This window comes from Streptomyces sp. NPDC048462 (assembly GCF_043200175.1).
Classification (GTDB): domain Bacteria; phylum Actinomycetota; class Actinomycetes; order Streptomycetales; family Streptomycetaceae; genus Streptomyces.
On the sequence record NZ_JBICXG010000008.1, the window covers coordinates 54,379 to 111,905 of the forward strand.

The window sequence follows — 57,527 nt, forward strand, 5'->3', positions numbered from 1 at the left end:
GCTGGGGTGTGCGCCGGCCACCCCGCCCCCCCGGGGGGCGCGCGCGGGCTGTTCCCCCCCCCCCCGCCCCCCCGGCCCCCCCCCCCGGGGGGGCCCCCCCCCCCCCCGGCGGCCCAGCACTACTCCGTCGGCTCGATCCCCGCGCGCAGCAGGCCGAAGGTGTACGCGTCCTCAAGCGCCTGCCAGGACGCCGCGATGATGTTCTCCGCGACGCCCACGGTCGACCAGTCGGCCGTGCCGTCGCCGGTGGTGATCAGGACCCTGGTCGTGGAGTCGGAGCCGGTGCGCCCCTCCAGGATGCGGACCTTGTAGTCCACCAGCTCCAGCTTGGCGAGCTGCGGGTAGATCCGCTCCAGCGCGACGCGCAGGGCCCGGTCGAGCGCGTTGACCGGGCCGTTTCCCTCGGCGGTGGCGACGATGCGCTCGCCCTTGGACCAGAGCTTCACGGTCGCCTCGTTGGCGTGCGTGCCGTCGGGGCGGTCCTCGACGATGGCGCGCCAGGACTCGGTACGGAAGTAGCGGCGCACCCGGCCCTCGGCCTCGGCCCGCAGCAGCAGTTCGAAGGAGGCGTCGGCCGCCTCGTAGGTGTAGCCCTTGAGCTCGCGCTCCTTGACCCGCTCCACGACGCGCTGGACGAGCGCGCGGTCGCCCCCGAGGTCGATGCCGAGCTCCTGGCTCTTGAGCTCGATGGAGGCGCGGCCGGCCATGTCCGAGACGAGCATCCGCATGGAGTTGCCGACCAGCGCGGGATCGATGTGCTGGTACAGGTCGGGGTCGACCTTGATCGCGGAGGCGTGCAGCCCGGCCTTGTGCGCGAAGGCCGAGACACCGACGTAGGGCTGATGGGTGGAGGGCGCGAGGTTGACGACCTCCGCGATGGCGTGCGATACGCGGGTCATGTCGGCGAGCGCGCCCTCGGGCAGGACGGTCTTGCCGTACTTGAGCTCCAGCGCGGCGACGACGGGGAAGAGGTTGGCGTTGCCGACCCGCTCGCCGTAGCCGTTGGCGGTGCACTGGACGTGGGTGGCGCCGGCGTCGACCGCGGCCAGGGTGTTGGCGACGGCGCAGCCGGTGTCGTCCTGGGCGTGGATGCCCAGGCGGGCGCCGGTGTCCGCGAGGACGGTGGAGACGACGGCCTGGACCTGGGCCGGGAGCATCCCGCCGTTGGTGTCGCAGAGGATGACGACGTCCGCGCCGGCCTCGGACGCGGTCCGCACGACGGCCTTGGCGTACTCGGCGTTGGCGCGGTAGCCGTCGAAGAAGTGCTCGCAGTCGACGAAGACCCGGCGGCCCTGTTCGCGGAGGAAGGAGACGGTGTCGCGGACCATCTCCAGGTTCTCCTCCAGGGTGGTGCGCAGGGCCAGTTCCACATGGCGGTCGTGGGACTTGGCGACCAGCGTGATCACCGGTGCGCCCGACGCCAGCAGCGCCTTGACCTGGGGGTCGTCGGCCGCCCTGCCGCCCGCTCTGCGGGTCGCGCCGAAGGCGACCAGCTCGGCGTTGCGGAATTCGATCTCCTGCTGGGCGCGGGCGAAGAACTCGGTGTCACGTGGGTTGGCGCCCGGCCAGCCGCCTTCGATGAAGCCGACGCCGAAGTTGTCCAGGTGCCGGGCGATGGTGAGCTTGTCGGCGACCGTCAGGTTGATGCCTTCACGCTGCGCACCGTCGCGCAGCGTGGTGTCGAAGACGTGGAAACTGTCGTCGGTGGGCTTGGCCTCGGTGGTCATGCTGGTCTGACTCCTGTCGGATGAGTGGATCCGGACGATCTGGCTCCACTTGCCCCCATCATCCCGCGCGCCTCGCTCCGGCCGAGGTGAGGGCCGGAAAACAAAAAACCCCTCGCGGGTGCGAGAGGTCTGCGCGCGGGTCTGGGGCACGATGGCCGTGCCGTACATGGTGGTACGGGACGGTCACTGCGGACCGGCGCGCCTGTTGCCAATAATCATGACGAACGAGGACACGGAAGCAGTCTGGCACAGGACCGCCTCCGTGCCGTGCCCTGTCTCAGGATGCGGGCGTGACGCTCGTCGCCCCCGCCGGCCGCTGCTGCCCCAGCTGCTGCCCGGCCGCGGCGACCCGGTTCAGGTCGATGTCGCGGGTCTCGCGCATCGACAGGTAGACGACGAGCGAGACGGCGGCGCAGCCCGCCACGTACCAGTAGAAGCCGGATTCGGCGCCGGCGTTCTTGAACCAGAGCGCCACGTACTCGGCGGTGCCGCCGAACAGCGCGTTGGCGACGGCGTAGGAGAGGCCGACCCCCAGGGCGCGGATGCCGGTCGGGAAGAGCTCGGCCTTCACGCAGGCGTTGATGGAGGTGTAGCCGGTGACCACGACCAGGGCAAGGAGCGCCAAGCCGAGCGCGGGCCAGAAGGTGTCGGCGTGCTTGAGCATCGTCATGATCGGCACGGTCAGGAAGGTCGAGCCGACGGCGAAGGTGATCAGCAGCGGGCGGCGGCCGATCCGGTCGGAGAGCATGCCGGCCAGCGGCTGGATGCACATGAAGACGAACAGGGCGCAGAAGCTGACGAGCGAGGCGGTGGACTTGTCCATGCCGGCGCTTCTGGAGAGGAACTTGGTGAGGTAGGTGGTGTACGTGTAGTAGGCCACCGTCCCGCCCATGGTCAGCGCCATCACCAGGAACGCCTCGCGCCGGTGCTGCCAGAGCACCTTGAGCGTGCCCCGGTCCTCCTGCTCGGCGGCGCCGGAGCCGGCGTACACCTCCGTCTCCAGCATGGAGCGGCGCAGGTAGAAGACGATGAGGGCGCCCAGCGCGCCGACAGCGAACGGGATGCGCCAGCCCCAGCTGTGCAGCGCGGCGTCGGACATGTTGCGCTGCAGGACGATCTGGAGCCCGAGGCCGACGAGCTGTCCGGCGGTCATGGAGACGTACTGGAAGCTTGAGGCGAAGCCGCGCTTCTCGGGCGCCGACGCCTCGGTGAGGTAGGTGGCGCTGGCCGCGTACTCGCCGCCGACCGAGAGCCCCTGGAGCAGCCGGGCGAGCATCAGCACGGCGACGCCGCCGTACCCGGCGACGTCGTAGGTCGGCGCGATCGCGATGAGGATCGCGGAGGCCGACATCAGGGTGACGGTGAGGGTGAGCGCGGCCTTGCGGCCCTTACGGTCACCGATCCGGCCGAGCAGCCAGCCACCGACCGGTCTCATGAAGAAGCCGACCGCGAAGATCCCCATGGTGTTCATGAGGTTGGCGGTCTCGTTGCCCTCGGGGAAGAACGCGTCCGCGAAGTAGACCGCGAAGGTGGCGTACACGAACCAGTCGAACCACTCGACCATGTTGCCGGCGGAGCCGACCCAGATCTTCTTCCACTGCTCTCGTCCCATGGTTGGTCACCGTGCCCCAACGGCTGCGGGACTCACAAGGATTCACCTGGCAACGATCGGGCGTACTTACGTGCGTTGTGTTCACCGCAGCAGTGCGTCCCGCAGGAACTCCCCTACGTGGGACAGGACTTGTTCTCGTCCGGTGCCCGGGATGCCGACCGCGACGTGGACGCTGAAGCCGTCCAGGAGGGCGCGCAGCCGGGTCGCGAAGCGGTCCGGGTCCACAGCGCCGAACTCGCCGCGCGAGATGCCCTCGGCCAGCAGCGCCACCAGGTCCCGGTGCCAGGCCCCCTCGATGGCGGCCATCCGCCCACGCGCGTCGGCGTCGGCGTTCTGCGAGCGGTTCCAGACCTCCAGCCAGAGCGTCCAGTGCGGGTCGCGCGGCCCCTCGGGGACGTACAGGTGCACATACGCGTCGAGGCGTTCGGCGGCGGGCTCCTGCCGGGAGAGCAGGGCGCCGCGCTCGGCACCGAGCCGGCCCTCGCTCCACTCCAGGGTCTGCAGCAGCAGTTCGTCCTTGGTCCGGAAGTAGTACAGCAGGTGCCCGCTGCTCATCCCGACCTCCCGGCCGAGCCCGGCCATGGTCAGCCCGTCGAGCCCGCGCTCGGCGATGGTGGCCATGGCGGCGACGAGCAGGGACTCGCGGGGCGGGGCCGTGTTGCGCCGCCTGGCGGGGGGCGGGGTCATGGCGCGGCCGGTGCGCTGAGCGTCTCGTTCACCAGTACGTTCTACCGGATGCGCCGGTCAGCCGGGTACCGCGGGCTGCTGCTGGGTGATGCAGTGGATGCCGCCGCCGCCCGCGAAGATCGTGCGGGCATCGACCAGGGTGACAGTGCGTCCGGGGTACAGGCGGCGGAAGATGCCCGCCGCGATCTCGTCCCGGGGGTCGCCGAAGCCGCACAGGACGACGCCGCCGTTGCAGACGTAGTGGTTGATGTAGGAGTAGTCGACCCAGTGACCCTCCTCGTCCCGCACGGCGGCGGGTGCCGGGACCTCGACGACCCGCAGGGCGCGGCCCCGCGCGTCGGTCCGGGAGCGGAGCAGCTCGACGTTCCGTGCGCAGAGCTCGTGGTCGGGGTGGGAGGGGTCCGGCTGGGTGTGGGCGACGACCACCCCGGGGCCGGCGAACGCGGCGACGATGTCCACGTGGCCGAGGGTGCCGAAGCCGTGCGGCGGATAGTCGCCGGTCAGCCCGCGCTCCAGCCAGATCGCCTTCGTGGTGCCCAGCTTGTCGTGGATCTCGGCCTCGACCCGCTCCTTCGTCCAGCCCGGGTTCCGCTCGGGGCCGAGCTGCACCGTCTCGGTGAGCAGTACGGTGCCCTCGCCGTCGACGTGGATGCCGCCGCCCTCGTTGACCAGGGGCGAGCTGTGCACGGGGACTCCGGCGAGAGCGGCCACCTCACGGGCGATCCGTGCGTCGTGCTCCCAGCTCGCCCAGTCCTGCGCGCCCCAGCCGTTGAAGACCCAGTCCACGGCGGCGAGCCGGCTGCCGTCGCTGACGAAGGTCGGCCCGATGTCGCGCATCCAGGCGTCGTCCAGATCGCGTTCGACCAGCTCGATGTCCGGGCCGAGGAGCGGGCGGGCCTCCCGGGACTGCCCGGTCGGTACGACCACGGTCACCGGCTCGAAGCGGCGTACGGCGCGGGCCACTGCGGCCCAGGCCTCGCGGGCCCGGCCGAGATCGTCGCCGGTGAACGTGGCGTTGGGTCCGGGCCAGGCCATCCAGGTGCGCTCGTGCGGGGCCCATTCGGGCGGCATACGGAAGGTCATGTCGTCGGACTCCTGAAGGCTGTGTGTCGTAAGGCGGAGCGGTGCGCGTGTAGTGCTGCGGCTACAAGAAGTAAAGGCGGTTGAGCGAGATCGAGTCGGCGGGTCCGGACCGCATCGGCGCCCCGTCCAGCGTCACCAGACCGCTCTCCCCGTTCACCCCGACCTCCCCGATCCGGGAGTTGAGAAGCAGATCCGCCGGGCCGATCGAACGGGTGCCGCGCACCGCGACCCTGCGCCGCCGGGTGGGCATCAGGTCGGAGCCGAGGTCGACTGCGGCCTTCGCCACGAAGGCCACCGAGAGATCGGCCGGGGTCGCACCGTGGCCGCCGAACAGCGGTCCCAGGACCAGCGGTTCGCAGGTGTCGGTAGCCGCGTTGGGGTCACCGGTCACGCCCCAGGCGGGGAAGCCCGACTTCAGGACCAGTTGCGGCTTCGCGCCGAAGAACTGCGGCTTCCAGAGCACGATGTCGGCGAGCTTGCCCACCTCGATGGAGCCGATCTCGTCGCTCAGCCCGTGCGCGATGGCGGGGTTGATGGTCAGCTTGGCCACGTAGCGCAGCACCCGGGCGTTGTCGTCGTGCGGGCCGTCGCCCTCCAGGGGTCCCAGCTCGGCCTTCATCTTTCCGGCCATGGCGAAGGTGCGGCGTACGGTCTCGCCCGCGCGCCCCATGCCCTGCGCGTCGGAGGAGGTGATCCCGATCGCGCCGAGATCGTGCAGGACGTCCTCTGCCCCCATCGTCCCGGCCCGGATCCGGTCACGCGCCATGGCGGCGTCCCCGGGCAGATCCGTCTTCAGGTCATGGACGGAGACGATCATCCCGTAGTGCTCGGCCACCGCGTCCCGGCCGAACGGCAGGGTCGGATTGGTGGACGAGCCGATGACGTTCGGGACGCCCGCCATCTTCAGCACGTTCGGTACGTGCCCGCCGCCGCAGCCCTCGATATGAAAGGCGTGGATCGTCCGCCCGTCCAGCACGCTCAGGGTGTCCTCCACCGACAGGCACTCGTTCAGCCCGTCGCTGTGCAGCGCCACCTGTACGTCGTGCTCCTCCGCGACCCGCAGCGCGGTGTCCAGGGCGCGGGTGTGCGCGCCCATGTCCTCGTGCACCTTGAAGCCGGACGCGCCGCCCTCGGCCAGCGCCTCCACCAGCGGCGCGTCGTCGGAGGACGAACCGCGCGCCAGGAAGCCGATGTTGACCGGCCAGGCGTCGAACGCGTTGAACGCGTGCCGCAGCGCCCAGGGCGAGTTGACGCCGACGCCCCAGACCGGGCCGAACTCCTGGCCGATGACGGTGGTGACGCCGGAGGAGAGCGAGGCCTCCATGATGCGCGGCGAGAGCAGGTGGACATGGGTGTCGACGGCTCCGGCGGTCGCGATCAGGCCCTCGCCGGAGACGATGGTGGTGCCCGTGCCGACGACGACGTCCACACCGTCGAGGGTGTCCGGGTTCCCGGCCCGGCCGATCGCGTGGATGCGCCCCTCCCGGATGCCGATGGAGACCTTCCGGATGCCCTGGACCGCGTCGATGACCAGCACGTTGCTGATGACGACGTCGCAGGTGTCGCGGACCGCGGCGGCCTTCAGGTGCAGCCCGTCGCGCGCGGTCTTGCCGAATCCGGCCAGGAACTCGTCGCCGTGGCGCTGCGCGTCCGACTCGACGCGCACCACGAGCCCGGAGTCGCCGAGGACGACCCGGTCCCCGGCGCGGGGTCCGTGGACCGACGCGTACTCGTAGGGGTCCATCAGGCGCCGCCCTCCACTCCGAGATAACCGCAGGCCGCCGCGCGTCGCAGGGCCTCCTCCTTCGCGCCGGGCGCGTCCAGCGGACCGTCGACGAGACCGGCGAAGCCGATCGCGATCCGGGCGCCGCCGATCGGCAGCAGGCCGACCTCGGCCGCGCCGCCCGGGTCGAACCGGACCGAGGATCCGGCCGGCACGCACAGCCGCATGCCGTACGCGGCCGCCCGGTCGAAGTCGAGCCGGGGGTTGGCCTCGAAGAAGTGGAAGTGCGAGGTGACGCTGACCGGGACCGTCGCGGTGTTGCGCACGGTCAGCCGCAGCGCGGGCTCCGGCTCGGCGTGCGGCGGAGCCGGCAGCACCGCGCCGGGGGCGCTGTCACCCAGCCGCGTCCCGGTGCCGGCGCCGATGGGGTCGCTCACCACGGCGAGCCGCGATCCGTCGTCGAAGACGGCCTCCACGTGCACCTCGGTGACCACGTCCGCCACTCCGGGGAGCACGTCGTCGGCCCCGAGCACGGCGCGGGCGGCCGCTATCGCCTCCGCGAGCCGCAGCCCGTCGCGAGCCGCCTCGCAGACGGTGTCCGCGACCAGCGCGGTCGCCTCGGGGACGTTGAGCCGCAGCCCGCGGGCCCGGCGGGCCCGCGCAAGTTCGGCGGCTCCGAAGAGCAGCAGCCGGTCACGCTCACTCGGGGTCAGTCGCACGTCACCACACCTCCTGTTTGAACGTCACTCTAATCATGACTCGCTCACGGCTCCAGTCACGATGCAACGAAATCCAGAATCACTAGACCATTGACGGGTCTCACCGGATTACGTCAGATTGAGCAGCACTCAAATAGTCGAACGTCAGGGGCGGCCTCATGCCGATCGAACAGCACGGAGTCGACACCATCCCGGAGGCGGAGCGCACCAGCACCCCGCGCGACCTCGTCTCGATCCTGCTCGGATCGAACCTCTGCCTGGGCGTGATCGTCTTCGGCTGGCTGCCGGTCTCCTTCGGGCTCGGCCTGTGGCCCGCGGTGACCTCGGTCGTCGTCGGCACGGCCGTCGGGGTGGCGGTCACCGCGCCGCTCGCCCTGGTCTCGCTGCGCACGGCGACGAACCTGTCCACGTCCAGCGGCGCGGCCTTCGGCGTACGCGGCCGGCTGGTCGGCTCCGTCGTCGGGCTGCTGCTCGCGCTGGGGTACACCGCGCTCACCCTGTGGATCGGCGGCGACGTGATGGTGGGCACCCTGGCCCGCCTCGCCGGACTGCCCTCGGGCGGCCTCTCGCACACCCTGGTCTACGCGGTCCTGGCGGCCTGCACGGTCGTCGGCGCGGTGTACGGGTACCGGCTGCTGCTGCGCCTGAGCAAGATCCTCGCGGTCGGCATGACCGTGCTGCTGCTGATCGGGCTGATCGCCTACGCGCCGGACCTCACGACGGCGGCCCCGCCGGACACCCCGTACCTGCTCGGCTCGTTCTGGCCCACCTGGGCGCTGTCCGCCGTGGCCGCCGGGCTGAGCGGGCCGATCGCCTTCATCACCCTGCTCGGCGACTACACCCGGTACATCTCACCGGTCCGCCACCACCCGCGCCGGGTGCTGCGCGCCACCTGCGCCGGCCTGGTCGTCGGACTGCTGGTCCCGCAGCTCTTCGGTACGTACACCGCGCTCGCCGCCCGCGCCTCGCTCGACTACGCGGGCCCGCTGGTCGCCGCCGCACCCGCCTGGTACCTGCTGCCGCTGCTCCTCGCGGCGACCGCCGGCTCGGTGGGCAACGCCGGGCTGATGCTCTACTCCATGGGCCTGGACCTGGACGCGATCCTGCCGCGCGCCACCCGGGCACGGGCCACACTGGTCGTCGCCGGGGTCGCCACGGCGTTCGTGTTCCTGGGCCACTTCGTGTGGAACGCCCAGTCGGCGATGACCTCGTTCGTGCTGCTGCTCACCGCGATCGGCACGCCCTGGGCGGTCATCACGATGATCTCGCACCGGCGCTGCCGGGGTGCGTACGACGCGGAGGCCCTTCAGGTCTACAACCGGGGCACCCGGGGCGGCGTCTACTGGTACCGGGCCGGCTGGCACCCGCACGCCACCCTCGCCTGGGCGCTCGGCGCCGCGGTGGGCCTGTGCGGCGTCTCCACCCCGCTCTACGAGGGCCCGCTGCTCGCGCTGACCGGCGGGGTGGACTGCAGCTTCGTGCTGTCGGGCCTGGTCGGCGGGGTGACGTACGCCGTCCTGACCGGGCCGGGCCCGTACGGCGTCGCCGGCCGGACCCCCGTGGAGACCCGGCCGGCGGCTCAGCACACGTCCTGAGGTCTTCCGTCCTGATCGTGCCGGACCCGTGCGGGCCCGGCACGATCAGGACGACAGGCCCTAGCCGAGCGGGTGCATCCAGCCGTGGGTGTCCTCGGCGGTGCCGCGCTGGATGTCCAGCAGGCGCTCGCGCAGCCTGAGGGTGACCGGGCCCGGCGTGCCGTCGCCCTGGACCCACTCGCCGCTCGCGCTCTTCACGGTGCCGACGGGGGTGATGACGGCGGCGGTGCCGCAGGCGAAGACCTCGGTGAGCGTGCCCGCCGCCGAGTCGTCGCGCCACTGGCCGATCGAGACCCGGCTCTCCTCGGGCTCGTAGCCGAGGTCCGCGGCGAGCGTGAGGAGCGAGTCACGGGTGATGCCGGCGAGGAGCGAGCCGGTCAGGGACGGGGTGACGATCTTGTTCCCGTACACGAAGTACAGGTTCATCCCGCCGAGCTCCTCGACCCACTTGTGCTCGACGGCGTCGAGGTAGGCGACCTGGTCGCAGCCCTTGGCGGCGGCCTCGGCCTGGGCGAGCAGGGACGCGGCGTAGTTGCCGCCGGTCTTGGCGTCACCCATGCCGCCGGGGACGGCGCGGACGCGGTCCTCCGAGAGCCAGATGGAGACGGGCTTCACGCCGCCGGGGAAGTACGCGCCCGCGGGCGAGGCGATGACGATGAAGAGGTACTCGTTCGACGGCCGCACGCCGAGGCCGACCTCGGTCGCGATCATGAACGGGCGCAGGTACAGCGACTCCTCGCCGCCGTGGGCCGGGACCCAGGCCGCGTCCTGCTGGACCAGCGCGTCGCAGGCCGCGACAAAGGTCTCGACGGGCAGCTCCGGCATCGCGAGCCGGCGGGCGGAGGACTGGAAGCGCGCCGCGTTGGCCTCGGGGCGGAAGGTGGCGACCGTGCCGTCGGGCTGGCGGTAGGCCTTGAGGCCCTCAAAGATCTCCTGGCCGTAGTGGAGCGTCATGTTGGCCGGGTCGATCGACAGCGGCGCGTACGGGACGAGCTGGCCGTCGTGCCAGCCGCGGCCTTCGGTCCACTTGATCGTCACCATGTGGTCGGTGAAGTAGCGGCCGAATCCGGGCTCGGTCATGTTCGCCTCGCGCTCCGCGTCGGACAGCGGGTTCGAGGAGGGCTTGAGCTCGATCGTGGGCGTCGTCATGAGTACGTGTCCTTCACCGTTTTGTGTGTGTAGGACCGCACTCACGCCCACTCCCGCCGGACAGGTTGTAGGACGTCCGAGCTTCATGGCGAGCCACGGCCCCGTTCGATTATCTCTCGCGGGAGGCCGTGCACGAAATGACGTGTGCGCGGTCCAGGATTCGATGGTGACACCCGGGGCCGCACAGGAGAAGCCGCCGGGTGCGTGTGCGACCCGGCGGCTTCGTGGTGGAGTCGTCGGATCAGCCCGCTACGCGTACCGCGAGCGCGTCGCCGATCTCGTCGGTGCTGCGGGCACTGCCGTCGCGCTCCGCGAGGTCGGCGGAGACGGCCTCCTCGATGCGCACGGCCTGGGCCTCGTGGCCGAGGTGGCGCAGCAGGAGGGCGACGGAGAGGATCGTGGCGGTCGGGTCGGCCTTGCCCTGGCCCGCGATGTCGGGGGCGGAGCCGTGGACCGGCTCGAACATCGACGGGAAGGCGCCCGTCGGGTTGATGTTGCCCGAGGCGGCCAGGCCGATGCCGCCGGAGACGGCCGCGGCGAGGTCGGTCAGGATGTCACCGAAGAGGTTGTCGGTGACGATGACGTCGAAGCGCTCCGGCTGGGTGACGAAGAAGATCGTCGCGGCGTCGACGTGCAGGTAGTCGGTGGTGACCTGGGGGTACTCGGCCGCGACCTTGTCGAAGGTGTTCTTCCACAGGTGGCCCGCGAAGACGAGGACGTTGTTCTTGTGGACCAGCGTCAGCTTCTTGCGCGGGCGGGCGGCAGCCCGCTCGAAGGCGTCACGGACGACGCGCTCGACACCGAAGGCGGTGTTGAGGCTGACCTCGGTGGCGACCTCGTGCTCGGTACCGGTGCGCAGCGAACCGCCGTTGCCGGTGTACGGGCCCTCGGTGCCCTCGCGGACGACGACGAAGTCGATGTCCGGGCGGCCGGCCAGCGGGGTCTCGGTGTTCGGGAACAGCTTCGACGGCCGCAGGTTGATGAAGTGGTCGAAGGCGAAACGCAGCTTCAGCAGCAGCCCGCGCTCCAGGACGCCGGACGGCACCGAGGGGTCACCGATCGCGCCGAGCAGGATGGCGTCGTGGCCCTTGAGGGCCTCCAGCTCCGCGTCCGGGAGGGTTTCGCCGGTGCGGTGCCAGCGCTGGGCACCGAGGTCGTACTCCTTGGTCTCCAGCTTCACATCCTGCGGGAGAACAGCGTTGAGGACCTTGAGACCCTGGGCCACGACCTCCCGGCCGATACCGTCACCGGGGATCACTGCGAGATTGATGCTGCGAGACATGCCCAGCACCCTACTGCGCGTCCCACCCCATGACACGTGCCGTCCACCATACGGACACATGGGATGTTGTACGTGTACCGTTCACCTACACGACGGGAGCACGTCAGCGCGTGGGTGGAGGTTGTCGCCCATGGACATCCCCCGCTTCGGAATCCCCGAGAAGCTCGCCGACCGCATGAGCATGGCCGAGCAGCACGACTACCTGCGCAGCCGGCTGACCCGTCGCGGTGTGCTGCGTACGAGCGTGGCGACCGCCGCGGTCGCCGGTGCCGGCCTCGGCACCTCGCTGACCGCCTCCCCCGCGTACGCGGCGCCGACGGTGCTCACCTCGCACAGCACCACCCGGGTGGACGGCTCGCTGGTCGCCCCGTTCGGCCGCCACCTGGCCTACGGCGCCGACCCGAGGACGCAGATGGCGGTCTCCTGGCAGGTCCCGTTCGCCGTGCGCCGCCCGTACATCCGGATCGGCCTCAAGCCGTGGGCGCTGAGCCGGAAGATCGACGCCGAGGTGCGCCACCTCACCACGCCGCGGCTGAACGACGGCAAGATCGCGGCCGCCGAGCAGTTCTACGTACACGCCGGCCTGGAGCGGCTGAAGCCCGGCACGACGTACTACTACGGCGTCGGCCACGACGGCTTCGACCCGGCCGACACCCGCAACCTGGGCACCCTGGGCACCTTCACCACCGCGCCCTCGCGCGCCGGGAACTTCACCTTCACCGCCTTCGGCGACCAAGGCGTCAGCTACCACGCGCTCGGCAACGACCAGCTGATCCTGGGCCAGAACCCCGCCTTCCACCTGCACGCGGGCGACATCTGCTACGCCGACCCCTCGGGCTCCGGACAGACCAGCGACACCTACGACGCCCGCACCTGGGACCAGTTCCTGGCGCAGACGGAGACCGTGTCGAAGACCGTGCCGTGGATGGTGACCACCGGCAACCACGACATGGAGGCCTGGTACTCACCCGACGGATACGGCGGCCAGAACGCCCGCTGGACCCTGCCCGACAACGGCCCGGACCCGGTGAACCAGCCCGGCGCCTACTCCTTCGTGCACGGGAACGTGGGCGTGATCGCACTCGACGCCAACGACGTCTCCTACGAGATCCCCGCCAACTTCGGCATCAGCGGCGGCCGGCAGACGCGCTGGCTGGACCGGCGTCTGGGCGAGCTGCGCGCCCGCCACGACATCGACTTCCTGGTGGTCTTCTTCCACCACTGCGCCTTCTCCACGACCAACGCACACGCCTCGGACGGCGGCGTACGGGACGCCTGGGTGCCGCTCTTCGAGAAGCACCAGGTGGACCTGGTCATCAACGGTCACAACCACGTCTACGAGCGCACCGACGCGATCCTCAAGAACAGCGTCAAGCGCAAGGTGCCGATCGGCGAGCGCACCAACCCGAAGCGGGACGGCATCGTGTACGTCACCGCGGGCGGCGCGGGCAAGGCGCTCTACGACTTCCCGGCACCGGACAGCTACGAGGGACACGTCACGGACCTGGAGAGCGTGAACACCTACCACGCGGTCAAGGGCGGCGGAAAGGCCACCGAGACCGTCGAGTGGTCCCGGGTGCGCTACACCGGCTTCTCGTTCCTCGCGGTGGAGGTGGAGGCCGGGCGGCACGCCCGGATGAAGGTCACCGCGCTCGCCGAGTCCGGCGAGCGCATCGACCACTTCGAGATCAGCAGGGGCTGATCAGCGGGTCACGGCCGGGCCGGGGCGGGCCCGGTCAGTGACCGGTGGAGCCGCCGTTGTCCCGGCGGTCGAGTGCGCGCTGCAGGGCGGCGGCGGCGTTCTGGCGCTCCGACTCGGTCGGGCGGTGGGCGTGACGGACGCGGCGGACAGTGGTCTCGGCCATGGTGGATCGACTCCTTGAGATCGCGAGGATTTCGAGATCGAACATCGTGAACGGTGATTTCGAGATCGGTGATTTCGAGGCGCCGGAAGGGGCGGGAGCGGATGCCGCAGGGGTTACCTGCATCGGGGCACGCACTCACAACGCCAGTCGCTGGTTCCAGCGAGACGTTCGGCTTCTACAAAGCTAGGGCAGCCCCGCCGTTCTGTCTCCACAATTACTCGGACTTCCTACTATCTGAGACGGGGGTTCGGCTCAGCCGGCCCGCAGCTCCCGGATGAGCGCCCGCACGGCGAGCGATCGTGCCAGCTCAGGGGTGGTGACATAGCCCACCGAACGCGTCGGGCGCTCCGGTCCGAGAGCGGTGATCGCCACCGTGTCCGGTGCTCCTTCGAGGGACAGTCCGGGCATGATGGCCATGCCGAGCCCACGGGACACCATCGAGAGCACCGCTCCGTCGTCCCCCGCCTCCATCGTCGCGCGCGGGATCCAGTCCTGCGCGGACCACCACGCGCGGGTGTACGACGCCTCCAGCAGCACTCGACGGCCGCGTCGATCCCGTCCGGCGCCGCCTTCGCCGGCAGCTGAGGCCGGGCGCCCGGACGCACCCGGGCACCCACCACGTACTCAGCCCGCACATGAGTACGCACCCCGTGTCGAAGCACCCCACGGCGCACGACAGTTGGACCCATGAACGGCCTCTACGCTCTGAAGCCCTGGTACGCGGACCGGCTCTCCGGTGTCCGTGCCTCGCTGGTCCGCCACGAGGTGTCGCCCGACACCGTCACCGCGGCCGGCGTGCTCGCCGCGGCAGGCGCCGCCGCCGCACTGGCCTGGCTGCCCGCCGGCCCCGCCGCCCTGCCGGTCGCCGTGCTGCTCGCGGCCCGGCTCGCCTTCGCCAACCTGGACGGGGCGCTGGCCCGCGACACCGGCCGCACGACGCGGCGCGGCGCGATCCTGAACGAACTGGGCGACCGGGTGGCGGACCTCCTCGTGCTGGCCGGCTTCCTCACGCTCGCCCCGCTGTGGCTGGTGGCGCTCGCCGGACTCGCGGCCACCCTGCCGTCCTGGGTCTCGCTGGCCGGGGCCGCGGCCGGAGCGCCCCGGCGCAACGGCGGCCCGGTCGGCAAGACCGAACGCTGCCTGCTGGCCGTGGTCGCGGCGGCGAGCGGCTGGGCCGTACCCGTACTGATCGTGATCACCGCGGGCTCACTGCTCACCGCCGCGCTCCGGCTGACCGGCCTGTGGCGGGAGACAGCATGAGCGCCCTGCTGATCGCCGAGGAGGCCGCCGCGCGCGCCGTGCCGCTGGTCGCGGGTGTGCTGGGCGCGGGCGGGGCGGCCGTCGCCGTCCTCCCCTCGAAGATGCGGATGCGGGCCGAGCTGCGCAGGCGGTGGCGGACCTGGGCGCTGGTGGCGCCCGTCTTCCTCGGGCCCTTCCTGCTGGGCGGCGGCGGTACGTTCGCGCTGGCCGCCGGGCTCGGAGTGGTCGCGGCGGGCGAGTTCGTCCGGATGGCGGGGCTGCGGCGCGGTGACCACGCGGTGCTGGTGGCGGCCGCGCTCGTGCTGCCCGCGCTGGCCTGGCTCGCGCCCCACCTGCTGGACCTGCGAGCTGCGGCGCTGCTGCCGGTCGCCGCCGCGCTCCCCCCGGTGCTGGGCGGCGACGACCGGACCGGCTTCACCCGCAGCGCCCGGACCGCCTTCGGGCTGCTGTGGATCCCGGTCGCGCTGACCGGCCTGGTGACGCTCGGCGGGACCGCGGTCGCGACGGGCCTCGCGGTGGCGCTGGGCGATGTCGGCGCCTGGTGCGGCGGTACGGCACTGGGCCGGCGCGGTCCGCTCGCCCGCCCGCTGTCGCCGCTCTCCCCCAACAAGACCTGGGCGGGCGTGCTCGGCGCGGCCGCCGCGACGGCCGGACTCCTGCTGGTGCTGGCCGAGTTCAGCCTGCCGCTGTGGGCGGCGGCGACCGGCGGCTGCGTCCTGGGCGACCTGGTCGAATCGATGGTCAAGCGCGAGTCGGGGGTGAAGGACGCGGGCAGCTGGCTGCCCGGTTTCGGCGGCCTCCTCGACCGGATCGACTCCCTGCTCGTGGCCCTTCTCCTGGCGATGGTGATGACCTGATGAACACCCTCACGCGCCCGCCCGGACGGGCCCTGCTCCCGGTACGGTCGCGCTTCGCCGCCTCGCTGAGGCGCACCCTGTGGTGGACCGCCCTCAGCCTCACCGGCGGGGTCGAGCGGCGCGGCCGGCTGCCCCGGGGCGGCTGTGTGGTGGTCGCCAACCACTCCTCGCACGCCGATACGGCCGCGCTCCTCGCGGCGCTCGACGCCCGGCACGGCCCGGCGATCGGGGCGGCGGCGGACTACTGGTTCGCCTCCCCCTGGCGGCGCCGGATCTGCCGCAGGCTCGCGGCCGGGTTCCCGGTGCGGCGGGGCGGCGGCGGGATGGACGACCTGCTGTCGATGGCCGGTGAACTGCGCGCGGGCCGGGCGGTCGTGCTGTTCCCGGAGGGCACCCGGGGCGGGGACGGCGAACTGGGCTCCTTCCACCGGGGCGCGCTGGTACTGGCCGAGGAGGCGGGGGTACCGGTCGTGCCGGTGGGCATCGCCGGGACGGACCGGCTGCTGCCCAAGCACGGCCGGCTGCGGTCCGCGCTGGTCCGGGTGACGGTCGGTGAGCCGCTGCCTCCGGCGGTCACCCCCGGCCAGGCCCGTGACGCGGTGCGGGCGCTGCACGACCGGACGGCGGCCGAGCCGCTGCGGGACTCGGCGACCAGACGACGGGTGGCGGCCGTCGTCACCTCACGGTGGGGGCTGCCGCTGGCGTTCTGCTGGGCGTTCGCGGAGGCGCTGAGCTGGCCGCTGATGCCGGAGCTGCTGCTGGGCGCGGTGTGCGTGGCGGCGCCCAGCGCGGCGCTGCGGATGTCCCTGGGCGCGCTCGCGGGGAGCCTGGCCGGCGGACTGCTCGCGCTCCAGCTGGCCTCGGCCGGGGTCCAGTTGCCCGCGCCGCTGACCACGGACCGGATGCGCGCGCAGGTCCGGCACGAACTGGCGCTGGAGGGCGCGTCCGCGGTGCGCCACCAGCCGTGGAACGGCGTCCCGTTCAAGGTGTACGGCGCGCAGGCCGGGCGCGCCGGGGTCCCGGCGGCGGACTGGCTCGGCGCGTCGGCGGCGGCCCGCGGCTCGCGCACGCTCACCGTCGGACTCGGCCTCGCCGGGTTCGGGCTGCTGACGCGCCGCCACCGCCGCCACTACGGCCGCTACCTCGCGACTCTGGGCGGCGGCTTCGCGGTGGGACTCTCGCTGATCGTGCACGGCTGGACCTGAACCGGCCGCGCTGCGACGGCCCCGCCGGACCCGCCCCGCCGAAATGGAAACCGCCCCCCGGCCGGCAGGGGAACCGGTCGGGAGGCGGGAATCGTGGCGGGGCGCCGGGAGGGCGGCGCCCCGGAGGGTCAGCCCTGGTGAGGGTCAGCCCTGGTGGGGGTAGGTGTACTCGGTCGGCGGGACCAGCGTCTCCTTGATGGCCCGGGTCAGGGTCCAGCGCTGGAGGTTCTGGGGGGCGCCCGCCTTGTCGTTCGTACCCGAGGCACGGCCGCCACCGAAGGGCTGCTGGCCGACGACGGCACCGGTCGACTTGTCGTTGATGTAGAAGTTGCCCGCGGCGTACCGCAGCTTCTCCATCGTGTACGCGGCCGCGGCGCGGTCGTTCGAGATGACGGCACCGGTCAGGGCGTAGTCGGAGACCGACTCCATCTGCTCCAGCATCGCGTCGTACGCGTCGTCCTCGTAGACGTGAACGGCGAGGATCGGGCCGAAGTACTCGGTCGTGAAGACCTCGTTCGCCGGGTCGCTGCACTCGATGACGGTCGGGCGCACGAAGTAGCCCACCGAGTCGTCGTACGTGCCACCGGCGATGATCGTGCACGCCGGGTCGGCCGCCGCTCGGTCGATGGCGGCCTTGTTCTTCGCGAAGGAACGGTCGTCGATGACGGCCCCCATGAAGTGCGACAGCTCGGTGACGTCGCCCATGGTGATGGCGTCGACCTCGGCCGCGAACTTCTCCTTGAAACCGGAGTTCCAGATGGAGGCGGGGACGTAGGCGCGCGAGGAGGCCGAGCACTTCTGGCCCTGGTACTCGAAGGAGCCCCGGGTCAGCGCGGTCTTCAGCACGGCCTGGTCGGCCGACGGGTGGGCGACGACGAAGTCCTTGCCGCCGGTCTCACCCACGAGACGCGGGTAGGTGCGGTAGTTCGCGATGTTGTTGCCGACCGTCTTCCACAGGTGCTGGAAGGTGGGGGTCGAGCCGGTGAAGTGGATACCGGCCAGGTCGCGGTGGTTCAGGGCGACGTCGGAGACGGCGATGCCGTCACCGGTCACCAGGTTGATGACGCCCTTGGGCAGACCGGCCTCCTCCAGGAGCTGCATCAGCAGCACGGCGGCGTGGGTCTGCGTGGGGGACGGCTTCCACACCACTACGTTGCCCATCAGGGCGGGCGCGGTGGGCAGGTTGGCCGCGATGGCCGAGAAGTTGAACGGCGTGATCGCGTAGACGAAGCCCTCCAGCGGGCGGTGGTCCATGCGGTTCCACACGCCGGCGGAGTTGGCCGGGGGCTGCTCGGCCAGGATCTGGCGCGCGTAGTGCACGTTGAAGCGCCAGAAGTCGACGAGCTCGCAGGGGCAGTCGATCTCGGCCTGCTGGGCGGTCTTGCCCTGACCGAGCATCGTGGAGGCGGCCAGCGTCTCGCGCCAGGGGCCGGAGAGCAGCTCGGCGGCGCGCAGGATGATGGCGGCGCGGTCGTCGAAGGACATCGCGCGCCAGGCCGGAGCGGCGGCGAGGGCGGCGTCGACCGCGTCCTTCGCGTCCTGCTCGGTGGCGCCGGCGTACGTACCGATGACGGCCTTGTGGTTGTGGGGCTGTACGACGTCGAAGCGCTCGCCGCCGCCCATCCGCTTCTCGCCGCCGATGGTCATCGGCAGGTCGATCGGGTTCTCGCTGAGCTCCTTGAGCTTCGCCTCCAGGCGGGCGCGCTCCGGGGAGCCCGGGGCGTAGGAGTGGACCGGCTCGTTGACCGGCGCGGGGACCTGGGTCACAGCGTCCATGGGTTCCGTTGCTCCTTCAGTAGAGGGGAGGGGGGGAGGGGGCTCAGCCCTTGGTGAGGATGGAGCGGCCGAAGAACAGCAGGTTGGCCGGCTTCTCCGCGAGGCGGCGCATGAAGTAGCCGTACCAGTCGGTGCCGTAGGCGGTGTAGACGCGCATGCGGTGGCCCTCGGCCGCGAGCCGGATGTGCTCGTCGCTGCGGATGCCGTACAGCATCTGGAACTCGTACTCGTCGAGCTTGCGGCCGGCCTTGCGGCCCAGCTCCTGGGCGATGGCTATCAGACGCGGGTCGTGGGACCCGATCATCGGGTAGCCGTCGCCGTCCATCAGCGTCCGCAGGATGCGGACGTACGCCTTGTCGATCTCGGCCTTGTCCTGGTACGCGACGGAGGCGGGCTCCTTGTAGGCGCCCTTCACGATACGGACGCGGCTGCCGGCGTCGGCCAGGCGGCGCGCGTCGTCCTCGGTGCGGAAGAGGTAGGCCTGGATGACGCATCCGGTCTGCGGGTGGTCCTTCCGCAGCTCCTCGTGGATGGCGAACATCGAGTCGAGGGTGGTGTGGTCCTCGGCGTCCAGCGTGACCGTGGTGCCGATCGCCGCGGCGGCCTCGACGACCGGGCGGACGTTGGCGAGGGCCAGCTCGTGCCCTCCGTCCAGCGCTTGGCCGAACATGGAGAGCTTGACGGACATCTCGGCCTTCGTGCCCAGACCGAGGTCCCCCAGGCGGCCGACGAGCTCCAGGTAGGCGTCGCGTGCGGCGGCGGCCTGCTCGGGCGTGGTGATGTCCTCACCGACCACGTCCATGGTGACTTCGAGGCCCTTGCCGGCGGCGTCCTCGATGATCGGGACGACCTGCTCGACCGTCTCACCGGCGATGAACCGGCCGACGACCTGCTTGGTGCCCGGGGCTGCCGAGATGAAGCGGCGCATCTTGTCGCTGCGGGACGCGGCGAGAATCACGGGACCCAGCACGGGGCACCTCCACGGAAAGTACGGACGAAGGCCGTACCGCGACGGCCGAACGCGAGGTTCGGAAAGCGGTACAACACGGAGAACCACCGTGAAATCTATGGATCTCTCCGATCCTGGGCCATCGACAGCTGTCACGCATCCGTGCCCTGGATCTCAGACATATGTCTGAAGGGGTGCGAGAATGGCCGGGTGAAGGGCGATTACCAGGAGCTGGTCGACGAGATCTCCGGGCTGCTCGGCGCTCCCGCGACGCTGGAGAACCGGGACTTCGGTCTGGTCGCCTTCGGCGCCCACGACAGCGACGACGACACGGCGATGGACCCGGTCCGCACCCGCTCGATCCTGACCCGCCGCTCGACCCCCGCGGTCCGCGCCTGGTTCGAGAACTTCGGCATCACCCGCGCCACCGGCCCCGTCCGCATCCCGGCCGCCCCGGAGGCGGGCGTCAACCGGGACCGGATCTGTCTTCCGGTACGCCATCGGGGTGTGGTGCTCGGCTACGTCTGGCTGCTGGACGCCGACCCCGGGCCGACCGACCAGCAGCTGGCGGCGGCGATGCAGGTGGCGGCCCGGATCGGGGCGCTGCTCTCCGACGAGGCGCGGGCGGGCACCGACCTGTCCCGGGAGTTCGGCGCGGTCATCACGGCGGCGCGCGGCTGGCAGCGCGACATGGCGGTGGCCGCGCTCAGCGAGGCGCTCGGCCCGGACGCGGAGGGGCTGCACACAGTGGTGTGCGTGACCCCGTGGCGGGACGACCCGCCCTCGGTGCGCACCCTGCCCTCGGCGGCCGCCCTGTCGCCCGCCCCGTCCGCGGACACGGCGGGCACCCCGGCCCTGGCCGCGCTGGTCCGGCTGCGCTCACCCGAGGTCCTGGACCCGGCGCTCACCGCCGCGGACCGGCTGCGCGCCACCGCGGGCGCCGCCGCCACCGCCGGGATCGCCGTACCGCGCCGGGGCCTGACGGAGCTGGCCGACGCCTGGCACGAGGCGTCCGCCGCGAACCGGGCGGCAGCGGCGGAGACCAGGTTCGGCCCGGTCGCCCAGTGGTCGGCCATCGGCCCGTACCGCCTGCTGACCGCCCTCGCCCCGGACACGCCGCCCGACCACACGGTCCGCCCGCTGCTCACCCCGGCGCACCGGGACCTGGCCCGTACCGCCGAGGTGTTCCTCGACTGCGCGGGCCAGGCGTCCCGGACCGCCGGTGAGCTGGGCATCCACCGCCAGACGCTCTACTACCGGCTCTCCCGGGTCCAGCAGCTCACCGGCCTCGACCTGAACGACGGCGAGGACCGGCTGCTGCTGCACATGGCGCTGAAGGCGTCCCGGCTCTGAGGACCCGCTCCCGGATCTACGGCCAGGACGGCGGGTCCGGCGCGACGAGCGGCCCCCACGCCGCCAGGTCGCCGTGCGGCGTCGAACGTCCCCCCGCGCGGGCGCTCATGCCGCGCCGCCCCCGAACTGGGGCGCCCGGCCCTCCAGTACGGCCTTCAGCCCGTCCGTCAGATCCTGTGCGGAGGGCGCGGAGTCACTGTCCATCAGCCACTGGACCATGACGCCGGCGAGCAGCGCCTGGCAGAAGAGGCCGGCCACGCGCGCCTTCTCGGGCTCGGTCTCCGGGTCGATGCCCAGCATGTTCTCGGCGAGCCCGTCGCGGCCCTCGCGCTGGGGGCCGGCGAGGGACTTCTGCAGCTCGGGGTCGGAGTCGATGCGCGAGATGACCTCCATCTGGAGCTGCCAGACGGCGCGGGTCTGCTCGTAGCTCCCGATCACCCGTTCCCAGGTCTCGCGGAACTGGTCGAGCGGTGCGGCCGGCACCTCGGGCCGGGCCTCCTGCTCAGCCTGGCCCTCCTTGGTCAGCACGTCGCCCCACTCCTCGGTCACCTTGAGGAAGGCGAGGTTGAGCAGGGCCTCCTTGGAGCCGTAGTGGTAGCCGATGGAGGCGAGGTTCGTCCCCGAGGCGGCCACGATGTCGCGGGCCGTCGTCCGGGCGTACCCCTTCTCCAGCAGGCAGCGCTTGGCGCCTTCGAGCAGATCCTCACGATGTCCCATGACAGCAGCGTACCCGGCATGCAGACGTTTGTGTAAGACGCACGTCTAGATGCCGGGTACGAGGGTTGCGGAACCGCTCAGTCGGTGAGGTTGACCGAACGGGCCGAAGCCGCGCCGATCTCGGCCGAGATCTCGGCGAGCACCGACGGCGGGACGTCGTCGTCGACGGTGAGGACGACCAGCGCCTCGCCGCCCACATCGGCCCGCGAGACCTGCATGCCGGCGATGTTCAGCCCGGCCTCACCGAGGATCTTGCCGACCGCGCCGACGACACCGGGGCGGTCGTCGTACCGCAGGACGACCATGTGGTCGGCCAGCGCCAGGTCCACGTCGTGGTCCCCGATCGCGACGATCTTCTGGTGGTGCTTGGGACCGGCCAGCGTGCCGGAGACCGCGATCTCCTCGCCACTGGCGAGGGTGCCGCGGACGGTGACCACGTTGCGGTGGTCGGGCGACTCGGAGCTGGTGGTGAGGCGGACCTCGACACCGCGCTCCTGCGCGAACAGCGGGGCGTTGACATAGCTGACGGTCTCGGCGACGACGTCCTCGAAGACGCCCTTGAGCGCGGAGAGTTCGAGCACCTTGACGTCGTGCTGGGTGATCTCGCCGTAGACCTCGACGTCGAGACGGGCCGCGACCTCGCCCGCGAGGGCGGTGAAGATCCGGCCGAGCTTCTCGGCGAGCGGCAGGCCGGGGCGCACGTCCTCGGCGATGACGCCGCCCTGGACGTTGACCGCGTCGGGCACGAGCTCACCGGCGAGGGCCAGGCGGACGGACTTGGCGACGGCCACGCCGGCCTTCTCCTGGGCCTCGTCGGTGGAGGCGCCGAGGTGCGGGGTGCAGACGACCTGGTCGAACTGGAACAGCGGGGAGTCCGTGCAGGGCTCCTTGGTGTACACGTCGAGCCCGGCGCCCGCGACGCGGCCCTCCTTGAGGGCGGAGGCGAGCGCCTCCTCGTCGACGATGCCACCGCGCGCGGCGTTGACGATCCGCACCGAGGGCTTCACCTTGTGCAGCGCCTCGTCACCGATCAGGCCGAGCGTCTCCGGGGTCTTGGGGAGGTGCACGGTGATGAAGTCGGAGACCTCGAGCAGCTCGTCCAGCGAGAGGAGCTTGACGCCCATCTGCGCGGCGCGCGCGGGCTGCACGTAGGGGTCGAACGCGACGATCTTCATCCCGAAGGCCGACATGCGCTGGGCGACCAGGACGCCGATGCGGCCGAGGCCGACGACACCGAGGGTCTTCTCGCTCAGCTCGACGCCCGTGTACTTGGAGCGCTTCCACTCGCCGTTCTTGAGGGCGGTGTTGGCCTGGGGGATGTTGCGCGCGGTGGCGACCAGCAGACCGCAGGCCAGCTCGGCGGCGGTGACGATGTTGGAGGTCGGCGCGTTCACGACCATCACACCGGCCTTGGTGGCCGAGGAGACGTCGACGTTGTCCAGACCGACACCCGCGCGGGCGACGACCTTCAGCTTCTTCGCGGCGGCGATGGCCTCGGCGTCGACCTTGGTGGCGGAGCGCACCAGGATGGCGTCGACATCGACGATCGCGGGGAGGAGCTCGGCGCGGTCCGCGCCGTTGCAGTGCCGGATCTCGAAGTCCGGGCCCAGGGCGTCCACCGTGGCGGGCGACAGCTCTTCAGCGATGAGTACGACAGGTTTCGAGCTCACGTGAGTCCTCACAGGTCCAGTGCGGACGGCCGTCCCGACGGCCGCAGGCGGTGGAGGGGCTTGCCGCGTGGAAGACGCACGACACTGTGGGCCTGACGCGTGTATGTGTGGAGCAGTGTAGTCATGCGCGAGGACGCATACCGCGCCCCGTTGGAAGGATCACCCGCACGGGGCTGGACGACTTGTACACACGTACGACGCCGCCTCTTCCAGCGGTGAAGCAGGGCGGAAGCCCGAAGGGGCGGACCCGGGGGTCCGCCCCTTCGGGCTTCGGTGTTACGCGTCGTCGTCGTTGACCCAGCTCATGAGCTTGCGGAGCTCACGGCCCGTGGTCTCCAGCAGGTGGTCGCTGTCGGCCTTCTTGTACTCGTTGTACTTGGGCAGACCGTTGTGGTACTCCGCCATCCAGGCCTTGGCGAAGGTGCCGTCCTGGATCTCGCCGAGGATCTTCTTCATCTCGGCCTTGGTGGCGTCGGTGATGATGCGCGGGCCGGTGACGTAGTCGCCCCACTCGGCGGTCTCCGAGATGGACCAGCGCATCTTCTCCAGGCCGCCCTCGTACATGAGGTCCACGATGAGCTTCAGCTCGTGCAGGCACTCGAAGTACGCGATCTCCGGCTGGTAGCCGGCCTCGGTCAGCGTCTCGAACCCGGCCTTCACCAGGGCGGCGGTGCCACCGCAGAGAACGGCCTGCTCGCCGAAGAGGTCGGTCTCGGTCTCCTCGGTGAACGTGGTCTTGATGACGCCGGCGCGGGTGCCGCCGATGCCCTTGGCGTACGAGAGCGCCAGCTCCAGGCCCTTGCCCGTGGCGTCCTGCTCGACGGCCACGATGCACGGAACGCCGCGGCCCTCCTCGTACTGGCGGCGGACCAGGTGACCCGGGCCCTTGGGGGCGACCATGCAGACGTCGACGCCCGCCGGCGGCTTGATGAAGCCGAAGCGGATGTTCAGGCCGTGGCCGAAGAACAGCGCGTCGCCGTCCTTGAGGTTGTCCTTGACGGACTCCTCGTAGACCTGGGCCTGGATCGGGTCCGGGACGAGGATCATGATGACGTCGGCCTCGGCGGACGCCTCGGCCGGGGTCACCACACGCAGGCCCTGCTCCTCGGCCTTGGCCTTGGACTTGGAACCCTCGTGCAGACCGACACGGACGTCGACACCCGAGTCGCGCAGCGACAGCGCGTGGGCGTGGCCCTGGCTGCCGTAACCGAGGACCGCGACCTTGCGGCCCTGGATGATGGACAGGTCGGCATCGTCGTCGTAGAACAGCTCGGCCACTGGGTCTTCTCCTTGGTGTGCAGGTGTTGCGTCCCACCGTACGGCGGGGTGCGTCAGTTACGTTTTCGGGTCTCGCCATACGAGCGGCGAGGCGGCGGCTACGCCGTGCGGTCGAGGGCGCGCAGGGAACGGTCGGTGATCGAGCGCGCGCCACGTCCTATGGCGATGGTGCCGGACTGGACGAGCTCCTTGATGCCGTACTGCTCCAGCATCTTGAGCATCGCCTCCAGCTTGTCGGCTCCGCCGGTCGCCTCGATCGTGACTGCCTCCGGGGAGACGTCCACGGTCTTGGCGCGGAACAGCTGGACGATCTCGACGATCTGGGAACGGGTCTCGCTGTCGGCGCGGACCTTCACCAGGACGAGCTCGCGCTGGATCGCAGCGGCGGGCTCGAGTTCGACGATCTTCAGGACGTTGACCAGCTTGTTGAGCTGCTTGGTCACCTGCTCCAGGGGCAGGCCCTCGACATTGACCACGATGGTGATGCGAGAGATGTCGGGATGTTCGGTGGTACCGACCGCGAGCGAGTCGATGTTGAAGCCGCGGCGGGAGAACAGTGCGGTGATCCGGGCGAGGACACCGGGCTTGTTCTCGACCAGGACGGAGAGCGTGTGCTTGGTGGACATGGAAGTCGGTCTCTCTCTGTCTCTCAGTCGTCTTCGTTGTCGCCGAAGTCGGGGCGGACGCCCCGGGCGGCCATGACCTCGTCGTTGGAGGTGCCTGCGGCGACCATCGGCCACACCATGGCGTCCTCGTGGACGATGAAGTCGATGACGACCGGGCGGTCGTTGATCGAGTTGGCCTCGGCGATGACCTTGTCCAGGTCGGCCGGGTCCTCGCAGCGGATCGCGTAGCAGCCCATGGCCTCGGACAGCTTGACGAAGTCGGGCACCCGGGTGCCCTTCGCCGGGACGCCGTCCGTGTCGGTGCCGGAGTGCAGCACCGTGTTGGAGTAGCGCTGGTTGTAGAACAGGGTCTGCCACTGGCGGACCATCCCGAGCGCGCCGTTGTTGATGATCGCGACCTTGATCGGGATGTTGTTGAGCGCGCAGGTGGTGAGTTCCTGATTGGTCATCTGGAAGCAGCCGTCGCCGTCGATCGCCCAGACCGTGCGGTCCGGCATGCCGGCCTTGGCACCCATCGCAGCCGGGACCGCGTACCCCATCGTCCCGGCGCCGCCGGAGTTCAGCCAGGTGGCGGGCTGCTCGTACTTGATGAAGTGCGAGGCCCACATCTGGTGCTGGCCGACGCCGGCCGCGAAGATCGTGTCCGGCGGGGCGAGCTCGCCGACGCGCTGGATGACCTGCTGCGGCGAGAGGCTGCCGTCCTCCGGCAGGTCGTAGCCGACCGGGTAGGTGTCACGCCACCGGTTGAGGTCCTTCCACCAGGCTTCGTAGTCGCCGGTGTTGCCCTCGGTGTGCTCGGCCTGGACCGCCTGCACGAGATCGGCGATCACCTCGCGGGCGTCACCGACGATCGGCACGTCGGCGGCGCGGTTCTTGCCGATCTCCGCCGGGTCGATGTCGGCGTGCACGACCTTGGCGTACGGGGCGAAGCTGTCCAGCTTGCCGGTGACCCGGTCGTCGAACCGGGCACCGAGTGTGATGAGCAGGTCGGCCTTCTGCAGCGCGGTGACGGCGGTGACCGAACCGTGCATACCGGGCATTCCCACGTGCAGCGGGTGGCTGTCGGGGAAGGAGCCGAGCGCCATCAGTGTGGTGGTGACGGGCGCTCCGGTCAGCTCGGCCAGCACCTTGAGTTCGGCGGTGGCCCCGGCCTTCATGACGCCGCCGCCGACGTACAGCACGGGGCGCTTGGCCTGGACGATGAGCTTGGCGGCCTCGCGGATCTGCTTGGCGTGCGGCTTGGTGACGGGCCGGTAGCCGGGCAGGTCCTGGGTGGGCGGCCAGCTGAAGGTGGTCTTCGCCTGGAGCGCGTCCTTGGCGATGTCGACCAGGACCGGTCCCGGACGGCCGCTGGAGGCGATGTGGAAGGCCTCGGCGATCGTGTGCGGGATGTCCTCGGCCTTGGTGACCAGGAAGTTGTGCTTGGTGACCGGCATCGTGATGCCGACGATGTCCGCCTCCTGGAAGGCGTCGGTCCCGATGGCGGCGGAGGCCACCTGGCCGGTGATCGCGACGATCGGCACCGAGTCGAGGTAGGCGTCGGCGATCGGCGTGACCAGGTTGGTCGCGCCGGGGCCGCTCGTCGCCATGCAGACGCCGACCTTGCCGGTGGCCTGCGCGTAACCGGTGGCCGCGTGACCGGCGCCCTGCTCGTGACGGACGAGCACGTGGCGGACCCGGGAGGAGTCCATCATCGGGTCGTACGCCGGAAGAATGGCGCCGCCGGGAATGCCGAATACCGTGTCGGCCCCCACCTCCTCGAGGGAGCGGATGAGGGACTGAGCGCCCGTGACGTGCTCAACGGTGGCGGACGACGATCCGCCGTTACGGGCGCGCGGCTGGGGATGGTGGGCCCCGGTGGCCTGCTCGGTCATCGGCATTCTCTTCTCGAAGCTGAGGGTTTTTGCGAGTGTTTTACGACGTTTTGCGTAGTACCGGTGCAACAAAAAACCCCTCGTGCCGTGAGGCAAGCGAGGGGAGCGCGCCGGTGCGGTCTGCAGAGTGTCAGTGCGGGACTCTGCTTCAGCCGACGCGCTTTCCAAGTACGAGAATTCGGGTGCGCATGGCATTGACCCTCTCTCCGACGCACTCGGCGTGTCAAGTGGGTGGGACGGGCGTCTCAACATGTGAGCCGGTGAGGAGCGGGATCGAGCCGCCCGCCAGGACCGGCTGCGCGGGGCCGCCACCGGGCACCGGGAACTCGCCGCGGACCAGGGCGCGGCGCAGCCGGTACTCGTCCAGCGGCCCGGAGAAGGCCATCCCCTGGCCGTGCGTACAGCCCATGGCACGCAGCGCGAGGACCTGTTCCGGTACGTCGACGCCGTCGGCCACGGACTGCATGCCGAGGTCGCACGCGATGCGCAGCAGCCCGCTGGTGATCTTGTGCAGCCGGGCGGACTCGACGACGCCCTCGACCAGGCCGCGGTCCAGTTTCAGTACGTCGATGGGGAGCCGGCGCAGGGCGTTGATCGCGGCGTAGCCGCTGCCGAAGCCGTCGAGCGCGATGCGCACGCCGAGCCGGCGCAGGGCGACAAGCCGTTGTTCGAGTTCGTCGAAGGAGACTCTCGGGTCGCTGTCGGAGACCTCGATCATGAGCGCCCCCGACGGCAGCCCGTAGCGGGTGAGCAGTGCCTCGACGGAACCCAACGGCGGCCCCTTGTCGAGCAGCCTGCGGGCGGAGAGCCGGACGGCTACGGAGACCTGGTGTCCGGCGCGGGCCCGGTCGGCGGCCTGCTCGACGGCCTCTTCGAGGAGCCAGCGGCCGAGCTCGGCGGTCCGGTCGCTGTCCTCGGCGACGCGGAGGAACTCGGCGGGGGTGAAGAGGATGCCCTGGGCGGAGCGCCAGCGGGCCTGCGCCGCGACGGCGGCGACCGTACCGCTGGTCAGGTGCACCACGGGCTGGTGGAGGAGCGCGAACTCGCCGTCGCGCAGGGCGGTGCGCAGCCGGGCGGCCAGTTCGGAGCGGCGTACCACCTCGGCCTGCATCTGCGGGGCGTACAGCTCGACGCGGTCCTTGCCGCCGGCCTTGGCGCGGTACATGGCGAGGTCGGCGTTGCGCATGAGGTCGTTGGGGGTGATGGCGGGCTCCGCGAAGGCGACGCCGATGGAGGCGGTGACCCGGACCTCGCCCGCACCGATCCGGTAGGGCCGGGAGAGGGTGAGGCGCAGCCGGTCGGCGATCTCGTGGACCTGGTACTCGCGGGCGGTCTGCTCGCGGCTGCCGTCCCCGACGATGAGTGCGGCGAACTCGTCACCGCCGAGCCTGGCCGCGGTGTCCCCGGCGCGTACGGAGTCCTGGAGGCGGCGGGCGGCCTGGATGAGGAGCTCGTCGCCCGCCTGGTGACCGAGCCGGTCGTTGGCGGCCTTGAAGCCGTCGAGGTCGATGAAGAGAACGGCGGTGCCCGCGTCACCGGACCGGCGGCCGCCGAGGGTGCGGCGGACCCGGTCAGTGAACAGTGCGCGGTTGGGCAGGTCGGTGAGCGGGTCGTGCTCCGCGTTGTGCTGCAACTGGGCCTGCAGCCTGACCCGTTCGGTGACGTCGCGGCTGTTGAGGATCAGCCCGCCCTGGTGGCGGTTGACGGTGGACTCGACGTTCAGCCATTCGCCGCTGCCGGACCTGAAGCGGCACTCGATCCGGGTGGTGGGCTCCTCGGCCGGCGGGGCGGCGAGGAAGCGGCGCACCTCGTGCACCACCGCGCCCAGGTCGTCGGGGTGGATGATCGAGGCCAGCTCGGCGCCGATCAGATCGTCGGCCTCGCGCCCGTAGACGCCGGAGGCGGCGGGGCTGACGTAGCGGAGTATGCCGGTGGGGGCGGCGATCATGATGACGTCGCTGGAGCCCTGTACCAGGGAGCGGAAGTGGTTCTCCTTCTGGGCCAGTTCCTGGGTGAGGGCGATGTTGTCGACGAGCATGATGCCCTGCCGGACGACCAGCGCCAGCACCACCGTGCACCCGGTGAAGACCACCACCCGGTCCACCCTGCGGCCCTCGATGACGTTGTAGAGGATGCCCAGGGTGCACACGGCGGCGGCGAGATAGGGCGTGAGCGCGGCCAGTGATCCGGCGATGGGTCGGCTGGTGGTACGGGGCGGTGCGGCCCGCTCCTGGACAGCGTTGTCCTCCTCGCGGCCGGCGCCCCAGGGCGCGTAGGCGAGGAGCAGCGAACCGGCGAACCAGCCCGCGTCGAGCAACTGGCCCGAGTGGTAGGTCTGGCGCAGCAGCGGCGAGGTGAACAGGGCGTCGCACAGGACGGTCAGGGCGAGGGCGGCGATGGCGGTGTTCACCGCGGCGCGGTTGACGCTGGAACGCCGGAAGTGCAGCGCCAGGACCATGGAGACCAGCACGATGTCGAGCAGCGGGTAGGCCAGCGAGAGCGCCGCCCGCGCCACGCTGGCGCCCTCGACGTCCGCCAGATGCGCTGTGTGGGCGAGGGCGAGGCTCCAGGAGAGCGTGAGGAGCGATCCGCCGATCAGCCAGGAGTCGAGCGCCAGGCAGACCCAGCCGGCCCGGGTGACGGGGCGCTTGGCGAGGACGAGCAGCCCGACGATCGCGGGCGGCGCGAAGCAGAGGTAGAAGAGGTCCGCGAGGGAGGGGCTCGGTACGGGGAGCCCGCGCACGAACTCGTACCACCCCCAGACCGCGTTGCCCCCGGCGGCCATCAGCGAGGAGAGCGAGAACAGCAGCCAGGCGGGCCGGAAGCGGTTGTCCGCCGCGCGGGCGAACAGGAAGCAGGAGACGGCGGCCGCCAGGGCGGCGGTGCTGAGGCCGAAGTCGCCCATGAAGAGCGCCATTCGTGCCGAGCCCCAGCCCAGCCCGGCACCCACCGCGTATCCGGCGCAGGCGAGGCCGAGGAGGAGCTGAGGCAGGAGCGCGGGCGTCCTGCCGACGGCCGCCCCCCGGGCCAGTAGGGCTCCGCGGGTGCTCGCCGGCGCGCTCACCGGGGTGCCCCCGCGGTCGCCGGACGGAGGCGGCGCCGGCGCACCGGACGCGCCGCCGGCCGTCCGTGGCCACCCCGCCGTGTCGGATCGTTCGCCCATCGGCCGTACATCGCCCGTCGCCCCCTCGCGTGTGGCTTCCTCCCCGGCGCCGTCCCTTCCACGGCGCAGCCTCCCTTTCGGGACGATACACCAGACTCGTCACGCAGGGACATAGTTCCTCTACTCTCCGTGACGACCTGGGGAGTTGTCGGCCGCGAGTACCGCGGAGGGTGCCCGCGGCGCGGTCAGCCGGTGGTGCGCACGACGTTGTGGAGCGGTTCCCCGGCGGCGAACCGGCTGAGCTGTCCGGCGATCAGCCGCTTGGCCCGGGGCAGGAACGCCGAGGTGCTGCCGCCCACATGCGGAGTGATCAGGACGTTCGGAGCATGCCAGAGGGGATGGCCGGAAGGGAGTGGTTCCGGGTCGGTGACGTCGAGTGCGGCGTGCAGCCGGCCGGACTCGAGTTCGGACAGCAGGGCCTTGGTGTCGACGACGCCGCCCCGGGCGACGTTCACCAGCAGTGCTCCGTCCCGCATCGCCGCGAGGAAGTCCGCGCTCACCAGGCCCTGTGTGGAGGGGTTCAGCGGGGTGGACAGAATCACGATGTCGGCCTCGGGCAGCAGCGCGGGCAGGTCGTCGAGCGTATGTACGGGCCCGCGTGCGGTTGTCCGCGCAGAGCGTGCGACGCGCGTCACCCGCGCGCACTCGAAGGGTGCGAGCCGGTCCTCTATCGCGGAGCCGATCGATCCGTACCCCACGATCAGCACCGACTTGTCGGCCAGCGCCGGGTAGAACCCGGCCCGCCACTCCTCGTTGTCCTGGCCGTGCACGAACCCGGGGAAGCCGCGCAGGGAGGCGAGGATCAGGGCGAGGGCCAGCTCGGCGGTGGACGCCTCGTGGACCCCCTTGGCGTTGCACAGCCGCACACCGGCGGGCAGCAGGCCCAGCCCCGGCTCGACGTGGTCGATGCCCGCGGAGAGGGTCTGCACGACCTGTACCGAGCTCATCCCGGCGAGCGGACGGACCGCGACCTGGGGGCCCTTCATATACGGAACGACGTAGAACGCGCAGTGCGCGGGGTCGGCCGGGTAGTCCTGCTCGCCGTTCCAGAAACGGTAGTTGAGACCCTCGGGGAGCCCCTCGATCCCGTCGGCCTCGATCGGCAGCCACACTTCGGGGGCAGCGATGGAATTCGTGGTGGAAGTCATGGTCAGGAGGCTATGCGACGGCGCGCGGGGAGCAGAGGTTAGTTTGTGGGTGCGGAGTGTGGCCCCGTGCCGGCGGGGCCGAGGAAGGGTGCGGGGAGTTGGAGCGCAGGAGTCTCGGCGCGGCGGCGCTCGCCGTGGGCGCGGTCGGTCTCGGCTGCATGCCGATGAGCTGGGCGTACGGCGCCTCGCAGCAGCGTGGCGACGGCGCGTTGCGCACGGTGCACGCGGCGCTAGACGCGGGCGTCCAATTGCTCGACACGGCCGATATGTACGGCCCGTTCACCAATGAGCTGCTGTTGGGGCGGGCGCTGAAGGGGCGCCGTTCGCAGGCCTTCGTCTCCACCAAGTGCGGGCTGTTGGTGGGTGATCAGCACATCGTGGCCGACGGCCGGCCCGGCTACGTGCGGCGGGCGTGCGACGCCTCGTTGCGCCGGCTGCAGACCGATGTGATCGATCTGTACCAACTGCACCGGGCCGACCCGGATGTGCCGGTCGAGGAGACCTGGGGTGCGATGGCGGAGCTGGTGGCCGCGGGGAAGGTCCGGGCACTGGGGCTGTGCGCGGTCGGGGCGCGGGCCTCGCGCCGGCCGGGGGCGCGGATGCACGACGCAACGATCCGCCAGCTGGAACGCGTACAGCAGGTCTTTCCGGTCAGCGCGGTGCAGGCGGAGCTCTCGGTGTGGTCGCCGCAGGCGCTGGACTCGCTGCTGCCGTGGTGTGCCGCACGGGGTGTGGGGTTCCTGGCGGCGATGCCGCTGGGGAACGGGTACCTGACGGGGACGCTCACGCCGGGGCAGGGCTTCGAGCCGGAGGATCTGCGGGCCCGGCATCCACGGTTCACCGCCGAGATGATGGCGGCGAACCAGCCGGTGGTGGTGGGCCTGCGGCGGGTGGCCGGCCGGCACGGGGCGACGCCCGCGCAGGTGGCGCTGGCCTGGGCGCTGCGGCAGGGCCCGCAGGTGGTTCCGGTACCCGGGACCAGGCGGGAGCGCTGGGCGGTGGAGAACGCGGGGGCGGCCGGTCTGACGCTGACGGAGCGGGACCTGGCGGAGATGGACCGGCTGCCGCCGGCGCGGGAGTCGTGGGACTGAGCGGGAGGCTCTCGGTGCCCGATCCCCGACCTCTGGTCTCTGATATCCGACCTCTGGTCCCTGATCTCTGAATCTCTGATCTCTGAATCTCTGATCGAGAAAGTCGGCCGTCATCGGGAACCTTGGGCCGGGCCGCGGTGTAAGAACAGTAGACAGGCGGCCGTCGAAGGGATCGGTGCGGTGTTCGGATCTGGGCAGGACCCGGTGGGGCGTGACACGACGTCTCACGGGAGTGGTCGCCTCACGCGGCCGAGTGCGGCACGGCGGGGTACGGGGGCGGGAGCGCGGCGGGGTGCGGTCGCCCTGCTGGCGAGCGGTGCCCTGCTGCTGGCCGCGGGATGTTCGTCGCAAGAGGGGGTGGAGAACACGGCGGGCCAGGGCGCGAGCTCACCGACCGGGTCGCCGAAGGCCGGATCGAGCAAGCCGGCCCCGCCCTCGCCGTCCGCCTCGCGTCCTGCGGCCGATCTGCCGCCCGCGAAGGGCTCGGTGAAGGTGGTCTCGACCCTCACGAAGGGGCTGGACTCTCCGTGGGGCCTCACGGCCCTGCCGGACGGTGACCTGCTGGTGTCCTCGCGCGACAAGGGAACGATCACCAGGGTGGACGCGGAGAGCGGGAAGAAGACGCTGCTGGGCGCCGTGCCCGGGGTGGCCCCCGACGGGGAGGGCGGGCTGCTGGGTATCGCGGTCTCCCCCGCCTTCGGCACGGACCACCTGGTGTACGCGTACTTCACCACCGCATCGGACAACCGCATCGCCCGCATGCTCTACGACGAGAAGGGGACGACACCCGGTCAGCTGCTGGGCGCTCCCGACACGATTCTGCGGGGCATCCCGAAGGGCTCCATCCACAACGGGGGACGGATCGCCTTCGGCCCGGACCACATGCTGTACGCGGGGACGGGCGAGACGGGGGATCACGGCTACGCGCAGGACAAGAAGTCACTGGCCGGCAAGATCCTCCGGATGACGCCGGACGGCGAGCCGCTGCACGGCAATCCGCAGGCCGACTCCGTGGTGTATTCCTACGGTCACCGCAATGTGCAGGGCCTCGCCTGGGACAGCCACAAGCAGCTGTGGGCGTCCGAGTTCGGCCAGGACACCTGGGACGAGCTGAACCGGATCGTGCCAGGTGGGAACTACGGCTGGCCGGACGCCGAGGGCAAGGCGGGCGAGAAGGGTTTCCTCGACCCCGTGGCACAGTGGAAGACGTCCGAGGCGTCGCCGAGCGGTATCGCCTTCGCCAAGGGTTCCATCTGGATGGCCGGTCTGCGAGGTGAGCGGCTCTGGCGGATCCCGCTCTCCGGCGACGAGAGCAAGGAACCTCTGGCGGCCCCGCAGTCGTTCCTGAAGGGGAAGTACGGCCGTCTGCGCACGGTGCTGGCGGCGGGCGGAAACAAGCTCTATCTCGTCACGAGCGAGACGGACACCCGTGGCACCCCGAAGCCGGGAGACGACAGGATCCTGGTGCTGGAGGTGCGGTAGCGGCTACAGCAGGCGGAAGGGTGCGCGGCCCGTGTTCAACTTCTTCGAGGAACTCTTCGCACCCGGCCGCAAGCACGCTGCCGAGGAACAGCGGCGGCTGGAGCTGAGCCGGGTGGATCTCGGCATCGGTGACCCGGCGCGCGGCCCGATAGACCTCACCTCGGGCAAGGTGGTGGTCCGCCGGCCCGGCACCGGGGACGCGGACGCCGACGCTGACGCGGATGCCGATGCGGGGGATGCGGCACCGCCCCGGGGCTCCGCCGCCGGGGACTGATCCGGCGAGGCACGGTCTCCCGCCGGCCCGGCCGCGAAGCCACACGTCACACGTCGCAAGAGCGTCTACGAGCCCGTCGGTGTGGGGTAGAGGCGCAGGCGGTGGGCGAGCGCGGCGGCCTCGCCCCGGCTGGCCACCCCGAGCTTGGCCAGGATGTTGGAGACGTGCACGCTCGCGGTCTTGGGCGAGATGTACAGCTCCTCGGCGATCCTGCGGTTGGTGTGGCCGTCCGCGACGAGCCGGTGCACGTCCTGCTCGCGCCGGGTCAGCCCGAAGGACTCCACCGCGGCGGCGGCCGCGGCCCTGAGCTGCTCCTCGGAGTGGTCCCGGCCGGTGGTCTGCTCGTCGGTGTCGCCGTCCGGGACCGTGACGGCCTCCACGATCCCCGCCCCGGAACCTGAACCGAAGCCGGGGCCGTGCGGCCCCTCGGGGGCGATGAGCCTGATGCGGGCACGGCCGGCCAGCAGCTCGATGGTCTCGGTCAGCGGGCGCGCGCCGAGGCGCAGGGACGTGCCGTGGGCGTCGCGCAGCAGGGCGGTGGCCGTGGCGCGGTCGGCGGAGGCCACGAGGAGCGCCTCGGCCCAGCGGTGACGGACCTGGGCCAGTTCGTACGGGCGGTCCAGCGGCGCGAAGGCCTTGGCCGCGAGGGACCAGTGGTCAGGGGTGTCGAGGCCCTCGGCGCGGGCCAGTTCGGCATCGACGAGCACGCCGTAGGCCGCCCATACCGGGACGAGCATCGGCAGCCGTTTGAGGTGGGTGCGGATCAGCGCGAGGTTCGCCGGCCGGCCCGGCTCGGTGGCGGGCAGGCCGCGGGCGTCGGCCTCGGCCGCCGCGACGACGTGCAGCAGAGGCAGGGCGTACCGCTGGGTGCCGGTGGGGAAGCCGGCCTCCGCCTGGGCCTCGAAGGCCGTCCGGGCCTCGCTGAGACGGCCCTGCTGCACGGCGAGGGTGATGGTGTGGCGCACGGCGTTGATGAAGTGCTGGGGCTGCGGGTCGCGGGAGCCGAAGCTTCGCTTGTTCAGTGCGAGTTGCCGTTCGGCCTCGTCGAAGTCTCCGCGTGCCAGGGCCACTTCGGTGCGGCGGGCGGCGACCAGGCCCTGGGCCTTGCGGGACTGCGCGACCCGGGCGGCGGCCTCGGTGGTGGCCAGGGCCTCGTCCCAGTGGCCCAGCGAGTACAGGGACATCGCCTGGTTGGTGCGGACCCAGGCCTCCGTGTCGGCTATGCCGTGACTGTGGCAGATCTCGATCCCGTGGTCGGCGGCGGCCACCGCTTCCAGGGAACGGCCCACGGCTTCGAGGGTCGAGGGGAGGTTGATGCTCGCGCGGCCCATGATGCCGACGAGGCACAGCTCGTCGGCCCGGTCACGGACGGCGTACATCTCCGCGATGCTGCCGTCGATGTCGCCGGCTTCGGCGGTCAGCCAGCCCCGGGTGAGCCGGGCGTGCAGCTCGATGTACTCGTCACCGACCAGCCGCGCGTACTCCACGGCCCGGTCCGCGGCGACGAGCGTGTCGGCGCCGGGCCGGTGCAGGGCGCCCCAGCCGGCCACCATCATCAGCACGTCGGCGTGCACGGCCGACGGGGGCAGTCCGCGGACGAGCTCCTCGGCGGTGGCCAGTTCCTCCCAGCCGTCGCCGCGGGCGAGATCCTGGACGAGCCGGGAGCGCTGGACCCAGAACCAGGCGGCGCGCAGCGCGTCGTTCTCGCCCTCCAGGATGCGCAGGGCCTTCTTGCAGAGGGTGAGGGCCCGTTCGCGGTCGCTGCCGAAGCGGGCGGCGACCGTGGCCTCCGCCATCAGGTCGATGTACCTCAGCGGGGTGGCGCTGTCGCAGCCGCAGGCCGGGTAGACCTCGGCGTAGTCGATGGGGCGCAGCGTGCCGCGCACCTCTTCGGGGGCGTCGTCCCACAGCTCCATGGCCCGTTCCAGCAGACGCAGCTGCTCGGAGAAGGCGTTGCGGTGGCGTGCTTCGACCGAGGCCCTCAGCACGGCGGGCAGGGCCTTGGCCGCGTCGTGCGCGCCGTACCAGTAGCTGGCCAGGCGGGTGGCGCGTTCCCCGTCGCGGACGAGGGTGGGGTCGGCCTCCAGGGCCTCGGCGTAACGGCGGTTGATGCGGGAGCGTTCGCCCGGCAGCAGGTCGTCGCTGACGGCCTCGCGGACCAGGGAGTGCCGGAAGCGGTAGCCGTTGCCCTCCGGGGTGGTGAGCAGCAGATTTGCGCCGACCGCTCCGCGCAGGGCTTCGATGAGGTCGTCCTCGGTGAGGCCGGCGACGGCGGCCAGCAGCTCGTACTCGACGGTGGAACCGCCTTCGGCCACGACCCGGGCGACCCGTTGTGCGTCGTCGGTGAGTGTTTCGACCCGGACCAGGAGGAGGTCGCGCAGTGAGTCGGGGACTCCGGCGCCGTCACCGCACTCCAGGCTGCAGGCGAGCTCCTCGACGAAGAAGGCGTTGCCGTCGGAGCGCTCGAACACCTCGTCCACCAGGGTGGGTTCGGGGGTGTCGGCGAGGATTCCGGCGAGCTGGCGGCGGACCTCGGCCCGGTTGAAGCGGGCGAGCTCGATGCGGCGGACGGTGCGCAGGCGGTCCAGTTCGGCCAGGAGCGGGCGCAGTGGGTGGCGGCGGTGGATGTCGTCGGCCCGGTAGGTGCCGACCACGACGAGGCGGCCGGTGCGCAGCGTACGGAACAGGTAGGCGAGGAGGTGGCGGGTGGAGGCGTCGGACCAGTGCAGGTCCTCCAGGACCAGGACGACGGCGCGCTGCGCCGAGATGCGCTCCAGCAGCCGGCCGGTGAGCTCGAAGAGCCGGGCGGTGCCGTGCTCGTCGGCCGAGTCCAGGCCCGGTTCGCCGAGTTCGGGAAGGAGCCGGGCCAGTTCGCTCTCCTGCCCGGCGCAGGCGGCGGCCATCTCGTCCGGGAGGGTGCGGCGCAGGGCGCGCAGGGCGGCGGAGAACGGGGCGTAGGGCAGGCCGTCCGCGCCGATCTCCACACAGCCGCCCACGGCGACGACGGCCCCGCGGCGGGCCGCCACGGCGAGGAACTCCTCGACCAGACGGGTCTTGCCGACGCCTGCCTCGCCGCCGACGAGCAGCGCCTGCGGTTCCCCGCAGGCGCAGCCGTCCGGGCCTGCGCCCTCGGCGGTGGCGCGGGCGAGCGCGTCGGTGAGTGAGGTGAGTTCATTTGCGCGGCCGACGAACACGGGACTGACTGACCTGGTCTCCACGGAGCCGAGCATCGCATACACGTCTGACAGCTCGGATCCGGGCAGCCGGCCGGACATCGTCTTTCGGCCCTTACGCGGCGTGCGCGAACCGTTGGCGATCGCTGTCCGCACTCACCGTCCTCTCGCGCTCCTTGCGTGCCGAACTGCGGGCGGCCCGGTCGGCGCGACGTGCTTCGCGGGCGAGCCGCTCGGCGTCGGCGCGGCGGATCAGTTCGGCCTGCATGACCTTGTGGAGCTCGAACTCGTACATGTGATTCCCCTGGTGACGTGGGCCGTTTGGCCCGGTGGCGGCAGTTCGTCTGCCGTGCCTCCACTCTCGTCCCCCAGGGGGTGGTGCCGCATCGGGCGAGTTCCGCATCTCTGGCGGCCCGACGCCTTAGGCGCGTGCCCTACGCGCCGCACCCGGACCGCGAACGCCCCCGCGGATGCCTTAGGAGGCTCCGGGGGGCGCCGTACGCAGGGGTGTGAGTGCCTGTGCGCGGGGTCAGCTTCCCGCTGCGGGCGCCGCCGCCGTGGGCAGGGCGACGATGAGGTCGAAGTACATGCCCACGGCGACCAGCACGCCGATCACACCGAGTGCGATGCCGCCCTTGGCCACCGCGCGGACCCAGCCGGCCTGCGGGTGCGCGGACGGGGCGCCGAACGCGGGCCGGACCAGGACGTAGCAGCCGACCAGCAGGGCGACGAGGCCGAAGATCCCGTTGACCAGGGCGGTGGCGTGCCAGGCGTCGCCGTAGATCTCGGAGATCTGCTGGGCGGCCGAGCCACCGGACGACGTCTTGATCTGCCCGATCAGGGTCTCGCGCTCGGCGGCGACCCGGCCGCTCCAGGCTCCGCTGAGCGAGACGATGCCGAGGCCGACGGAGACGACGGCCGCCGCGGCGGTGCCGAGACCGGCGGACTCCTTGTCGGTGTCGGTGTCGTCGTCCAGGTCGAGGTCCAGGTCCGGGTCGTGCTCCGCTGCGTCCGGGTCGGCGTCCGCCCCGTCGCTGAGGTCCGCGGGCTCCGCGGACTCCGTGGGTGCCTTGTCGAGCCGCCCCGCCGTCTCGGACCGGTCCGCCGCGTCCTTGGTGCCGGCGGTGTCGGTGACGGCGTTCTCGGCCGTCTTCTTCTCTCCGTCGCCCTCGGCGACGGGAGCTGTGGGAGTAGTGGGAGTGGTGGGGTTCATTTCCCGCACGCTAGGCGTCCCGGATGAGAACGTTCTTAACGTCCTGCGGCCCTGACGTCCCGCGGCGGCCGGCAAGGCCTCGTCACCGTCTCGCGGCGGCCGGCACCGCCTCGCCGTCCGGGCTCGCGCCCGCCGCCGGGATCCGCGCACGCGGCGGCCGGCATCCGGGCGGCTCGATGCTGAGGCGCGGCAGCCTGCGGTCCAGCCAGCCGGGCAGCCACCAGTTCGCCCCGCCCAGCAGGTGCATCAGGGCGGGAACCAGCAGCGTGCGCAGGACGAAGGCATCCAGGGCCACGGCTGCGGCCAGCGCGATCCCGAACATCGCGATGACCCGGTCGCCGCTGAGCACGAAGGCGAGGAAGACCGAGATCATGATCACCGCGGCCGAGTTGATCACCCGGCTGGTCTCGGCGAGGCCGACCCGGACCGCCCGCCGGTTGTCGCCGGTCTCCAGCCACTCCTCGTACATCCGGCCGACCAGGAACACCTGGTAGTCCATGGAGAGGCCGAACAGCACGGACACCATGATGACCGGCAGGAAGGGTTCGATCGGGCCCGAGCTGCCCAGCCCGAGCAGTTCGCTCCCCCACCCCCACTGGAAGATCGCGACGACCACGCCGAACGAGGAGGCGACCGCCGCCACGTTCATCGCCGCCGCCTTCAGCGGGATGCCGACCGACCGGAAGGCCATCAGCAGGAGCAGGCAGCCGAGCCCTATGACGACGCCGATGAAGAGCGGGAGTTTCCCGATGATGATCTGCGCGAAGTCGTCGTAGCTGGCCGTCACACCGCCCACGTGGGTCTGGAGCGAGGTGTTGTCGGCCGCCTTCGGAGTTACGTCCGTGCGCAGCCGGTCGACGAGCGCGCTGGTCTGCCGGGATTGCGGCGCGGAATCGGGGACGACGGTGACGAACGCGGTGTCGCCGCTGGAGTTGTACGTGACGGGGTAGGCCCACGCGACTCCCTCGGTGCTCCGCAGTGTCGCGGGCAGCGCGTCCATCGCCAGCCGGTCGTCCGCGCCGTCCAGCCGCGCGGCGATGGTCAGCGGTCCGTTGACGCCGGGGCCGAATCCGTCTCCCAGCAGGTCGTACGCCTGCCGGGTGGTCGAGGACTTCGCGTTGTTGCCCTGGTCGGAGCTGCCCAGGTGCAGCGAGAAGGTGGGGAGCGCGAGGACGAGCATCACCGCCACCGCGATCCCGCCGAGCAGCTTGGGGTGCCGCTCCACGAAGGCGGACCAGCGCGCGGCGAACCCGGTGGGCGGCTCCGGCTGCGGGCCGTACCGGGCGAGCCGGCCGCGCTCGCGTCCGCTCAGCGCCCGCATGCCGATGAGGGACAGCAGGGCGGGCAGCAGGGTCACCGCGGCCGCCACGGTCAGCACGACGGTGAGCGAGGCGGCGACGGCGACACCGTTGAGGAAGCTCAGCCGCAGGATCAGCATGCCCAGCAGCGCGATGCAGACGGTGGCCCCGGCGAATACGACGGCGCGTCCGGTCGTCGCGACCGCGTACTGGGCCGCCTCGGGGACGCTCATGCCGCGCCTGAGCCCTCTGCGGTGCCGGGTGACGATGAAGAGCGCGTAGTCGATGCCGACGCCGAGCCCGACGAGCATGCCGAGCATGGGGGCGAAGTCGGCGACGGTCATCACGTGCCCGAGCAGCACGATGCCCGCGTACGCCGTTCCGACGGAGACGAGGGCGGTGGCGATGGGCAGCATGCTGGCGGCGAGCGAGCCGAAGGCGAGGAAGAGCACGACGGCCGCGACGACGACCCCGATGGCCTCGCTGAGGTGCACGGCGGGCGCCTCGGTGAGGGCTATGGCCGAGCCGCCCAGCTCGACCCGCAGGTGTTCGCCGGAAGCGGCCTTCGCGGTGTGGACGACCGCCTCGGCCTGCTCCGGCGGTACGTCGTCGGCCTGCCGGTCGAAGGTGACCGTGGCGTAGGCGGTACGCCCGTCCGAGCTGATCTGGCCGGCGCCTGCCTGGGTGTAGGGCCCGCTGACGGCTCCGACGCCGGGCAGTTGTCCGACCGCGTGCAGGGTCCTGGTCATCACGTGTTCGACGTCGGCCGCCCGCACGGTGGAGTCGTCGGTGTGCCAGACGATGGTGTCGGTGTCCCCGCCGAGATTCGTGAAGCCGCTCTTCAGCAGCGCGGCGGCCTGGCCGGATTCGGTGCCGGGTGCCTCGTAGTCGTTCGTGTAGGAACTGCCCGCGATGGCCGCGCCGGCGGCCGTGCCGCCGAGGGCCAGCAGCCAGATGAGGACGGCGACGAGGCGGTGTGCGATGCACCAGCGGGCGATGGCAGCCAAGGGACGAGCTCCCTGCGGGTTCGTGGTCTCTGCGGACGGCTCGACAGAACCGTCCGCAGGAGAACGCATGACCTTGAGAACCGTCACTCTGACAGCCAACTGTGATCTTTTGCCCGATTCGTGGCCTTACTCACAGGCGTCGGATCCGCATATGGGCGACATGGCTTCGGCCATCCGGGCCCGACGCAGTGAGCGGGGGCCGGTCCGGCCCCTCGGCGGGGTCAGCCCGGCTTGACCGCCCGTGTCGCGAAATAGTGCGACATGTAGTCAGCGGATGCGTCGGACTGGTGCGGCGCTTCCACGAAGCCGGTGAGGACGAATCCCGCGGCGAGTTGCCCGCCGATCTGGCCGGTGAGGATGTGGCTGTACTCGAGAGCGGCATCCGCGCCGAACTTCGTGGCGCGTTCCTCGGCGGAGTACTGCGTGACATCGCTGTAGGGCAGCTTGTGCACGACGACCAGCTCGCCGCGCTCGTCGAGCGCCTCGTGATCGAACAGGTACACATCAGGGTTGAGGAAACCCACGAGGAGAGTTCCACCCGGTCGCAGGACTCGGAAGGACTCACGCCACACCGCTGCCGGGTCCGGTACGAACTGGTTGGAGACCGGATGGAACACGACGTCGAACTCGGCGTCGCCGAAGGCGCTGAGGTCGCGCATGTCGCCCAGGACGGTGCGCAGCTCCAGTCCGTCGCGCGCCGCGACCGTCCGGTCCTGGCCGAGCTGGCGAGGTGAGTTGTCGAATACGGTGACGCGCGCCCCCGCGGCGGCGAGGACCGGCCCCTGCTGGCCACCTCCGGAGGCCAGGCACAGCACGTCCCTGCCGGTCAGGTCCGCCGGCAGCCATGAGCGGTCGACCGGCTCGTGCCCGATGAGAACGATCGACCAGTCGCCCGAACGGGCGCGCTCGACCTCCTCGGTACTCACCGGCCTCGACCACTCGTTGCCCTCGTGCACGTACTTGTCCCAGGCGGCCCGGTTGTGGGCAACCGGGTCGACAACACCGTCCTGCACGTCCTACTCCCTGCTACGGGCGGGCGGTCACCTGCGGTACTGACGGTTCGGTGCCGCCCAGGGCTGTCCCGTAGCCAACACGACCGCGGGCGCGGGCTCAACGAAATTGTCCTCGGGCCGGCGGCCGGTGATCCCGGTGCGCGGGCACGCGGGGTTCCCCGGCCACCGGGCAGGTGTCAGACCCCGATGACCCGCAGCGCCCCCCAGAGCGCGAGCGTCGACACCGCCAGCGTCGCCGGTACGGTCAGCAGCCCGAGCCTGGTGAAGTGGCCGAGCTCCGGCGGCTCGTCGTGGGTGTGCAGGATGCGGCGCCACAGCAGGGTGGCGAGCGAGCCGACGTAGGTGAGGTTCGGCCCGAGGTTCACCCCGATCAGCGCGGCCAGCAGCGGGCCCGGACCGGCCGCCGCGACGACCGGGAGCAGGGCGAGGATCGCCGGCAGGTTGTTGATCAGGTTGGCGAGCACCGCCGCGACGGCGGCCACCGCCAGCAGCGCGCCCAGCGAGGAGCCCTCCGGCAGAAGGCGGGCGATACCGGTGCCCAGGCCGTGATCGACGACCGCCTTGACGACGACGCCCAGCGCCAGCACGAACAGGCAGAACGGCACGTTGGCGGAGTGCACCAGGCGCTTCGCGGTGGTCTCCCGCTTCACCAGCGCCCGGACCGCCAGCACGGCGGCGCCCGCCAGCGCCGCCCACAGCGGCTCCGCGCCCGCGAACGAGGTCACGACGAATCCGCACAGGGTCAGCAGGAGGACGACCAGGGTGAAGACGGGCAGCCCAGGCCGGCCCCCGTCGGGCTCCGGCGGGTGCGCGCCCGCCGCCAGATCAGCCGCGAAGAACCGGCGCAGGATGACGTACTCGACGGCGATCGCCGCCAGCCACGGCAGCGTCATCAGGGCGGCGAAACGGGTGAAGGAGAGGCCGCTGGCCGTGAACGCCAGGAGGTTGGTCAGATTGGAGACGGGGAGCAGCAGCGACGCGGAGTTGGCGAGGTGCGCGCAGGCGTACACGTACGGGCGCGGGCGGGCTCCGACGCGGGCGGCGGTCGCGAGGACGACGGGGGTCAGCAGGACCACGGTGGCGTCCAGGCTGAGCACCGCCGTGATCACCGAAGCGACGACGAAGACACCCGCGAGCAGTGGCCCGGTCCGCCCGCCGCAGGCGCGGGCGACCAGGTCGCCGGCGGCCGTGAAGAGTCCCTCGTCGGCGCAGAGCTGAGCCAGCACCAGGATCGCGGCGAGGAATCCGACGACCGGCAGCAGGTCGCCCACCTGGGCGCGGGCCTGCGGCCAGGAGACCGCGCCGAGCGCGATCACGAGCACCGCGGCGGGCACGGCGACGGTCGCCTCCGGCAGACCCCTGGGGCGTACGACGGCGAACGCCAGCACCCCCAGCAGGAGGGCGACGGAGACGATCTCGGCGGTGACGGTGTTCAGCGGACTCTCTCCGGAGCGGTGAAAGGGGCGGTGCGCCGGGCAGGAACCGGCGCACCGCCCCCTCGGGACGAACGGGAAGGGCTCAGCCCGTCACGCCGAGCTTCTCCAGGATCAGCTCGCGCACCCGGGCCGCGTCCGCCTGGCCACGAGTGGCCTTCATGACGGCGCCGACCAGGGCGCCGGCGGCGGCGACCTTGCCGCCGCGGATCTTGTCCGCGACGGCCGCGTTGCCCGCGATGGCCTCGTCGACCGCCGTGGACAGCGCGCCCTCGTCGGAGACGACCTTCAGGCCGCGCTTCTCGACGACGGTGTCCGGGTCGCCCTCGCCCGCGAGGACACCCTCCAGCACCTGACGGGCCAGCTTGTCGTTGAGGTCGCCCGAGGCGACGAGTTCGGCCACCCGGGCGACCTGCACCGGGGTGACGGGCAGCTCGTCGAGGCCTCGGCCGGTCTCGTTGGCGTTACGGGCCAGCTCGCCCATCCACCACTTGCGGGCCTGGTCCGAGGGCGCGCCCGCCTCGGTCGTGGCGACGATCAGCTCGACCGCGCCCGCGTTGAGGATGGACTGCATGTCGTGCTCGGACGCACCCCACTCCTCCTTGAGCCGTGCGCGGCGCAGCCGGGGCAGCTCGGGAAGCCCGCCCCGCAGCTCCTCGACCCATTCCCGGGCCGGGGCGACCGGCACCAGGTCCGGCTCCGGGAAGTAGCGGTAGTCCTCGGCGTTGTCCTTGATGCGGCCGGCCGTGGTGGAGCCGTCCTCCTCGTGGAAGTGCCGGGTCTCCTGCACGATCGTGCCGCCGGAGTTCAGCACCGCGGCGTGGCGCTGGATCTCGAAGCGGGCGGCGCGCTCGACGGAACGCAGCGAGTTCACGTTCTTCGTCTCGGAGCGGGTACCGAACGCCTCGCGGCCGTGCGGGCGCAGCGACAGGTTCACGTCGCAGCGCATCTGGCCCATCTCCATGCGGGCCTCCGAGACGCCGAGCGCCTTGATGAGCTCGCGGAGCTCGGCGACGTACGCCTTGGCGACCTCGGGTGCCCGTGCGCCCGCTCCCTCGATCGGCTTGGTGACGATCTCGATGAGCGGGATGCCGGCGCGGTTGTAGTCGAGCAGGGAGTGGGACGCGCCGTGGATACGGCCGGTGGCGCCGCCGACGTGGGTCGACTTGCCGGTGTCCTCCTCCATGTGGGCGCGCTCGATCTGCACCCGGAAGATCTCCCCGTCCTCCAGCTGGACGTCCAGATAGCCGTCGAAGGCGATCGGCTCGTCGTACTGGGAGGTCTGGAAGTTCTTCGGCATGTCCGGATAGAAGTAGTTCTTCCGGGCGAAGCGGCACCATTCGGCGATCCCGCAGTTCAGCGCGAGACCGATCTTGATGGCGGACTCGACGCCGATCTCGTTGACGACCGGCAGCGCGCCGGGCAGCCCGAGGCAGACCGGGCAGGTCTGCGAGTTGGCGTCCTGCTTGAGCTCGGTGGAGCAGCCGCAGAACATCTTGGTCTTGGTGCCGAGCTCGACATGGACTTCGAGGCCCATGACGGGGTCGTACGTCGCGAGGGCGTCCTCGTACGACTCCAGGTCAATGACAGCAGTCACGGTGAAAACTTTCCCTCTCAGCCCAGCAGGACGTCATCGTCGCCGAGACGCTTCAGTTCGCGATAGAGGATCGCGAGGCCGGTGACGATGGCGGCGGCGGACACGGCGGCGTCGATCAGCCGCAGTGTGTCGTTGTCCTGGCGGGCCATCTTCACCTGCTTGAACACGCTGAGCGCGCCGAAGGCGGTAGTACCCATGGACACGTACGCGCCGGTCTTGGACTTCTTGAAGTTCTTGGCCTTCTTAGCCATTGCGCTCATAGCGACGGAGCCTCCTCAAGCAGTGGGTGCCCCCACTTTTCCACGAAGGCGGCCTCTACGGCGGCTCCGACCTTGTACAGCCGGTCGTCCTTCATGGCGGGGGCGATGATCTGCAGCCCGACCGGCAGGCCGTCCTCCGGCGCCAGGCCGCAGGGCAGCGACATGGCGGCGTTGCCGGCCAGGTTGGTCGGAATGGTGCACAGGTCCGCGAGGTACATCGCCATCGGGTCGTCGGCGCGCTCGCCGATCGGGAAGGCGGTGGTGGGCGTCGTCGGGGAGACGATGACGTCGACCTGCTCGAAGGCCTTCTCGAAGTCCCGCGTGATCAGCGTGCGGACCTTCTGCGCGGAGCCGTAGTACGCGTCGTAGTAGCCGGAGCTGAGCGCGTACGTACCGAGGATGATGCGGCGCTTGACCTCGTCGCCGAAGCCGGCCTCGCGGGTGAGCGCGGTGACGTCCTCGGCGGACTTCGTGCCGTCGTCCCCGACCCGCAGGCCGTAGCGCATGGCGTCGAAGCGGGCGAGGTTCGAGGAGCACTCGGACGGCGCGATCAGGTAGTACGCCGAAAGGCCGAGGTCGAAGGACGGACAGTCCAGCTCGACGACCGTGGCGCCGAGCGACTTCAGCAGCTCGACCGACTCGTTGAAGCGCTGGACGACACCGGCCTGGTAGCCCTCGCCGGAGAACTGCTTGACGACCCCGACGCGCATGCCCTGTACGGAGCCGTTGCGCGCGGCCTCGACGACCGGCGGGACCGGGGCGTCGATGGAGGTCGAGTCGAGCGGGTCGTGTCCGGCGATCGCCTCGTGCAGCAGCGCCGCGTCCAGGACCGTGCGGGCGCAGGGGCCGCCCTGGTCGAGGGAGGAGGAGAAGGCCACCATGCCGTAGCGGGAGACGCCGCCGTAGGTGGGCTTGACGCCGACGGTGCCGGTGACGGCGGCGGGCTGGCGGATCGAGCCGCCGGTGTCCGTGCCGATCGCGAGCGGGGCCTCGAAGGAGGCCAGCGCGGCCGAGGAGCCGCCGCCGGAGCCGCCCGGGATGCGGGTGAGGTCCCACGGGTTGCCGGTCGGGCCGTAGGCGCTGTTCTCGGTGGAGGACCCCATGGCGAACTCGTCCATGTTGGTCTTGCCGAGGATGACGACGTCGGCGGCCTTGAGCCGCTTGGTGACGGTCGCGTCGTAGGGCGGGACCCAGCCTTCGAGGATCTTCGAGCCGACGGTGGTCGGCATGTCCTGCGTGGTGAAGATGTCCTTGAGCGCGAGCGGGACGCCGGCCAGCGGGCCGAGCTTCTCGCCCGCGGCCCGCTTCGCGTCGACGGCACGGGCCTGCGCGAGGGCGCCCTCGCGGTCGACGTGCAGGAAGGCGTGGACCTTCTCGTCGACGGCCTCGATCCGGGCCAGGTGGGACTCGGTGACCTCGACGGCCGTGAGCTCGCCGGAAGCGATCTTCGCGGCGGTCTCGGCAGCGGTGAGCTTGATGATGGTGCTGATGTCCGTCATGGCTTTTTAGTCCTCCCCCAGGATCTGCGGCACCTTGAAACGCTGCTGCTCCTGGGCCGGGGCGCCGGAGAGCGCCTGCGCGGGGGTGAGCGAGGGACGGACCTCGTCCGCCCGCATGACGTTGGTCAGCGGCAGCGGATGGGAGGTCGGCGGTACGTCTTGGTCGGCGACCTCGGAGACGCGGGCGACCGCGCCGATGATGTCGTCGAGCTGACCGGCGAAGTGATCGAGCTCTTCGCCCTTCAGCTCCAGACGCGCCAGCCGGGCGAGGTGGGCGACCTCCTCGCGCGTGATGCCAGGCATGCAGCGATCCTCAGGGGTTGGTGTGCGGTTTTGGCCGGGGGCCGGCGTCACATTCCCACCGTCCGTCCGAGGGACGGGCCGCGCGGCGTCCGGTGCGTGCGATCGCAAGGCGCCGGAGCGCCCTCGTGGCGGAGCCACGTGGGCGTTTCGGCAACGCGGCGAGCGTGCGTGCCAGGCGTCGCGCGGCAGGTGGAAATGTGCCGCCGGCCCCCAATCCTATGGGGTCCACGGCCGGGCCAAATCAAGCCCGTCCGGCGATTGAGGACAAAGCGGCCGCCGGGCGTCTCCGGCTCCCGTCATCGCGGCCCCGACCCCGCGCTCCGCCCTACGTCATCGCGGCCCCGACCCCGCGCTCCGCCCTACGTCATCGCGGCCCCGACCCCGCGCTCCGCCCTACGTCGTCGCGGGCCGCGAGTCCGCCGTCCGCCCGGACGGCCGCTGCTCCAGCTCGGGCGTCGCTGCGGCGGTGACGGACGCGGCCGCTGCCGCCGCGGCGGCCGCCGCGGCCAGCTCCGCGGGCCGCCGCCACCCGTGCTCGCTGCGCGCCCGCAGCCAGGCGGTCGTCTCCTGCGGCGGCATCGCGGCCGCCACCAGCCAGCCCTGCACCGCGTCGCAGCGCAGGTCCCGCAGCCGCTCCCAGGTCTCGTCGTCCTCGACGCCCTCCGCGACGACCAGCAGGCCGAGCGAATGCGCCAGGTCGATCGTGCAGCGGACGATCTCCGCGTCCTCGTGGTCGATGGCGAGCCGGGCCACGAAGGACCGGTCGATCTTGAGCTCGCTGACCGGCAGCCGGCGCAGGTGGACGAGGGAGGAGTATCCGGTGCCGAAGTCGTCCAGGGACATCTTCACGCCGTGCCCGGTCAGCCCGGCGAGCGTGTCCGCGGCCCGCTGCGGGTCCTCCAGCAGGACGTGTTCCGTTATCTCCAGCTGGAGGGCGCCGGCCGGGACGCCGTGCCGGGCCAGCCGGGCCGCGACACCGCCGGCGAACCCGGGGGTGTGCACATCGCGCGGGGAGACGTTGACCGCGACCGGGACGAACAGCCCCTGCGCCCGCCATCTGGCGACCTGGGCGAGCGCCGTCTCCAGTACGTACTCGGTGAGGTGCGGCATCAGCCCGGACGACTCCGCGATGGCGATGAACTCGTCCGGAGGGACCCGGCCCCGCTCGGGGTGCACCCAGCGGACCAGCGCTTCGAGGCCGGCCACCTGTCCGTCGAAGCGGACCTTGGGCTGGTAGTGCAGCTCGACCTCGCCCGCGTCCAGCGCGCGCCGCAGGTCACCGAGGAGCCCGAGCCGGTCGGGGGTGTTGCTGTCGCGCTTCGACTCGTACACCTCGACGCCCGTGCGGTCCCGCTTGGCCTGGTACATGGCCACGTCCGCCCGGCGCAGCAGCCCCTCGGCGTCCAGCGCGTGGTCGGGGTGGACGGCGACACCGGCGCTGGCCTCCAGCACCAGGGTGAGCCCGTCGAGGTCCAGCGGGGAGGAGAGCGCGGCGACCAGATGGCGGGCGACGCGCATGGCGCTGGTGGTGGAGTCGGCGGCCGGCAGCAGGACGGCGAACTCGTCGCCGCCGAGCCTGGCCACCTCCGCGCCGCGCGGCAGGGCGAGGCGCAGCCGGTCCGCTATCTGCAGCAGCAGCCGGTCCCCGGCCAGATGGCCGAGGGTGTCGTTGACCGCCCGGAAGCGGTCGAGGTCGATCAGGACCAGGCCGACCCGGCTGCCCACGCTCTCGGCCTCCTCCAGGGCCGTCCAGGTGCGTTCCAGCAGCCACTGGCGGTTCGGCAGTCCGGTCAGCGGGTCCCGCAGCTGCTCCTCGGCCCTGGCACGGGCGATCCAGAGCGTCGAGTCGAGCGCGATGAGCGGGACCGCGAAGAGCGGCAGCAGCACCGGCATGGCCATGGCGACGACGCAGATCAGCGGTGCGATGCCGAGCAGCGCGACCGCGACGAGGCCCTGGCGCAGCAGTGCGGTTCGGGCGGCCGTCGGCAGCCCGCCGCCCTGGGGCGAGCGGGCGTACCAGAGCAGCACCCGGGTGACGAGCAGATAGGTGGAGGCGGCGAGGAGGACTTCCGGGATGACGTCGATGCCCCAGTCGAGTGGCTGCCAGGGCGACTCGACGGTCTGCACCTCACCGAACGCGGCCATGACCAGTGCCGCCGCGCCCACCCCCAGGATGTCCACCGCGCCGTGCAGCAGCCCCTGCCACCAGCGGTGCCTGCGGGCCATCCCGACGAGCACGACCACGACCAGGCTGACCAGTCCGGCGGGCACCCAGCCGTAGAGCAGCAGCACGGCGAGCGTGAGGGCGGCCCCGGAGCCGGTGCCGCCCCACCAGCGGTCGCGGCCGAGCGCGACGAGGTGACCGACGACGATCCCGGTGAGCACGGCGAGCGACCAGCCGGCCTTCCCGTCGGGAAAGAGCGCGTGCCCGCCGCTGACCGTCCGGTAGAAGCCGGTCGCGAGCTGGACGGTGGCGAGGGCCACGACGACAGCGCCCACCTTGTGCGTGAGTCCGGCGAAACCCTGCAGCCGCGACACCGGTGCGGCGTTCTCGGTCGGTTTCATTCCGTCCCTCTCACAGCCGGCGGTGCCGATGTCACCTGATGGTTCCGTTCCCTGCCACCACGCGCTGCACACCCGGTGACCGGGCGCCGCGGGCGCATCCCTCAACAGTAGGCCGCAGAAGGCTTCCAGGGGCAGCGGTCTACATCTCTTGCCCGAATGCGAACCGACCGTCCGTCAGCATCTGCTATGCGCCGACCGGGTGAATCCGGGCGTACGCCCACGACTCCCCGCACCGGGGCCCGGCACCGCTCCCCGCCGCTACTCCCCGGCGTCCGTCCCGCCCGTCGTCCCGGCCTCCGTCGCGGACTCCGCGTCCGTCTCCGCCCCGGCCGAAACCGCCGCCTCGCGCGCCGCGTCGGGTCCGTCCGCGAGCAGTACGGCGAAGCCGTCCTCGTCCAGCACGGGCACCTTCAGCTGCACGGCCTTGTCGTACTTCGAGCCGGGGTTGTCACCGACCACCACGAAGGAGGTCTTCTTCGAGACGGAGCCCGTGACCTTCGCCCCGCGGCTCTGGAGGGCCTCTTTCGCGCCATCCCTGGTGTGCGTGGCGAGCGTGCCGGTGACGACGACGGTGAGTCCTTCGAGCGGCCTCGGCCCCTCCTCCTCGCCGGCTCCCTCGTCCGCCATCCGGACCCCGGCCTCCCGCCACTTGCGCAGGATCTCCCGGTGCCAGTCCTCGGCGAACCAGGCCTTGACCGAGGCGGCGATGATCGGCCCGACCCCGTCGGCGTCGGACAGCTCCTGCTCGGTGGCCTCGTCGATCCGGTCGATGGACCGGAACTGACGGGCCAGCTCCTGCGCGGCGACCGGCCCGACGTGCCGGATCGAGAGCCCGGTGAGGATGCGGGCCAGCGGGGCCTCCTTGGCGGCCGCGATGGCGTCCAGCATCGCGACGGCGTTCTTCTTCGGCTCGCCCTGCTGGTTGGCGAAGACCAGCGCGGTCTTCTCCTCCCCCGTCCTCGGGTCGCGCTTGGGCAGCCCGCTGTCCATGTCCAGGACGTAGGCGCGGATGGGCAGCAGCTGCTCGACGGTCAGCCCGAACAGATCGCCCTCGTCGCGCAGCGGCGGGTCGGCGGGCTCCAGCGGGCGGGTCAGCGCGGCGGCTGCGACATAGCCGAAGTGGTCGATGTCCAGGCACTTGCGGCCAGCGAGGTAGGCGACGCGCTCGCGCAGCTGGGCCGGGCAGGAGCGGGCATTGGGACAGCGGACGTCGATGTCGGCCTCCTTCATGGGCCGCAGCTCTGTGCCGCACTCGGGGCACTCGGTGGGCATGACGAACGCCCGCTCGGTGCCGTCGCGGAGGTCGACGACCGGCCCGAGGATCTCGGGGATCACGTCGCCCGCCTTGCGGAGCACCACCGTGTCACCGATCAGGACGCCCTTGCTCCGCACCACGTTCTGGTTGTGCAGGGTGGCGAACTCGACCTCGGAGCCGGCCACTTCGACCGGTTCGACCTGCGCGTACGGGGTGACGCGGCCGGTGCGGCCGACGCCGACGCGGATGTTGACCAGCTTGGTGTTGACCTCCTCCGGCGCGTACTTCCAGGCGATCGCCCAGCGCGGGGCCCGCGAGGTTGAGCCGAGCCGGCCCTGCAGCGGGATCTCGTCGAGCTTGACGACGACGCCGTCGATCTCGTGCTCCACCGAGTGCCGGTTCTCGCCGAAGTAGGCGATGAACTCCCTTACGCCTTCGAGGGAGTCGACCACCTTGTTGTACTTGGCCGTGGGCAGGCCCCAGGCCTGGAGCAGCTCGTAGGCGTGCGAGAGGCAGTCGATGTCGAAGCCCTCGCGGGCGCCGATGCCGTGGACGACCATGTGGAGCGGGCGGCTCGCGGTGACCTTGGGGTCCTTCTGGCGCAGCGAACCGGCCGCCGCGTTGCGCGGGTTGGCGAAGGGCTTGTCGTCCGCCTCCACCAGCCGGGCGTTCAGCTCCTCGAAGCCCTCCATCGGGAAGAAGACCTCGCCGCGGATCTCGACGAGCGCCGGGACGTGGTCGCCCTTCAGCCGGTGCGGGATCTCCGCGATCGTGCGGACGTTGGGCGTGATGTCCTCACCGGTGCGGCCGTCGCCGCGGGTCGCGGCCCGGGTCAGCAGGCCGTTCTCGTAGGTGAGGTTGACCGCCAGGCCGTCGATCTTCAGCTCGCACAGGTAGTGGTAGCCGGTGGCGCCCACGTCCCGGGCGACGCGCTCGCCCCAGGTGGCCAGCTCCTCGTCGTCGAAGGCGTTGTCCAGGGACAGCATCCGCTCGCGGTGCTCGACGGAGGTGAACTCGGTCCGGTAGGGCCCCGCGACCTTCTGCGACGGCGAGTCGGGCGTGCGCAGCGGCTGATACGTGTCCTCCAGTGCCTCCAGCTCACGCATCAGCCGGTCGAACTCGGCGTCGCTGACGACCGGCTGGTCGTTCACGTAGTAGCGGAAGCGGTGCTCCTCCAGCTGCTCGGCGAGGAGTGCGTGCCGCTCCCGCGGCTCCGCGGGCACCTCGGTACGTGCCTCGGGCGGCACCTCGGTACGTGCCTCCACCGGCCCTGCCGTCTGCTCTTCGCCGGCCATCGTCCCGTCCTCCCGTTACCCAGTGCCCCGTTACTCAGGGTTGTCTGCGAGCGATCTCGCCGCCCGGCCGCAGTGGGCGAGCGCGGCCCGTGCGTACGCGGGCGACGCACCCGCGAGGCCGCACGAGGGAGTGATCACCACGGACTCGGTCAGAGTCCCCGGATTCAGCCCCAGCCTGCGCCACAGCGTCCTGACACCCATGACGCTACCGCCCGGGTCCGACAATCCGTCCGAGGCCGGGTCGGTGCCCGGCACCACCCCGAGGAACAGCTGTGTACCGCCCTCGACGGCCTCCCCGATCGCCTCCTCCTCACGCTCGGTGAGCAGAGAGAAATCAAACGAGATGCCGTCCGCCCCGGCCCGGCGCAGCAGGGCGAACGGGACCTCTGGCGCGCAGGTGTGGACGAGCGTCGCGCTCTCGCCGGCTGCGCTCAGCACCTCGCGCAGGGTGGATTCGACGAGCTGACGGTCCACCGCCCGGTAGGTGCGGTAGCCGCTCGCCGTCCTGACCCGCCCGCGCAGGACGCCGGTCAGGGACGGTTCGTCGAGCTGGAGGAGCACCCGGGCTCCGGGCATCCGCCGCCGTACCTCGGCGAGGTGGTCGCGCAGCCCCTCCGCCAGCGATCCGGCCAGGTCGCGGCAGGCACCCGGGTCACCGAGCACGGCCTCGCCGCCCCGGCGCTCCAGGGCGGCGGCCAGCGTCCAGGGCCCGACGGCCTGCACCTTGAGCGGGCCCTCGTAGCCCTGGGTGAACTCCTCCAGCGCGTCGAGGTCCTCGCCCAGCCAGGAGCGGGCCCGGCGGGTGTCGCGCCCCGGCCGGTCGCTGATCCGCCAGCCGCTCGGCTCGACGTGGCCGTACATCTCGACGAGCAGCCCGATGGTCCGCCCGATCATGTCCGCGCCCGGCCCTCGTGCGGGCAGTTCCGCCAGGTACGGCACGCCCTGGCCGTCCCCGAAGGAGCCGGTGACGGTCTTCGCCGCCTCCCGGGCGTCCCCTCCGGGCATCGAACCGATTCCGGTGGCCGGGCAGTCCCTGAACTTGCTCTTCTCGCTCACGCGGGAAGCCTACGGGCGTTCCCGGCCCGTGCCGTCAGCGGCCGGGGCGCACCGTGAGGTCGTTGACCTCGGCGTCGCGCGGCAGGTCGATCGCCATCAGGATCGTGGTGGCGATGGACTCCGGGTCGATCCAGCGCTCGGCGTCGTACTCCTTGCCCTCCTGCTGGTGGACCTTGGCCTGCATGGGGCTCGCGGTGCGCCCGGGGTAGACGGTGGTCACCCGGACCCCGTTGCCGTGCTCCTCGTGGCGCAGCGAGTCGGCCAGCGCCTTCAGCCCGTGCTTGCTCGCCGCGTAGGCGCTCCACTCGGCGTGGGCGGCGAGCCCGGCGCCGGAGTTGACGAAGAGGACGTGGCCCTCGGCGACGCGCAGCTGCGGCAGGAAGAGCCGGGTCAGCTCGGCCGGGGCGACCAGGTTGGCGTTGAGCTGGAGGTGCCAGGCCTTGGGCGTGAGCTCCCCGACCCGGCCGAGTTCGACGACGCCCGCGATGTGCATGAGCGAGTCGAGCCGCTCCGGCACCGGCTGCTGGGCGAAGGCCCAGGAGAGCCGGTCCGGGTTGGAGAGGTCGCCGACGATCGTGCGGGCGCCGGGGTGCATCGCGGCGAGTTCCCTGGCGCGGCCCGCGTCACGGGCCAGGAGTACGAGATCGTCGCCGCGCTCGGTGAGACGGCGGGCGACTGCTGCGCCGATGCCGGAACCGGCGCCGGTGATGAGGTGAGTGGACATGCCCCCATCGTCGCACCCGTCACATCACGCCCTTCACGTCACCACCGGCACATCACTGCAGGCCGGACCACTCCTCCAGGTAGGCCAGCGCGCCCACGCCGTCCTTCGCGAAGAACACCAGGTCGGTCAGCGGGAGGGGCAGGAAGCCCTCGTCCTCCATGCGCTGGAACTGCTGGCGCAGGCCGTCGTAGAAGCCCGCGGTGTTGAGCAGCACGACCGGCTTGGTGTGCTTGCCGTGCTTCTTGAGCTCCAGGATCTCGGTGGCCTCGTCGAGCGTCCCGGTGCCGCCCACCATGATCACGACGGCGTCGGACTTCTCCAGGAGGAGGGCCTTGCGCTCCGCGAGGTCGCCCGCGATCACCATCTCGTCGGCGTTGGTACGGGCCTTGGCGGCCAGGAAGTCCACCGAGACCCCGACCAGCTTCCCGCCGGCCTCCTGCACCCCGTCGGCCACGACCTTCATCAGCCCGCTCTCGGAGCCGCCCCAGACCAGGGTGTGTCCGCCCCGGCCGATCAGTTCGGCGAACTCGCGGGCGGGACGGGTGTAGCGCTCGTCGAGGTCGGCGGCGGAGAGGAATACGCAGATCTTCATGGCCTCCACGGTAGAACCCGCCACCGACAGCCGTGCCGCCGGGGAAGAAACGGGCGTGCCGCACCGCTGAAACACACATGACTGCCACCCGAGGACACCTCATCACCGTTGAGCCCGCCGCCGAGCACGTTCGCGTGGTCCGCGACGGTGTACTGCTCGCGGAGAGCCGGCGACCGCTCGTCCTGCGCGAGACGGGCTGTCCGGCGCGGTACTACCTGCCCCCCGAGGACGTCCGCACCGAGCTGCTGACGGCGTCGGACACCCGTACCCACTGCCCGTTCAAGGGGGACGCCTCCTACTGGTCGCTGCCGGACGCGGCCGATCTCGTCTGGGCGTACCCGGAGCCCAAGGAGGAAGTCGCCGCGATCAAGGACCACTTCTGCTTCTACGACACCGAGGCCGTCCCGTCCTGACCGCTGACCTGCCGTCAGCACCCGCGGTGAGCTGCGGTGAAGAGAAAGCTCAAAACTTCTTCGCGTCCGGCGATGAGTTTCCGGGCGGCCCGCAGTCCACCTTCACATGGACAAGACTCTCTCCCGCGACGGCACCCTGATCGCGTACCGGTGCCGGGGTGAAGGACCGCCGGTGATCCTGGTGGGCGGGGCCCTGGCCACGGCCGCGACCGAGGCCCCGCTGGCGCGCCTGCTGGCGCCGCGCTTCCACGTCGTCACCTACGACAGGCGCGGCCGGGGCGACAGCGGGGACAGCGGTCCGTACGCGGTGGAGCGCGAGATCGAGGACCTGGGCGCGGTCGTCGCGGCGGTGGGCGGCCGCCCCTCGGTGTTCGGCGTCGGGGCCGGCGGCGCGCTGGCCCTGGAGGCGCAGGCCGCCGGGCTCCCCGTCGGCATGCTCGCGGTCTACGAGCCCCCGTACACCCCCGGCCCGGCCGGGCTGCTGTTCAAGGCGGACTGCACGGAACGCCTGCACCGGCTGCTGTCCGCCGGGGACCGGGACGGGGCGGTGGAGCTGTTCCTGGCCACGACGGGCGTCCCGGCCGATCTGATCGCCAGGATGCGGAGTGCGCCGCTGTGGCGGAACCTGGAGTCGATGGCGCACACCCTGGCGTACGACGACGCGCTGCTCGGCGACGGCGCGGTGCCGGAGGGACGGTTCGCCTCCGTCACGGCACGGACCCTCGTGGTCGTCGGCGGCTTCAGCACGGACTTCGCGAGGACGGCGACCCGGCTGCTGGCGGACGCCCTCCCCCGGGGCCGCCACCGCACGCTGACGGGCCAGACCCGCGAGCTGGCCCCGCAGGTGATCGCGCCGGTGCTGGCGGAGTTCTTCGCCCGGAACGTGTACGCGGGCCAGGCGTCCTGAGAGCACCTCGCCGACCGCGTCCGGGGCACGCGACCGGAACGCGGGCCGGGGGCCGAGAGCACTCCGCGCGGCCACGCCCGTACAGGGGTCGGGCGTTTCCGCGCGGGGTACTGACGTGGTGCGGCGCTGCCGGTCAGCCCGCCGCGGCCGTCTCGCGGCGCACCGTCGTCGCGATCGTCGCGGAGCCGACCACCCGGGTGCCGTCGTACAGCACGACCGCCTGGCCGGGGGCCACGCCTCGCACCGGCTCGGTGAACGAGACGTGGAGCGTGCCGTCGGTGAGCTCGGCGCTCACCTCCGTCTCGCCGCCGTGGGCGCGCAGCTGGGCGGTGTACGTGCCGGGGCCGGACGGCGGGGTGCCGCACCAGCGGGGCTTGATCGCGGTCAGGGCGGTCACGTCGAGGGCCTCGACGGGGCCGACGGTCACCGTGTTGTTCACCGGGGAGATGTCCAGGACGTAGCGCGGCTTGCCGTCGGCCGCGGGGTGGCCGATGCGCAGGCCCTTGCGCTGGCCGATGGTGAAGCCGAAGGCGCCCTCGTGGGTGCCGAGCTTGGTGCCGGACTCGTCGAGGATGTCGCCCTCGGCCGTGCCGCCCAGGCGGTCGGCCAGGAAGCCCTGGGTGTCGCCGTCGGCGATGAAGCAGATGTCGTGGCTGTCGGGCTTCTTGGCGACGGCCAGGCCCCGGCGCTCGGCCTCGGCGCGGATCTCGTCCTTGGTGGTGAGGGTGTCGCCGAGCGGGAACATGGCGTGGGCGAGCTGGCGCTCGTCCAGGACGCCCAGCACATAGCTCTGGTCCTTGGCCATGTCGGAGGCGCGGTGCAGCTCGCGGCTGCCGTCCGCGGCGAGCACGACCGTGGCGTAGTGGCCGGTGCAGACCGCGTCGAAGCCCAGCGCGAGCGCCTTGTCGAGCAGCGCCGCGAACTTGATCTTCTCGTTGCAGCGCAGGCACGGGTTGGGCGTGCGGCCGGCCTCGTACTCGGCGACGAAGTCCTCCACGACGTCCTCGCGGAAGCGTTCCGCCAGGTCCCAGACGTAGAAGGGGATGCCGATGACGTCCGCGGCGCGGCGGGCGTCGCGGGAGTCCTCGATCGTGCAACAGCCCCGGGCTCCGGTCCGGAAGGACTGCGGGTTCGCGGAGAGGGCGAGGTGCACGCCGGTCACGTCGTGGCCCGCCTCGGCGGCGCGGGCCGCGGCGACGGCGGAGTCGACACCGCCCGACATGGCGGCGAGGACACGGAGGGGGCGCTGGGAAGTCTGAGTCATAGCTCCACCAGGGTACGGGGCGACGGGAACCGAACGCTCCTGGATATGCGTTGTCGAACACATGGGGACCAAGGGCACGAATGGCACCGAGGGCTCGGGCACCGGCATCAGCCGCCGCTCGGTGCTGATCGGTGGCGTCGTCACGGCGGCCGGCACGGCGGCGCTCGCCCGCGATCAGCTGAAACGTGCCTGGTGGCGGCTGCCGGGCGTGGAGAAGCCCCGCACGCCGGGCGCGGTGGACTACGCGCGGGCCGAGTGGACGGCGGCGTCCCCGTCGAACTGGCGGCGGGCGGACCGCCCCGACGACTACGGCGTCGACCGGGTCGTCATCCATGTCACGCAGGGCAGCTTCCAGAGCGCCGTCAAGGTCTTCCAGGACCCCCGGCACGGGGCCGCGGCGCACTACGTGGTGCGCAAGGACGGCCATGTGACGCAGATGATCCGCGAGCTGGACGTGGCCTTCCACGCGGGCAACCGCTCCTACAACGAGCGCAG

General features: G+C 71.6%; 46 protein-coding genes and 1 pseudogene (1 of these 47 running past the window's edge). 12 read left to right on the plus strand and 35 right to left on the minus strand.

Features of this window, described 5'->3' with window-relative positions; genetic code table 11:
* Nucleotides 1-119: 119 nt before the first annotated feature.
* The 6 genes from cimA to ureA form a co-directional block, all read right to left on the minus strand.
* Complete coding sequence (gene cimA / locus ACGFU6_RS16015) at nt 120-1,727, minus strand: citramalate synthase (RefSeq protein ID WP_393611298.1); 1,608 nt, start codon at nt 1,725-1,727, stop codon at nt 120-122.
* A gap of 277 nt (nt 1,728-2,004) precedes the next feature.
* Nucleotides 2,005-3,339, minus strand: coding sequence for an MFS transporter (locus tag ACGFU6_RS16020; RefSeq protein ID WP_393611300.1), 1,335 nt, complete (start codon nt 3,337-3,339; stop codon nt 2,005-2,007).
* An 81-nt stretch (nt 3,340-3,420) separates the two neighbouring features.
* Entirely contained in the window at nt 3,421-4,026 is a 606-nt protein-coding gene (locus ACGFU6_RS16025) for a TetR/AcrR family transcriptional regulator (RefSeq protein WP_393611302.1), read from the minus strand.
* Between the two features lie 57 nt (nt 4,027-4,083).
* Nucleotides 4,084-5,109: an agmatine/peptidylarginine deiminase gene (locus tag ACGFU6_RS16030; protein ID WP_393611304.1), complete on the minus strand. Its 1,026-nt coding sequence runs from the start codon at nt 5,107-5,109 to the stop codon at nt 4,084-4,086.
* Nucleotides 5,110-5,170: 61 nt separating this feature from the next.
* On the minus strand, nt 5,171-6,853 hold the full coding sequence (locus ACGFU6_RS16035) for an urease subunit alpha (protein ID WP_393611306.1): 1,683 nt from the start codon (nt 6,851-6,853) through the stop codon (nt 5,171-5,173).
* Entirely contained in the window at nt 6,853-7,551 is a 699-nt protein-coding gene (gene ureA, locus ACGFU6_RS16040) for an urease subunit gamma (protein WP_393611308.1), read from the minus strand. The genes ACGFU6_RS16035 and ureA overlap by 1 nt, the downstream gene beginning before the upstream one ends.
* Nucleotides 7,552-7,709: 158 nt before the next feature.
* Here ureA and ACGFU6_RS16045 point away from each other — a divergent pair, with 158 nt between their 5' ends.
* Entirely contained in the window at nt 7,710-9,146 is a 1,437-nt protein-coding gene (locus tag ACGFU6_RS16045; protein ID WP_393611309.1) for a cytosine permease, read from the plus strand.
* A 60-nt stretch (nt 9,147-9,206) separates the two neighbouring features.
* On the opposite strand, the gene ACGFU6_RS16050 is transcribed toward ACGFU6_RS16045, so the two are convergent.
* Nucleotides 9,207-10,295: a branched-chain amino acid aminotransferase gene (locus ACGFU6_RS16050; protein WP_393611310.1), complete on the minus strand. Its 1,089-nt coding sequence runs from the start codon at nt 10,293-10,295 to the stop codon at nt 9,207-9,209.
* A 241-nt stretch (nt 10,296-10,536) separates the two neighbouring features.
* Nucleotides 10,537-11,577 carry a 3-isopropylmalate dehydrogenase gene (locus tag ACGFU6_RS16055; RefSeq protein ID WP_393611311.1) on the minus strand — a complete coding sequence of 347 codons (1,041 nt, stop codon included), beginning with the start codon at nt 11,575-11,577 and terminating at the stop codon, nt 10,537-10,539.
* Between the two features lie 130 nt (nt 11,578-11,707).
* Here ACGFU6_RS16055 and ACGFU6_RS16060 point away from each other — a divergent pair, with 130 nt between their 5' ends.
* Complete coding sequence (locus tag ACGFU6_RS16060; RefSeq protein ID WP_393611312.1) at nt 11,708-13,279, plus strand: purple acid phosphatase family protein; 1,572 nt, start codon at nt 11,708-11,710, stop codon at nt 13,277-13,279.
* Between the two features lie 34 nt (nt 13,280-13,313).
* Here ACGFU6_RS16060 and ACGFU6_RS16065 read toward each other — a convergent pair whose 3' ends face one another.
* Entirely contained in the window at nt 13,314-13,442 is a 129-nt protein-coding gene (locus ACGFU6_RS16065; protein WP_260255582.1) for a hypothetical protein, read from the minus strand.
* Nucleotides 13,443-13,694: 252 nt separating this feature from the next.
* Nucleotides 13,695-13,964, minus strand: a pseudogene (locus tag ACGFU6_RS16070) (LysR family transcriptional regulator substrate-binding protein); the annotation flags it as partial.
* Nucleotides 13,965-14,129: 165 nt separating this feature from the next.
* Between ACGFU6_RS16070 and ACGFU6_RS16075 the strand changes: the two are divergent.
* Genes ACGFU6_RS16075 through ACGFU6_RS16085 form a run of 3 tightly spaced genes read left to right on the plus strand, consistent with a single transcriptional unit; the run spans nt 14,130 to nt 16,764 of the window.
* Nucleotides 14,130-14,702, plus strand: coding sequence for a CDP-alcohol phosphatidyltransferase family protein (locus ACGFU6_RS16075; protein ID WP_393611314.1), 573 nt, complete (start codon nt 14,130-14,132; stop codon nt 14,700-14,702).
* Complete coding sequence (locus ACGFU6_RS16080; RefSeq protein ID WP_393611316.1) at nt 14,699-15,559, plus strand: phosphatidate cytidylyltransferase; 861 nt, start codon at nt 14,699-14,701, stop codon at nt 15,557-15,559. The genes ACGFU6_RS16075 and ACGFU6_RS16080 overlap by 4 nt, the downstream gene beginning before the upstream one ends.
* On the plus strand, nt 15,559-16,764 hold the full coding sequence (locus ACGFU6_RS16085; RefSeq protein WP_393611317.1) for a lysophospholipid acyltransferase family protein: 1,206 nt from the start codon (nt 15,559-15,561) through the stop codon (nt 16,762-16,764). The genes ACGFU6_RS16080 and ACGFU6_RS16085 overlap by 1 nt, the downstream gene beginning before the upstream one ends.
* Nucleotides 16,765-16,908: 144 nt before the next feature.
* Here the strand turns inward: ACGFU6_RS16085 and pruA are convergent, their stop codons facing one another.
* The gene (pruA, locus tag ACGFU6_RS16090) at nt 16,909-18,540 is read right to left on the minus strand and encodes an L-glutamate gamma-semialdehyde dehydrogenase (protein WP_393611318.1); all 1,632 of its coding nucleotides are present in this window, start codon (nt 18,538-18,540) and stop codon (nt 16,909-16,911) included.
* A gap of 43 nt (nt 18,541-18,583) precedes the next feature.
* Entirely contained in the window at nt 18,584-19,510 is a 927-nt protein-coding gene (locus ACGFU6_RS16095) for a proline dehydrogenase family protein (RefSeq protein WP_393611320.1), read from the minus strand.
* A 189-nt stretch (nt 19,511-19,699) separates the two neighbouring features.
* Between ACGFU6_RS16095 and ACGFU6_RS16100 the strand changes: the two genes are divergently transcribed.
* Nucleotides 19,700-20,842, plus strand: coding sequence for a PucR family transcriptional regulator (locus ACGFU6_RS16100; RefSeq protein ID WP_393611321.1), 1,143 nt, complete (start codon nt 19,700-19,702; stop codon nt 20,840-20,842).
* A 105-nt stretch (nt 20,843-20,947) separates the two neighbouring features.
* Here the strand turns inward: ACGFU6_RS16100 and ACGFU6_RS16105 are convergent, their stop codons facing one another.
* The 7 genes from ACGFU6_RS16105 to ACGFU6_RS16135 form a co-directional block, all read right to left on the minus strand.
* Complete coding sequence (locus tag ACGFU6_RS16105) at nt 20,948-21,559, minus strand: TetR/AcrR family transcriptional regulator (RefSeq protein WP_393611323.1); 612 nt, start codon at nt 21,557-21,559, stop codon at nt 20,948-20,950.
* A gap of 77 nt (nt 21,560-21,636) precedes the next feature.
* A complete protein-coding gene (serA, locus tag ACGFU6_RS16110; RefSeq protein ID WP_123523383.1) occupies nt 21,637-23,229 on the minus strand; it encodes a phosphoglycerate dehydrogenase in 1,593 nt (530 codons plus the stop codon).
* A gap of 276 nt (nt 23,230-23,505) precedes the next feature.
* Nucleotides 23,506-24,507 (minus strand): ketol-acid reductoisomerase, encoded by a 1,002-nt coding sequence (gene ilvC, locus ACGFU6_RS16115; RefSeq protein WP_393611325.1) that lies wholly within the window; start codon nt 24,505-24,507, stop codon nt 23,506-23,508.
* Nucleotides 24,508-24,605: 98 nt separating this feature from the next.
* A complete protein-coding gene (ilvN, locus tag ACGFU6_RS16120) occupies nt 24,606-25,133 on the minus strand; it encodes an acetolactate synthase small subunit (protein WP_073738667.1) in 528 nt (175 codons plus the stop codon).
* Nucleotides 25,134-25,156: 23 nt separating this feature from the next.
* Nucleotides 25,157-27,013, minus strand: a complete 1,857-nt coding sequence (locus ACGFU6_RS16125) for an acetolactate synthase large subunit (protein WP_393611327.1) — start codon at nt 27,011-27,013, stop codon at nt 25,157-25,159.
* Nucleotides 27,014-27,230: 217 nt separating this feature from the next.
* On the minus strand, nt 27,231-30,170 hold the full coding sequence (locus ACGFU6_RS16130) for a putative bifunctional diguanylate cyclase/phosphodiesterase (RefSeq protein WP_393611328.1): 2,940 nt from the start codon (nt 30,168-30,170) through the stop codon (nt 27,231-27,233).
* 185 nt (nt 30,171-30,355) lie between these two features.
* A complete protein-coding gene (locus tag ACGFU6_RS16135) occupies nt 30,356-31,318 on the minus strand; it encodes a 2-hydroxyacid dehydrogenase (RefSeq protein WP_393611330.1) in 963 nt (320 codons plus the stop codon).
* A gap of 98 nt (nt 31,319-31,416) precedes the next feature.
* Here ACGFU6_RS16135 and ACGFU6_RS16140 point away from each other — a divergent pair, with 98 nt between their 5' ends.
* From ACGFU6_RS16140 to ACGFU6_RS16150, 3 genes are all read left to right on the plus strand, one after another.
* Nucleotides 31,417-32,409 carry an aldo/keto reductase gene (locus ACGFU6_RS16140; protein ID WP_393611332.1) on the plus strand — a complete coding sequence of 331 codons (993 nt, stop codon included), beginning with the start codon at nt 31,417-31,419 and terminating at the stop codon, nt 32,407-32,409.
* A 303-nt stretch (nt 32,410-32,712) separates the two neighbouring features.
* A complete protein-coding gene (locus ACGFU6_RS16145; protein WP_393611568.1) occupies nt 32,713-33,891 on the plus strand; it encodes a PQQ-dependent sugar dehydrogenase in 1,179 nt (392 codons plus the stop codon).
* Between the two features lie 31 nt (nt 33,892-33,922).
* Nucleotides 33,923-34,165 (plus strand): DUF6191 domain-containing protein, encoded by a 243-nt coding sequence (locus tag ACGFU6_RS16150; protein ID WP_393611334.1) that lies wholly within the window; start codon nt 33,923-33,925, stop codon nt 34,163-34,165.
* Between the two features lie 65 nt (nt 34,166-34,230).
* Here the strand turns inward: ACGFU6_RS16150 and ACGFU6_RS16155 are convergent, their stop codons facing one another.
* The 15 genes from ACGFU6_RS16155 to ACGFU6_RS16225 form a co-directional block, all read right to left on the minus strand.
* A complete protein-coding gene (locus tag ACGFU6_RS16155; protein ID WP_393611570.1) occupies nt 34,231-37,395 on the minus strand; it encodes an AAA family ATPase in 3,165 nt (1,054 codons plus the stop codon).
* Between the two features lie 58 nt (nt 37,396-37,453).
* Nucleotides 37,454-37,633, minus strand: a complete 180-nt coding sequence (locus ACGFU6_RS16160) for a hypothetical protein (RefSeq protein WP_393611336.1) — start codon at nt 37,631-37,633, stop codon at nt 37,454-37,456.
* Nucleotides 37,634-37,867: 234 nt separating this feature from the next.
* Nucleotides 37,868-38,551: a hypothetical protein gene (locus ACGFU6_RS16165; RefSeq protein WP_393611337.1), complete on the minus strand. Its 684-nt coding sequence runs from the start codon at nt 38,549-38,551 to the stop codon at nt 37,868-37,870.
* An 82-nt stretch (nt 38,552-38,633) separates the two neighbouring features.
* Nucleotides 38,634-40,856: an MMPL family transporter gene (locus ACGFU6_RS16170; RefSeq protein WP_393611338.1), complete on the minus strand. Its 2,223-nt coding sequence runs from the start codon at nt 40,854-40,856 to the stop codon at nt 38,634-38,636.
* Between the two features lie 221 nt (nt 40,857-41,077).
* Nucleotides 41,078-41,869 carry a class I SAM-dependent methyltransferase gene (locus ACGFU6_RS16175; protein ID WP_393611339.1) on the minus strand — a complete coding sequence of 264 codons (792 nt, stop codon included), beginning with the start codon at nt 41,867-41,869 and terminating at the stop codon, nt 41,078-41,080.
* A gap of 176 nt (nt 41,870-42,045) precedes the next feature.
* The gene (locus ACGFU6_RS16180; protein ID WP_393611571.1) at nt 42,046-43,305 is read right to left on the minus strand and encodes an SLC13 family permease; all 1,260 of its coding nucleotides are present in this window, start codon (nt 43,303-43,305) and stop codon (nt 42,046-42,048) included.
* An 82-nt stretch (nt 43,306-43,387) separates the two neighbouring features.
* Complete coding sequence (gene gatB, locus ACGFU6_RS16185; protein WP_393611340.1) at nt 43,388-44,899, minus strand: Asp-tRNA(Asn)/Glu-tRNA(Gln) amidotransferase subunit GatB; 1,512 nt, start codon at nt 44,897-44,899, stop codon at nt 43,388-43,390.
* A gap of 17 nt (nt 44,900-44,916) precedes the next feature.
* Nucleotides 44,917-45,159, minus strand: coding sequence for a hypothetical protein (locus tag ACGFU6_RS16190; RefSeq protein ID WP_148020961.1), 243 nt, complete (start codon nt 45,157-45,159; stop codon nt 44,917-44,919).
* Nucleotides 45,156-46,658, minus strand: a complete 1,503-nt coding sequence (gene gatA / locus ACGFU6_RS16195) for an Asp-tRNA(Asn)/Glu-tRNA(Gln) amidotransferase subunit GatA (protein WP_393611342.1) — start codon at nt 46,656-46,658, stop codon at nt 45,156-45,158. Before gatA ends, ACGFU6_RS16190 begins: the two co-directional genes overlap by 4 nt.
* 6 nt (nt 46,659-46,664) lie before the next feature.
* Nucleotides 46,665-46,961, minus strand: coding sequence for an Asp-tRNA(Asn)/Glu-tRNA(Gln) amidotransferase subunit GatC (gene gatC / locus ACGFU6_RS16200; protein ID WP_003966094.1), 297 nt, complete (start codon nt 46,959-46,961; stop codon nt 46,665-46,667).
* A 393-nt stretch (nt 46,962-47,354) separates the two neighbouring features.
* Complete coding sequence (locus tag ACGFU6_RS16205; protein WP_393611344.1) at nt 47,355-49,526, minus strand: putative bifunctional diguanylate cyclase/phosphodiesterase; 2,172 nt, start codon at nt 49,524-49,526, stop codon at nt 47,355-47,357.
* A 258-nt stretch (nt 49,527-49,784) separates the two neighbouring features.
* Nucleotides 49,785-52,076, minus strand: a complete 2,292-nt coding sequence (gene ligA / locus ACGFU6_RS16210; RefSeq protein WP_393611345.1) for an NAD-dependent DNA ligase LigA — start codon at nt 52,074-52,076, stop codon at nt 49,785-49,787.
* Nucleotides 52,077-52,106: 30 nt separating this feature from the next.
* Nucleotides 52,107-53,132, minus strand: a complete 1,026-nt coding sequence (locus ACGFU6_RS16215; protein ID WP_393611347.1) for a methionine synthase — start codon at nt 53,130-53,132, stop codon at nt 52,107-52,109.
* A 34-nt stretch (nt 53,133-53,166) separates the two neighbouring features.
* Nucleotides 53,167-53,856, minus strand: coding sequence for an SDR family oxidoreductase (locus ACGFU6_RS16220; RefSeq protein ID WP_393611349.1), 690 nt, complete (start codon nt 53,854-53,856; stop codon nt 53,167-53,169).
* A 52-nt stretch (nt 53,857-53,908) separates the two neighbouring features.
* Nucleotides 53,909-54,448, minus strand: coding sequence for a TIGR00730 family Rossman fold protein (locus ACGFU6_RS16225; RefSeq protein WP_123523401.1), 540 nt, complete (start codon nt 54,446-54,448; stop codon nt 53,909-53,911).
* A gap of 77 nt (nt 54,449-54,525) precedes the next feature.
* On the opposite strand from ACGFU6_RS16225, the gene ACGFU6_RS16230 reads away from it, so the two are divergent.
* Both ACGFU6_RS16230 and ACGFU6_RS16235 read left to right on the plus strand, forming a co-directional pair.
* Nucleotides 54,526-54,861 (plus strand): DUF427 domain-containing protein, encoded by a 336-nt coding sequence (locus ACGFU6_RS16230; RefSeq protein ID WP_393611351.1) that lies wholly within the window; start codon nt 54,526-54,528, stop codon nt 54,859-54,861.
* Between the two features lie 106 nt (nt 54,862-54,967).
* The gene (locus tag ACGFU6_RS16235; RefSeq protein WP_393611353.1) at nt 54,968-55,768 is read left to right on the plus strand and encodes an alpha/beta fold hydrolase; all 801 of its coding nucleotides are present in this window, start codon (nt 54,968-54,970) and stop codon (nt 55,766-55,768) included.
* A gap of 133 nt (nt 55,769-55,901) precedes the next feature.
* Here the strand turns inward: ACGFU6_RS16235 and mnmA are convergent, their stop codons facing one another.
* Nucleotides 55,902-57,032 (minus strand): tRNA 2-thiouridine(34) synthase MnmA, encoded by a 1,131-nt coding sequence (mnmA, locus tag ACGFU6_RS16240; RefSeq protein ID WP_393611355.1) that lies wholly within the window; start codon nt 57,030-57,032, stop codon nt 55,902-55,904.
* A 61-nt stretch (nt 57,033-57,093) separates the two neighbouring features.
* On the opposite strand from mnmA, the gene ACGFU6_RS16245 reads away from it, so the two are divergent.
* Nucleotides 57,094-57,527 carry the 5' portion of an N-acetylmuramoyl-L-alanine amidase gene (locus tag ACGFU6_RS16245; protein ID WP_393611357.1) on the plus strand. It continues 229 nt past the right edge of the window, so the window shows 434 of its 663 coding nt (coding positions 1-434); its start codon is at nt 57,094-57,096; its stop codon lies beyond the right edge, outside the window.

What these genes read in the sequence shown, in the direction of transcription:
- cimA (WP_393611298.1), bottom strand. Translation starts at nt 1,727, where the DNA reads ATGACCACCGAGGCCAAGCCCACCGACGACAGTTTCCACGTCTTCGAC.
- ACGFU6_RS16020 (WP_393611300.1), bottom strand. Translation starts at nt 3,339, where the DNA reads ATGGGACGAGAGCAGTGGAAGAAGATCTGGGTCGGCTCCGCCGGCAAC.
- ACGFU6_RS16025 (WP_393611302.1), bottom strand. Translation starts at nt 4,026, where the DNA reads ATGACCCCGCCCCCCGCCAGGCGGCGCAACACGGCCCCGCCCCGCGAG.
- ACGFU6_RS16030 (WP_393611304.1), bottom strand. Translation starts at nt 5,109, where the DNA reads ATGACCTTCCGTATGCCGCCCGAATGGGCCCCGCACGAGCGCACCTGG.
- ACGFU6_RS16035 (WP_393611306.1), bottom strand. Translation starts at nt 6,853, where the DNA reads ATGGACCCCTACGAGTACGCGTCGGTCCACGGACCCCGCGCCGGGGAC.
- ACGFU6_RS16045 (WP_393611309.1), top strand. Translation starts at nt 7,710, where the DNA reads ATGCCGATCGAACAGCACGGAGTCGACACCATCCCGGAGGCGGAGCGC.
- ACGFU6_RS16050 (WP_393611310.1), bottom strand. Translation starts at nt 10,295, where the DNA reads ATGACGACGCCCACGATCGAGCTCAAGCCCTCCTCGAACCCGCTGTCC.
- ACGFU6_RS16055 (WP_393611311.1), bottom strand. Translation starts at nt 11,577, where the DNA reads ATGTCTCGCAGCATCAATCTCGCAGTGATCCCCGGTGACGGTATCGGC.
- ACGFU6_RS16060 (WP_393611312.1), top strand. Translation starts at nt 11,708, where the DNA reads ATGGACATCCCCCGCTTCGGAATCCCCGAGAAGCTCGCCGACCGCATG.
- ACGFU6_RS16065 (WP_260255582.1), bottom strand. Translation starts at nt 13,442, where the DNA reads ATGGCCGAGACCACTGTCCGCCGCGTCCGTCACGCCCACCGCCCGACC.
- ACGFU6_RS16075 (WP_393611314.1), top strand. Translation starts at nt 14,130, where the DNA reads ATGAACGGCCTCTACGCTCTGAAGCCCTGGTACGCGGACCGGCTCTCC.
- ACGFU6_RS16080 (WP_393611316.1), top strand. Translation starts at nt 14,699, where the DNA reads ATGAGCGCCCTGCTGATCGCCGAGGAGGCCGCCGCGCGCGCCGTGCCG.
- ACGFU6_RS16085 (WP_393611317.1), top strand. Translation starts at nt 15,559, where the DNA reads ATGAACACCCTCACGCGCCCGCCCGGACGGGCCCTGCTCCCGGTACGG.
- pruA (WP_393611318.1), bottom strand. Translation starts at nt 18,540, where the DNA reads ATGGACGCTGTGACCCAGGTCCCCGCGCCGGTCAACGAGCCGGTCCAC.
- ACGFU6_RS16105 (WP_393611323.1), bottom strand. Translation starts at nt 21,559, where the DNA reads ATGGGACATCGTGAGGATCTGCTCGAAGGCGCCAAGCGCTGCCTGCTG.
- ilvN (WP_073738667.1), bottom strand. Translation starts at nt 25,133, where the DNA reads ATGTCCACCAAGCACACGCTCTCCGTCCTGGTCGAGAACAAGCCCGGT.
- ACGFU6_RS16125 (WP_393611327.1), bottom strand. Translation starts at nt 27,013, where the DNA reads ATGCCGATGACCGAGCAGGCCACCGGGGCCCACCATCCCCAGCCGCGC.
- ACGFU6_RS16130 (WP_393611328.1), bottom strand. Translation starts at nt 30,170, where the DNA reads ATGGGCGAACGATCCGACACGGCGGGGTGGCCACGGACGGCCGGCGGC.
- ACGFU6_RS16135 (WP_393611330.1), bottom strand. Translation starts at nt 31,318, where the DNA reads ATGACTTCCACCACGAATTCCATCGCTGCCCCCGAAGTGTGGCTGCCG.
- ACGFU6_RS16155 (WP_393611570.1), bottom strand. Translation starts at nt 37,395, where the DNA reads ATGCTCGGCTCCGTGGAGACCAGGTCAGTCAGTCCCGTGTTCGTCGGC.
- ACGFU6_RS16160 (WP_393611336.1), bottom strand. Translation starts at nt 37,633, where the DNA reads ATGTACGAGTTCGAGCTCCACAAGGTCATGCAGGCCGAACTGATCCGC.
- ACGFU6_RS16165 (WP_393611337.1), bottom strand. Translation starts at nt 38,551, where the DNA reads ATGAACCCCACCACTCCCACTACTCCCACAGCTCCCGTCGCCGAGGGC.
- ACGFU6_RS16190 (WP_148020961.1), bottom strand. Translation starts at nt 45,159, where the DNA reads ATGAGCGCAATGGCTAAGAAGGCCAAGAACTTCAAGAAGTCCAAGACC.
- gatA (WP_393611342.1), bottom strand. Translation starts at nt 46,658, where the DNA reads ATGACGGACATCAGCACCATCATCAAGCTCACCGCTGCCGAGACCGCC.
- gatC (WP_003966094.1), bottom strand. Translation starts at nt 46,961, where the DNA reads ATGCCTGGCATCACGCGCGAGGAGGTCGCCCACCTCGCCCGGCTGGCG.
- ACGFU6_RS16205 (WP_393611344.1), bottom strand. Translation starts at nt 49,526, where the DNA reads ATGAAACCGACCGAGAACGCCGCACCGGTGTCGCGGCTGCAGGGTTTC.
- ligA (WP_393611345.1), bottom strand. Translation starts at nt 52,076, where the DNA reads ATGGCCGGCGAAGAGCAGACGGCAGGGCCGGTGGAGGCACGTACCGAG.
- ACGFU6_RS16220 (WP_393611349.1), bottom strand. Translation starts at nt 53,856, where the DNA reads ATGTCCACTCACCTCATCACCGGCGCCGGTTCCGGCATCGGCGCAGCA.
- ACGFU6_RS16225 (WP_123523401.1), bottom strand. Translation starts at nt 54,448, where the DNA reads ATGAAGATCTGCGTATTCCTCTCCGCCGCCGACCTCGACGAGCGCTAC.
- ACGFU6_RS16230 (WP_393611351.1), top strand. Translation starts at nt 54,526, where the DNA reads ATGACTGCCACCCGAGGACACCTCATCACCGTTGAGCCCGCCGCCGAG.
- ACGFU6_RS16235 (WP_393611353.1), top strand. Translation starts at nt 54,968, where the DNA reads ATGGACAAGACTCTCTCCCGCGACGGCACCCTGATCGCGTACCGGTGC.
- mnmA (WP_393611355.1), bottom strand. Translation starts at nt 57,032, where the DNA reads ATGACTCAGACTTCCCAGCGCCCCCTCCGTGTCCTCGCCGCCATGTCG.